At 61.1% G+C, this 56793-nt stretch carries 53 protein-coding genes (1 of these 53 only partly in view); 23 read left to right on the top strand and 30 right to left on the bottom strand.

Annotation, left to right across the window (positions count from 1 at the left end):
• Positions 1-648, top strand: the 3' portion of a protein-coding gene (locus NQ050_RS08300) for an NAD(P)H-quinone oxidoreductase (protein ID WP_257038831.1). Its footprint begins 309 nt before the window's first position; the window shows 648 of its 957 coding nt (coding positions 310-957); its start codon lies beyond the left edge, outside the window; its stop codon occupies positions 646-648.
• A 10-nt stretch (positions 649-658) separates the two neighbouring features.
• Here the strand turns inward: NQ050_RS08300 and NQ050_RS08295 are convergent, their stop codons facing one another.
• Positions 659-1762: an aminotransferase class V-fold PLP-dependent enzyme gene (locus NQ050_RS08295; RefSeq protein WP_257038830.1), complete on the bottom strand. Its 1104-nt coding sequence runs from the start codon at positions 1760-1762 to the stop codon at positions 659-661.
• Positions 1763-1943: 181 nt separating this feature from the next.
• Between NQ050_RS08295 and NQ050_RS08290 the strand changes: the two genes are divergently transcribed.
• Genes NQ050_RS08290 through NQ050_RS08280 form a run of 3 tightly spaced genes read left to right on the top strand, consistent with a single transcriptional unit; the run spans position 1944 to position 4651 of the window.
• A complete protein-coding gene (locus NQ050_RS08290; RefSeq protein ID WP_373456433.1) occupies positions 1944-2891 on the top strand; it encodes an ABC transporter permease in 948 nt (315 codons plus the stop codon).
• Between the two features lie 24 nt (positions 2892-2915).
• Complete coding sequence (locus tag NQ050_RS08285) at positions 2916-3710, top strand: ABC transporter ATP-binding protein (RefSeq protein WP_257038829.1); 795 nt, start codon at positions 2916-2918, stop codon at positions 3708-3710.
• Between the two features lie 29 nt (positions 3711-3739).
• Positions 3740-4651: a glycosyltransferase gene (locus NQ050_RS08280; RefSeq protein ID WP_257038828.1), complete on the top strand. Its 912-nt coding sequence runs from the start codon at positions 3740-3742 to the stop codon at positions 4649-4651.
• Positions 4652-4696: 45 nt separating this feature from the next.
• Here NQ050_RS08280 and NQ050_RS08275 read toward each other — a convergent pair whose 3' ends face one another.
• From NQ050_RS08275 to NQ050_RS08265, 3 genes are read right to left on the bottom strand one after another with little or no spacing between them, the layout of a single operon-like run.
• The gene (locus NQ050_RS08275; protein WP_257053363.1) at positions 4697-5116 is read right to left on the bottom strand and encodes a GtrA family protein; all 420 of its coding nucleotides are present in this window, start codon (positions 5114-5116) and stop codon (positions 4697-4699) included.
• 5 nt (positions 5117-5121) lie between these two features.
• A complete protein-coding gene (locus NQ050_RS08270) occupies positions 5122-5973 on the bottom strand; it encodes a hypothetical protein (protein WP_257038826.1) in 852 nt (283 codons plus the stop codon).
• A gap of 23 nt (positions 5974-5996) precedes the next feature.
• On the bottom strand, positions 5997-6413 hold the full coding sequence (locus NQ050_RS08265) for a hypothetical protein (RefSeq protein WP_257038825.1): 417 nt from the start codon (positions 6411-6413) through the stop codon (positions 5997-5999).
• Between the two features lie 57 nt (positions 6414-6470).
• Here NQ050_RS08265 and NQ050_RS08260 point away from each other — a divergent pair, with 57 nt between their 5' ends.
• The 8 genes from NQ050_RS08260 to NQ050_RS08225 all read left to right on the top strand — a co-directional run bounded on the left by NQ050_RS08260 (position 6471) and on the right by NQ050_RS08225 (position 19647).
• The gene (locus NQ050_RS08260; protein WP_257038824.1) at positions 6471-6701 is read left to right on the top strand and encodes a hypothetical protein; all 231 of its coding nucleotides are present in this window, start codon (positions 6471-6473) and stop codon (positions 6699-6701) included.
• 1558 nt (positions 6702-8259) lie between these two features.
• Positions 8260-9726, top strand: coding sequence for an FAD-binding oxidoreductase (locus NQ050_RS08255; protein WP_257038823.1), 1467 nt, complete (start codon positions 8260-8262; stop codon positions 9724-9726).
• Between the two features lie 22 nt (positions 9727-9748).
• Entirely contained in the window at positions 9749-10510 is a 762-nt protein-coding gene (locus tag NQ050_RS08250) for a decaprenylphospho-beta-D-erythro-pentofuranosid-2-ulose 2-reductase (protein ID WP_257038822.1), read from the top strand.
• A 74-nt stretch (positions 10511-10584) separates the two neighbouring features.
• Positions 10585-12570 carry a galactan 5-O-arabinofuranosyltransferase gene (locus NQ050_RS08245; RefSeq protein WP_257038821.1) on the top strand — a complete coding sequence of 662 codons (1986 nt, stop codon included), beginning with the start codon at positions 10585-10587 and terminating at the stop codon, positions 12568-12570.
• A 28-nt stretch (positions 12571-12598) separates the two neighbouring features.
• Complete coding sequence (locus tag NQ050_RS08240) at positions 12599-16003, top strand: arabinosyltransferase domain-containing protein (RefSeq protein WP_373456432.1); 3405 nt, start codon at positions 12599-12601, stop codon at positions 16001-16003.
• 221 nt (positions 16004-16224) lie between these two features.
• Complete coding sequence (locus NQ050_RS08235) at positions 16225-16731, top strand: hypothetical protein (protein ID WP_257038820.1); 507 nt, start codon at positions 16225-16227, stop codon at positions 16729-16731.
• A 21-nt stretch (positions 16732-16752) separates the two neighbouring features.
• Positions 16753-18699 carry a M13 family metallopeptidase gene (locus NQ050_RS08230; RefSeq protein ID WP_257038819.1) on the top strand — a complete coding sequence of 649 codons (1947 nt, stop codon included), beginning with the start codon at positions 16753-16755 and terminating at the stop codon, positions 18697-18699.
• A gap of 63 nt (positions 18700-18762) precedes the next feature.
• On the top strand, positions 18763-19647 hold the full coding sequence (locus NQ050_RS08225; protein ID WP_373456431.1) for an alpha/beta hydrolase: 885 nt from the start codon (positions 18763-18765) through the stop codon (positions 19645-19647).
• Positions 19648-19662: 15 nt separating this feature from the next.
• Here NQ050_RS08225 and NQ050_RS08220 read toward each other — a convergent pair whose 3' ends face one another.
• The 3 genes from NQ050_RS08220 to NQ050_RS08210 all read right to left on the bottom strand — a co-directional run bounded on the left by NQ050_RS08220 (position 19663) and on the right by NQ050_RS08210 (position 21582).
• Entirely contained in the window at positions 19663-20499 is an 837-nt protein-coding gene (locus NQ050_RS08220; protein ID WP_257038817.1) for a VOC family protein, read from the bottom strand.
• Complete coding sequence (locus NQ050_RS08215) at positions 20499-20792, bottom strand: RNA-binding S4 domain-containing protein (RefSeq protein WP_257038816.1); 294 nt, start codon at positions 20790-20792, stop codon at positions 20499-20501. The genes NQ050_RS08220 and NQ050_RS08215 overlap by 1 nt, the downstream gene beginning before the upstream one ends.
• Positions 20793-20859: 67 nt before the next feature.
• Entirely contained in the window at positions 20860-21582 is a 723-nt protein-coding gene (locus NQ050_RS08210) for an SDR family oxidoreductase (RefSeq protein ID WP_257038815.1), read from the bottom strand.
• Positions 21583-21664: 82 nt separating this feature from the next.
• On the opposite strand from NQ050_RS08210, the gene NQ050_RS08205 reads away from it, so the two are divergent.
• Complete coding sequence (locus NQ050_RS08205; protein WP_257038814.1) at positions 21665-22105, top strand: low molecular weight phosphatase family protein; 441 nt, start codon at positions 21665-21667, stop codon at positions 22103-22105.
• 3 nt (positions 22106-22108) lie between these two features.
• Here NQ050_RS08205 and NQ050_RS08200 read toward each other — a convergent pair whose 3' ends face one another.
• Together NQ050_RS08200 and NQ050_RS08195 are read right to left on the bottom strand one after the other, a co-directional pair.
• Complete coding sequence (locus tag NQ050_RS08200; protein ID WP_257038813.1) at positions 22109-22792, bottom strand: DNA-3-methyladenine glycosylase I; 684 nt, start codon at positions 22790-22792, stop codon at positions 22109-22111.
• A gap of 116 nt (positions 22793-22908) precedes the next feature.
• Positions 22909-23631, bottom strand: coding sequence for an alpha-ketoglutarate-dependent dioxygenase AlkB (locus NQ050_RS08195; RefSeq protein ID WP_257038812.1), 723 nt, complete (start codon positions 23629-23631; stop codon positions 22909-22911).
• Between the two features lie 25 nt (positions 23632-23656).
• Between NQ050_RS08195 and NQ050_RS08190 the strand changes: the two genes are divergently transcribed.
• Positions 23657-24355, top strand: coding sequence for a sugar O-acetyltransferase (locus NQ050_RS08190; RefSeq protein WP_257038811.1), 699 nt, complete (start codon positions 23657-23659; stop codon positions 24353-24355).
• A gap of 2 nt (positions 24356-24357) precedes the next feature.
• Complete coding sequence (locus tag NQ050_RS08185; protein ID WP_257038810.1) at positions 24358-26850, top strand: ATP-dependent helicase C-terminal domain-containing protein; 2493 nt, start codon at positions 24358-24360, stop codon at positions 26848-26850.
• 9 nt (positions 26851-26859) lie between these two features.
• Here the strand turns inward: NQ050_RS08185 and NQ050_RS08180 are convergent, their stop codons facing one another.
• A complete protein-coding gene (locus NQ050_RS08180) occupies positions 26860-27654 on the bottom strand; it encodes a TSUP family transporter (RefSeq protein ID WP_257038809.1) in 795 nt (264 codons plus the stop codon).
• A 68-nt stretch (positions 27655-27722) separates the two neighbouring features.
• Between NQ050_RS08180 and NQ050_RS08175 the strand changes: the two genes are divergently transcribed.
• The gene (locus NQ050_RS08175; protein ID WP_257038808.1) at positions 27723-28799 is read left to right on the top strand and encodes an AbrB family transcriptional regulator; all 1077 of its coding nucleotides are present in this window, start codon (positions 27723-27725) and stop codon (positions 28797-28799) included.
• A 20-nt stretch (positions 28800-28819) separates the two neighbouring features.
• Here the strand turns inward: NQ050_RS08175 and NQ050_RS08170 are convergent, their stop codons facing one another.
• The gene (locus tag NQ050_RS08170) at positions 28820-29236 is read right to left on the bottom strand and encodes a MarR family winged helix-turn-helix transcriptional regulator (RefSeq protein WP_257038807.1); all 417 of its coding nucleotides are present in this window, start codon (positions 29234-29236) and stop codon (positions 28820-28822) included.
• 128 nt (positions 29237-29364) lie between these two features.
• Here NQ050_RS08170 and NQ050_RS08165 point away from each other — a divergent pair, with 128 nt between their 5' ends.
• Positions 29365-29718 carry a DUF1304 domain-containing protein gene (locus NQ050_RS08165; RefSeq protein WP_257038806.1) on the top strand — a complete coding sequence of 118 codons (354 nt, stop codon included), beginning with the start codon at positions 29365-29367 and terminating at the stop codon, positions 29716-29718.
• Here the strand turns inward: NQ050_RS08165 and NQ050_RS08160 are convergent.
• Both NQ050_RS08160 and NQ050_RS08155 read right to left on the bottom strand, forming a co-directional pair.
• On the bottom strand, positions 29715-31382 hold the full coding sequence (locus NQ050_RS08160; RefSeq protein ID WP_257038805.1) for a DUF885 domain-containing protein: 1668 nt from the start codon (positions 31380-31382) through the stop codon (positions 29715-29717). The genes NQ050_RS08165 and NQ050_RS08160 overlap by 4 nt on opposite strands.
• 102 nt (positions 31383-31484) lie before the next feature.
• Positions 31485-32651 (bottom strand): TIGR00730 family Rossman fold protein, encoded by a 1167-nt coding sequence (locus NQ050_RS08155; protein WP_257038804.1) that lies wholly within the window; start codon positions 32649-32651, stop codon positions 31485-31487.
• Between the two features lie 199 nt (positions 32652-32850).
• Between NQ050_RS08155 and NQ050_RS08150 the strand changes: the two genes are divergently transcribed.
• Positions 32851-33906 (top strand): ROK family protein, encoded by a 1056-nt coding sequence (locus NQ050_RS08150; protein WP_257038803.1) that lies wholly within the window; start codon positions 32851-32853, stop codon positions 33904-33906.
• Here the strand turns inward: NQ050_RS08150 and NQ050_RS08145 are convergent.
• The 4 genes from NQ050_RS08145 to NQ050_RS08130 all read right to left on the bottom strand — a co-directional run bounded on the left by NQ050_RS08145 (position 33903) and on the right by NQ050_RS08130 (position 36433).
• Positions 33903-34457: a gamma carbonic anhydrase family protein gene (locus tag NQ050_RS08145; protein ID WP_257038802.1), complete on the bottom strand. Its 555-nt coding sequence runs from the start codon at positions 34455-34457 to the stop codon at positions 33903-33905. The genes NQ050_RS08150 and NQ050_RS08145 overlap by 4 nt on opposite strands.
• A 9-nt stretch (positions 34458-34466) precedes the next feature.
• Positions 34467-35063 (bottom strand): HAD family phosphatase, encoded by a 597-nt coding sequence (locus tag NQ050_RS08140; RefSeq protein ID WP_257038801.1) that lies wholly within the window; start codon positions 35061-35063, stop codon positions 34467-34469.
• 40 nt (positions 35064-35103) lie between these two features.
• Complete coding sequence (locus NQ050_RS08135) at positions 35104-35682, bottom strand: nitroreductase family protein (protein ID WP_257038800.1); 579 nt, start codon at positions 35680-35682, stop codon at positions 35104-35106.
• A gap of 85 nt (positions 35683-35767) precedes the next feature.
• Positions 35768-36433, bottom strand: a complete 666-nt coding sequence (locus NQ050_RS08130; RefSeq protein WP_257038799.1) for a DUF1801 domain-containing protein — start codon at positions 36431-36433, stop codon at positions 35768-35770.
• A gap of 63 nt (positions 36434-36496) precedes the next feature.
• Here NQ050_RS08130 and NQ050_RS08125 point away from each other — a divergent pair, with 63 nt between their 5' ends.
• Positions 36497-37363, top strand: a complete 867-nt coding sequence (locus NQ050_RS08125) for a triacylglycerol lipase (protein WP_257038798.1) — start codon at positions 36497-36499, stop codon at positions 37361-37363.
• On the opposite strand, the gene NQ050_RS08120 is transcribed toward NQ050_RS08125, so the two are convergent.
• Positions 37329-38747: a hypothetical protein gene (locus NQ050_RS08120; RefSeq protein ID WP_257038797.1), complete on the bottom strand. Its 1419-nt coding sequence runs from the start codon at positions 38745-38747 to the stop codon at positions 37329-37331. The genes NQ050_RS08125 and NQ050_RS08120 overlap by 35 nt on opposite strands.
• A gap of 219 nt (positions 38748-38966) precedes the next feature.
• On the opposite strand from NQ050_RS08120, the gene NQ050_RS08115 reads away from it, so the two are divergent.
• Positions 38967-40046 (top strand): inositol-3-phosphate synthase, encoded by a 1080-nt coding sequence (locus NQ050_RS08115; protein ID WP_257038795.1) that lies wholly within the window; start codon positions 38967-38969, stop codon positions 40044-40046.
• A gap of 142 nt (positions 40047-40188) precedes the next feature.
• Positions 40189-41955, top strand: coding sequence for an NAD(P)-binding domain-containing protein (locus NQ050_RS08110; protein ID WP_257038793.1), 1767 nt, complete (start codon positions 40189-40191; stop codon positions 41953-41955).
• A gap of 78 nt (positions 41956-42033) precedes the next feature.
• Here NQ050_RS08110 and NQ050_RS08105 read toward each other — a convergent pair whose 3' ends face one another.
• The 9 genes from NQ050_RS08105 to NQ050_RS08065 all read right to left on the bottom strand — a co-directional run bounded on the left by NQ050_RS08105 (position 42034) and on the right by NQ050_RS08065 (position 49918).
• Positions 42034-42840: an amino acid ABC transporter ATP-binding protein gene (locus tag NQ050_RS08105; RefSeq protein ID WP_257038792.1), complete on the bottom strand. Its 807-nt coding sequence runs from the start codon at positions 42838-42840 to the stop codon at positions 42034-42036.
• Positions 42840-43514, bottom strand: coding sequence for an amino acid ABC transporter permease (locus NQ050_RS08100; protein WP_257038791.1), 675 nt, complete (start codon positions 43512-43514; stop codon positions 42840-42842). Before NQ050_RS08100 ends, NQ050_RS08105 begins: the two co-directional genes overlap by 1 nt.
• Positions 43498-44157 carry an amino acid ABC transporter permease gene (locus NQ050_RS08095; protein ID WP_257038790.1) on the bottom strand — a complete coding sequence of 220 codons (660 nt, stop codon included), beginning with the start codon at positions 44155-44157 and terminating at the stop codon, positions 43498-43500. Before NQ050_RS08095 ends, NQ050_RS08100 begins: the two co-directional genes overlap by 17 nt.
• 8 nt (positions 44158-44165) lie before the next feature.
• Positions 44166-45065 (bottom strand): transporter substrate-binding domain-containing protein, encoded by a 900-nt coding sequence (locus tag NQ050_RS08090; protein ID WP_257038789.1) that lies wholly within the window; start codon positions 45063-45065, stop codon positions 44166-44168.
• A gap of 199 nt (positions 45066-45264) precedes the next feature.
• Entirely contained in the window at positions 45265-46107 is an 843-nt protein-coding gene (locus NQ050_RS08085) for a siderophore-interacting protein (protein WP_257038788.1), read from the bottom strand.
• Complete coding sequence (locus tag NQ050_RS08080; protein ID WP_257038787.1) at positions 46085-46882, bottom strand: ABC transporter ATP-binding protein; 798 nt, start codon at positions 46880-46882, stop codon at positions 46085-46087. The genes NQ050_RS08085 and NQ050_RS08080 overlap by 23 nt, the downstream gene beginning before the upstream one ends.
• Positions 46883-47896, bottom strand: a complete 1014-nt coding sequence (locus NQ050_RS08075) for an iron chelate uptake ABC transporter family permease subunit (protein WP_257038786.1) — start codon at positions 47894-47896, stop codon at positions 46883-46885.
• Entirely contained in the window at positions 47893-48921 is a 1029-nt protein-coding gene (locus NQ050_RS08070) for a FecCD family ABC transporter permease (RefSeq protein ID WP_373456430.1), read from the bottom strand. Before NQ050_RS08070 ends, NQ050_RS08075 begins: the two co-directional genes overlap by 4 nt.
• Entirely contained in the window at positions 48884-49918 is a 1035-nt protein-coding gene (locus tag NQ050_RS08065) for an iron-siderophore ABC transporter substrate-binding protein (RefSeq protein ID WP_257038785.1), read from the bottom strand. Before NQ050_RS08065 ends, NQ050_RS08070 begins: the two co-directional genes overlap by 38 nt.
• A 292-nt stretch (positions 49919-50210) precedes the next feature.
• On the opposite strand from NQ050_RS08065, the gene NQ050_RS08060 reads away from it, so the two are divergent.
• Positions 50211-51572 (top strand): dicarboxylate/amino acid:cation symporter, encoded by a 1362-nt coding sequence (locus NQ050_RS08060; protein ID WP_257038784.1) that lies wholly within the window; start codon positions 50211-50213, stop codon positions 51570-51572.
• A gap of 92 nt (positions 51573-51664) precedes the next feature.
• Entirely contained in the window at positions 51665-52504 is an 840-nt protein-coding gene (locus tag NQ050_RS08055; RefSeq protein WP_257038783.1) for a PhzF family phenazine biosynthesis protein, read from the top strand.
• Positions 52505-52546: 42 nt separating this feature from the next.
• Here the strand turns inward: NQ050_RS08055 and amn are convergent, their stop codons facing one another.
• The 3 genes from amn to NQ050_RS08040 form a co-directional block, all read right to left on the bottom strand.
• Complete coding sequence (gene amn, locus NQ050_RS08050; RefSeq protein WP_257038781.1) at positions 52547-53941, bottom strand: AMP nucleosidase; 1395 nt, start codon at positions 53939-53941, stop codon at positions 52547-52549.
• Positions 53942-54047: 106 nt separating this feature from the next.
• Positions 54048-55322: an ATP-binding protein gene (locus NQ050_RS08045; RefSeq protein WP_257038780.1), complete on the bottom strand. Its 1275-nt coding sequence runs from the start codon at positions 55320-55322 to the stop codon at positions 54048-54050.
• Positions 55323-55557: 235 nt separating this feature from the next.
• Complete coding sequence (locus NQ050_RS08040) at positions 55558-56478, bottom strand: Sir2 family NAD-dependent protein deacetylase (RefSeq protein WP_257038779.1); 921 nt, start codon at positions 56476-56478, stop codon at positions 55558-55560.
• Positions 56479-56793: the final 315 nt, after the last annotated feature.

Raw genomic sequence — 56793 nt, 5'->3', positions numbered from 1 at the left:
CCGGAGGGTTACTCCTTTCATGAGGCCGCGGCCGTCATAGAGGTGGCCACCACGGTGTGGTCCAACATCGGAATGCTCACCGGCCTCGAGCCAGGCCACACGTTGCTTATTCATGGCGGCGCCGGCGGGATCGGCACCTTTGCCATCCAATTAGCCAAGCACATCGGGGCCACGGTGGCGGTCACAGCGGGCAGCCAAGAGAAGCTGGATCGCTGCGCGCAGTTGGGTGCGGACATCCTCATCAACTACCGCGAACAGGACTTTTCTGAGGTCCTCAAAGATCGCTGCGACCGCATCCTGGACATCATGGGTGCGAAATACCTGGACCAAAACGTACGCGCGCTTGCCGACGGCGGGCACCAGGTCACCATCGGCATGCAAGGCGGTGTCAAGGGAGAACTCAACATCGGGCGACTGCTGGCCAAGCGCGGCACCATCTCCGCCACCGCGCTGCGCAGCCGCAGCAAAGAAGACAAGGCGCGGATTGTGCAGAGCACCATTGAAAACGTGTGGCCGCTGCTGGAATCCGGGGCGATCACCCACCAAATCCACGCAACCTACCCGCTCGCCGAGGCCGCCAAGGCCCACCAGGTGCTGAAAGCCGGCGAGGTCACCGGGAAGCTCGTGCTCGAAGTCGCCCCAGGCTAAGCGAGGCTGCCTAAGCTAGGCTGCCCAGAACACGGGCAAGCTGGTCAACGTCGGAAGGCGTGTTGTAAACCCCAAGCCCTACCGTGATGCCTTCAGCGCTGCGGCTCGGCAGCAGGGCGTGGCCAACGAGTCGCTGGTAGACCGTTTCCACAGGCACGCCGGGCAGGCGGAAGCTGACTACAGGGATGCGGTCTGCTTCACGGGCTGCCTCGGAACCAAACCCCAAGAACTCCACCTTTGGGCGCAGCGTCTCCATGAGGTAGGTGCTCAGGCCGCCGAGGTAGCTGGCAGCCGCGTCCACGCTTTGGGAAATGCGAGTCCGGCGGGTGCCCCGAGCAGCGCCACTGATGTCCGCGAGCCCAGCCAAGTGATCCACCGCCGCAGCCGCACCAGCGGCAAGCGCCGGGGAAACCTGCTGCCCAAAGGCCTCTGCGTTGATGCGGGTGAGCATGGCGCGGTCACGGAAAGCCAACGCCGCAAGCTCGCCGCCACCAAGGCCGCGGGCGGAGAGCAACACGACGTCCGCCCCCAAGGCCTCAAAAGTCACCGGGCGCACCCCTAGCATGGCGCTGACCTTTACCAACACCCACGCCCTGGAGCGTGATCGAGTGGCTTCCGCGATGCTCGCCACCTCATGAATGATGCCTGTTTCCGCATCAGCAGCCGGAACCACCGTGAGGCGGGTGGCTGCGTCGATAAGCTGGGCATACTCCCCCGCCCCAAGCACCCCACTGGCGCTACGTGGGGCATCGAGCACGGCATTACCGCGGCGCAGTTGCTGGCGCATTGCCACCTGAAGCTGCGCCAACAACTCCGCTTCGCTGGGCCCCAACATCACGGCGTCGGCGGTAGTTCCAGTAAGATCCGCGATTGCCAAACGCGCCGCCGCCAGGTGCTCCTGCGCGAACAGAGTGCCGGGGGCCACGCCGCGCGCATGCGTACCGACGTTCGGCTCCAGCGGCTGGGCCACCGCTTGATCGCGAAACGCCCGAGCCACCGCAGAAGAAACCGGTTCCGGGATCTGCGGCACCTCATGAGCATTGAGATAGGTCCACTGACCTGCAAGGGAAGTGTATTGGCCGCGGATGCGCGCAACGTCAAGGCTCAACTGCACCACTCCTATTCACATCCTGCTGCACAAATTGCGCGGGGAATCCTTCCGAACCCAACCCAGTATGCCCGCCCGTGCCGCAATCCGCACCAGCCCAGCTAAGGGGCAGGTTTTCCGATTTGCACCTGCGCGGGCGGACAGCAGGCCAGGGCGTGCGGCCGGGGAGGAGGCCCGCTGTGCAAGAATGGCTGTTGTGCAAGAACAACGCGAACCAACCCCGCACAGCGGCATCGGCGCCGAGAAGTCCAGCAATGGTGGTGCCGTGACGGCTACCGTTAGCCGCATCACCGCCGTGGACCTCCACGATCCCGAGCCTTCCCGTTCCAAGACGTTTGCCACCGCGTGGGCAGACCTTGCGCGCGGCTTTGGCCAGCATGAACTGTGGCTGCAACTGGGCTGGCAGGACATCAAGCAGCGCTACCGACGCTCCGTGCTTGGCCCCCTTTGGATCACCATCGCTACCGGTGTGATGGCTGTGGCCCTGGGCTTGCTGTACTCCGTGCTGTTCAAGATCCCCGTTGCGCAGTTTCTGCCGCACGTCACCGTGGGCCTGATCATGTGGAACTTCATCTCCGGGTGCATCAAGGAAGGCTCGGAGGTGTTCATTGCCAATGAGGGTTTAATCAAGCAGCTCCCCTCCGCGCTTTCCGTGCATGTGTACCGCCTCGTGTGGAAGCAGGCACTGTTCCTGCTGCACAACATGGTGATTTGGGCCATCCTGATGCTGGTGTTCCCCCGCCCGCTTGGCTGGGACGTTCTTCTGATGTTCCCGGCGTTGGCGCTGCTGGTGATCAACGGCGTGTGGGTGAGCATGTTCTTTGGCATCGTGGCTACCCGTTACCGCGACGTAGCCCCCCTCCTGGAGGCCGGCACCCAGTTGCTGTTCTACGTCACCCCAATTGTGTGGACTACCCAAACGCTCTACGAGCAGGGCGGTGCGGTATCTGAGCGCGCCAAACTGGCCCAACTCAACCCGCTGTACCACTATATGGAGGTGGTGCGCGCACCGATGATTGGCGTGGACTTGCCGGTGTACCACTGGTGGGTGGTGATTGCCTGCACCGTGGTGGGCATCCTGTTAGCGTTGCTGGCCATGCGCCAGTGGCGCTTCCGCGTGAGCTACTGGGTGTAACTGCAGGTTTTTAAGGAGCAAAACATGGTTTCCATTGATACTTACAACGCCTGCGTGGACTTCCCTATTTTTGACGCCAAATCGCGTTCCATGAAGAAGGCCTTCCTGGGTGCCGCCGGCGGGGCAATTGGGCGCAACAAAGATAACACCGTGGTGGTGGAGGCGCTGCGTGACATCAACCTCCACCTGCGCGAAGGCGACCGCGTAGGCCTAGTAGGCCACAACGGCGCCGGCAAGTCCACGCTGCTGCGATTGCTTTCTGGGATTTACGAACCCACCAGAGGCTCCGCGCACGTCCGCGGACGTGTGGCCCCCGTATTCGACCTCGGCGTGGGCATGGACCCAGAGATTTCCGGCTATGAAAACATCATCATCCGCGGCCTGTTCCTTGGGCAGACCCGCAAGCAGATGAAGCAGAAGATGGATGAGATCGCGGAGTTTTCCGAGCTCGGGGAATACCTCTCCATGCCGCTGCGCACCTACTCCACCGGTATGCGCATCCGCCTGGCCCTGGGTGTGGTCACTTCCATCGAGCCGGAAATCCTGCTGTTGGATGAGGGTATCGGCGCTGTGGATGCCGCCTTTATGGCGAAGGCCCGCAAACGCCTGCAGGAGCTTGTGCAACGCTCCGGCATCCTGGTGTTTGCCTCCCACTCCAATGACTTCCTGGCACAGCTTTGCGATTCCGCCCTCTGGGTAGACCATGGCACCATTCGTCAGGCGGGAGCGGTGGATGACATCGTGGAAGCATACGAGGGCAAGGGTGCCGCCGACCACGTCCGGCGCCTCATGGCACGCATCGAGGCCGGCGAGCAGTAGCACCCAAACGGGCGGCTAGGATATTGCTCATGAGTCTTCGCCCCACGGATCAAGTTGCCGCAGTGATCGTTACACACAAACGCGCGGAGCTACTTCGCGCTTCACTGGAGGTGGTGGCCACACAAACCACGCCCGTGAAGTGGATCATCGTGGTTGATAACGGCGCTGAGCAGCAAGTTGGTGACGTCGTGAAAGAAATCGCCGGCGAGCGCGGCGTGTACCTACCCTCCAAACACAACCTGGGCGGCGCGGGGGGCTTTGCGTTGGGCTTTCTCACGGCGCTCTCGCTCGGCGCGGATGCAGTGTGGTGTGCCGACGACGACGGCCGCCCCGAAGGGCCGGAGGTGCTTGCTACGTTGCAGGCCACAGCCGCTAAGCACGCTCTTGATGAGGTATCCCCCGTGGTCTGTAACCTGGAAGACCCCGACCGCCTCGCATTCCCACTGCGCCGCGGAGTCCAATGGCGCCGCCTGCGCTCTGAGCTGCAAGCAACCCCTGAAGACGATTTCCTCCCCGGCATCGCCTCCCTCTTCAACGGCGCGCTGCTTTCCACCCATGCACTTGAGCGCATTGGCGTGCCAGACTTGCGTTTGTTTATCCGCGGCGACGAAGTGGAGTACCACCGCCGCTTAGTGCGCTCCGGGCTGAAGTTTGGCACCTGCCTCACCACTGCCTACCTGCACCCGGACGGCTCCGAGGAATTCAAGCCAATCCTGGGCGGGCGGATGCACACCCAATACCCGGATAACGAGTCCAAGCGCTTTTTCACCTATCGCAACCGCGGCTACCTCATGAACCAGCCCGGCATGCGCCGTCTCCTACCGCAGGAATACGCCCGCTTTGGGTGGTTTTTCCTGGTACAGCAGCGCGACCCGAAGGGTTTCATCGAGTGGTTCAAGCTGCACCGCATGGGCCGCCGCGAGCACTTCGAGCGCCCCTAGCCGTGAGCTCTTAGTGCTTAGCACCGAGCCTCTCGCCCTTAGCGCTTAGCCGCGGAAGATGAACAGCCGCTGCACAAAGAAGTTGATCACGGTGGCGGTTCCCTGGGCGATCACAAACGCCACCACCACGGCTGCTTGTTGCGCCATGTTGTAGTGAGTGAACAGATCAAAGAGCAGGTTGTAACCACCTACGTTCACAAAGTAGGTGATGCTGTAGAGCACCGCCACTTGAAGAAGGCGCTTGTTGGAGTGCTCAGCCTGGAAGGTCCACCTGCGGTTGATGAGGTAGGCAGTGAGCGTGCCAAAGATGAAGCCGACTGTACGCGAACCAGCCGCCGAGAACCCGAACACCACCTGCATGAGGTAGGTCAAACCCAGGTCCACCACCGCGGAGATGCCGCCGGACACAATAAACTTGGCACCCTGAGTGCCTATGCTCTTTCCGCTACTACTCGCCACAACCAGGTACTCTACTGGCCCCGGAGCAGATCGCGGTACAACGCAATGCGCTCTACAGGGGAAAGCAGCCGCTGCCCCACTCCCCCAAGCTCCTCCAGGTGCGCCACTGACTCCGGGCAAGCGGCCAAAAGCTCAGCAAAAGTCCAACCTTTTTGCCCCGTGGCCTGCTCCATTGTGCTCACCGCAACGTGCTCACTGAACTCATTCATGCACACCAGCCCGAGGAGCAACGCCCACCAGGCAAGCCGCGCGGTGTGATCTTTCTCAACCGGCAGCCCAAACCCCTCATGGGCATCCTGCGTCCGCAAATCTAGTGCGTGCAGCAGCGGAATGAAGTCCCACATTTCGGTGCCTTCCACCAGCGCGCGCACCTCGGGGTGGGCAGCTGCGAGCACCTGATCCACCACAGCCCCCGAAAGCGCCACGTTGATTTTCCCAGTGGAAAACGCTGATCCATCCAGCCCGTTGCCGTCTCCACCAATGCACACGGCCTCGGGAGTGGCGGCGTCGCGTGGATACGTTTCCACGCACTTGACCTCTATGCGCCACAGCCCCCAGCGAAACTCCACGGCCTCATCCCCGCCGTGCAGGAACGTGTGCACGCAGGCGTCCTTGGGCAGCCGCTGCTCCCCCAGCAGAAACGTGGTGGGGTGCGCGCCTTGGAGCCCAAAGCAGGTTTCCAGCACATGCTCCAGCTCACTGAGGCTTTGCCCATCCGCCACCCCGATGAGGCGATCCACCTCTGTTTGCTGCAGGTGCGCGTGAAGTAGAGCGGTTCGCTGCTCTCGGACCGGCAACTGGTGCCTTGCTGGCCGCAGTTGGCTCACGCTTGCGAAGGAATGCACAACCTCAAGGGTAGCCATTTCTCCCGCACCACGTTGCGCCCCTACTTGGACAGCGCGTACACACCGCCCGCAGCAACAATGCCCAGCAGCGTGTTGGGCAGCTTGATACCAGCCTTACGCATGACTGCGGTGGCTTTGCGTGTGACGGCGGCGTCGATACGCAATCCCAGCGCCGTCAGCCCCGCTGCACCAGCGATCAAACCCCAGGTCAGCGCCGCGTTGCCCTCGAAATTAGGGCGGAGCTCGGCGGAGAGTATGTCATTGTCCGGGTTGTCATCTTGGGCGTTTGCATAGGCGACGACGCCGGCAGCGCCCGCAATTATCGCCGCGTTCACGGCCGCGCGGAGGGCACGGTTTGGGATGAAGTCTGGCAGCGCATAGTAGGCGCCAACAGCGACGGCCTGGGCGATACGGCCGGCCTCGGTGTCATTGATTGGGTAGACGTCTGCTTGACTCATACCTGCCAAGCGTAGCGGAGGTGCACAAGTCTATGCTTTGGGCCTTATGCTGGGGGCATGTTTGGAATGTTCAAGAAGCGCGGCGCAGAACCAGCCCCGCACATGGCGGCGGAAATCACCAACACCCCGCTCAGCAATGAAATGACGCTCATGATCGCCCAGGAGTTGCCGCTGCTGGATAGTGCCGACCGCGTGCGCGTGTACGAAATTCTTGAGAACTACACCGGGCCGCAGATCACTACCCAAGAGGAGCTGCCGCAGGAAATCCGGGACATGTTGGACCTTTAGAAGTTGGCCGCGTGAGTGTGGCAACGCAAAAGCCGGAGCCCACCGTGCATATTGGTGGGCTCCGGCGTTGTGCAATTACACGGTGATTTTGCGGTGACTACATCGAAGAGTAGAGAATTGCGGAACCGGTCCACAAAATGGAATCAAAGATGAAGATAACGGCCTGATAGAGCAGGTCAACCAGTGCAAACATAGAACACCCCTTTTGGGAATCGGGAATACAACATCTTGCGCGCCTTGTGGAACGCTCACCTCCATACAAACAAGGATGTTGCTGCCCCTCAAGGTTTTTGAGGAAAAACTTTTTGGCGGGGGTGATTGAGTGAATGGCGTGGGTATGGCTGTTTGCGTTGAGGAGGGTTTCTGGGGCCTTTTGGGCGTTGTTCGAAAGGAAAAATTCGAAAGGACGCGAAGCTGTTCGAAAGGACGTGCGATTTTGAGGAAATTTGCGCCCTTTCGAACAACTCCTTTCGAACAATGCGCCCTTTCGAACAATGCAGCGCACCAAACCAACGCCCAGCACACAAATCCAACCCGCCCCGCGCGTCGCCTAGCCTGCGGCCAACAGCCAACAGCCAACCTTAAAGAGCGCGCAAAAAAGCCCCACCGAAGCGGGGCTTTCACAGAAAGTCTCTAAGACTTACTTGCCTGCGTTCCAGATAGCCTTCACGAAGGAAGAACCGGTAGCCTCTGCACCAGCGAACAGAGCCTTAACAGCAGCGAAAACGTCAGAGAAGAGAACGTCGAGGAATGCGAACATTTGAATGTCCCTTTCACGATTAGGTTAAGGGACGCGGTCGCGCCCCGTTTGCATGGATTACTTTCGCAGCAATTCTTTTCCCCCGCAACCCCTAGCGCATGCGCGCCACCTGCCACCATCGCAGTGCAAGCCACCATCTTCACCCGCTTCTTAAGGTTTAGCAGCCATACACAAATCTACAAAAGCCCTCATAGAAGCTAATTTCACAGCTATCAATCTAAGAATTGTTTAAGCAAATTACAATCCCGTAACTGCCACTCCAACCGGTTCGAAAATTACCCTATTGTGGGGGTAAATCTTTGAGCGGTGGAACCTAAGTCGAGCCCCCCATGCCCACCGAATCGCTCAGAAAATCCACACCTATTTTTCACGCCACACGCCCCTCAGCGAGCCCCCAAGTCGGCACCAAAATCACCTGACCATGTTCTTTATGTCTTCACGGCTTTATCGCTACAAATCAGACAAACGTTTCACTTGACACAAAAATTCATGGTGCATATCACCAATCAGGAAAAAGTCAAGCCCGAAACTCCAACCACCCTCCCCCGAAGTCTCAACTGCCACTTAAGACTCACTAAGTAGCTCTTCCCTCAACAGCCTAAACACATAACTGTAATTTACTCAAACCTCACTAAGCCACATACATCACACCTACCCCATCCAGCCCTTTCGACACGCCGGAGCGCCCAGACCCACAGGAAAAATGCAGCCAAACCAACAAGTCCACAGGTGTGACGTGAGAAAAACCACCTAATCGGACAGCCGAAACACATAAAACACGGGTAGCGTGGATACACGATGACGAGCGATAAGGGCACGTCCAGCACCGCAGCTTCGAACGGTGCCTCCGGGGCCCTCCACACAGAAGCAAAGAAGCTCACCGGTTGGGGCCGCACCGCCCCCACTACCGCAGAGGTCCTTTCCACCCCTGACGTTGAGGTGATCATCAACGCCGTCCGCCAGGTGGCGGAACAGAATGATTCCAAGCCCGCGCACCTGCGCCGCGGCGTGATTGCCCGCGGCATGGGCCGCTCCTACGGCGACCCCGCCCAGAACGCCGGCGGCCTGGTAATCGATATGCAGGCTTTGAACCAGATCCACTCCATCGATCAGGCAACCGCAATCGTGGATGTAGACGGCGGCGTGACCTTGGACCAGCTCATGAAGGCAGCTCTGCCTTACGGCCTGTGGGTCCCGGTGCTACCCGGCACCCGCCAGGTGACCATCGGCGGCGCCATTGGCCCTGATATTCACGGCAAGAACCACCACTCCGCTGGTTCCTTTGGTAACCATGTGGTTTCCATGGAACTGCTCGTTGCCGATGGCCGCGTGCTCCACCTCGAGCCAGAGGGCTCCGAGGATGACCCAAGCGGTGACCTGTTCTGGGCAACCGTCGGCGGCATGGGCCTGACCGGCATCATCCTGCGCGCACGCATCAAGATGACCCGCACGGAAACCGCCTACTTCATTGCCGACGGCGACCTCACCGCCAACCTCGACGAGACGGTGGAGTTCCACTCAGACGGCTCCGAGCACAACTTCACCTATTCTTCTGCATGGTTTGACGCCATTTCGCCCGAGCCAAAACTCGGCCGCGCCGCAATTTCGCGCGGTTCCCTTGCCACGTTGGCTCAGTTGGAGGAGCTCGCACCGAAGCTGGCTAAGGACCCACTGAAGTTCAACGCCCCGCAGTTGGTTACCGTGCCAGACATCTTCCCTTCCTTCACCATGAACAAGCTCTCCATGATTGCCATTGGTGAGCTGTGGTGGCTGAAGTCCGGCACCTATAGGAATAAGGTGCAAAATCTCACGCAGTTCTACCAGCCACTGGACCTCATTGGTGAGTGGAACCGCGGCTACGGCTCCAAGGGCTTCCTGCAGTACCAGTTCGTGGTTCCGCGTGAGGCAGTGGAACCGTTCAAGGAGATCGTGCGCGATATCCAGCGCTCCGGCCACTACTCCGCACTCAACGTGTTCAAGTTGTTTGGCAAGGGCAACCGCGCGCCCCTTTCCTACCCGATGGAAGGCTGGAATGTGTGCGTGGACTTCCCAATCAAGCCGGGCTTGGGTGACTTCTTGGATGACCTGGATCGACGCGTGATGGAGTTCGGCGGCCGCCTTTACCTGGCCAAGGAATCTCGTACTTCGGCGGAGAACTTCCACAAGATGTACCCAGGTATGGAGGGTTGGCTCAAGACTCGCAATGAGATTGACCCAACCGGTGTGTTTGCCTCCGATATGTCTCGCCGCCTCGAGCTGCACTAACCCAAGAAAGGACTCCGTACTGATGTTGAATGCAGTTGGACAAGCCCAGAACATCGTGCTGTTGGGCGGCACCTCGGAGATCGGCCTGGCCATCGTCAGCGAGTTCCTCAAGAAGGGCCCCGCAAAGGTCACGCTGGCAGCGCGCGAGGATTCCCCGCGCATCGAGGCAGCCCGGGAAGAAATCACCGCCGCCGGTGCGTCAGAGGTCAAGGTTGTGCCTTTCGACGCCACCAACTTTGCCTCCCACCAAGAGGCTGTCGATGAGGCCTTTGCTGACGGCGACGTAGACGTTGCCATCGTGGCCTTCGGCTCCCTGGGGGATCAGGAGCAGTTGTGGCAGGACCAGCAGGCCGCAGTGGCCAGCGCGGAGACCAACTTCACCGCGCCTGTGTCCGTGGGTGTGCTCCTGGGCCAGAAGTTCAAGGAGCAGGGTCACGGCAGCATCGTGGCGCTTTCCTCCGTGGCAGGCCAGCGAGTGCGTCGCTCCAACTTTGTCTACGGCGCGGCAAAGGCCGGCATGGATGCGTTCTACCTGAACCTCGGCGAGGCTCTACGCGAGCACGGCGTAAACGTGCTGGTGGTACGCCCAGGCCAGGTGCGCACCAAGATGACTGAGGGTATGAGCGAGGCCCCACTGACGGTGAACCGGGAGGACGTGGCCAAAGCCACCGTCCAGGCGGTGCTGGACAAGCGAGGCGCGATCTTTGTCCACCCACTGTTTGAATATGTGAGCCTGGCGTTCAAGTTCATCCCGCAGGCGATCTTCCGCAAGCTGCCGTTCTAAAGCAGCACGCTCTTAGCCCCACACACCAGTGGGGCTAATGTGATTTTTGGGGCCTGTGTGGAAAACTGTTCCCCATGAGCACACCCGTCACCTTGCTGGATCGTAGTTACGCCCCTGACCGCATGGACAGGCGCCTTACCCTTGGGGGCGTCGTTTTTGCTGCCCTTGGCGCTGCTGTGTTCACCTTGGCTGGCTGGTTTGCATTGAAGCAGACTTCCCTTCCTGCGTTCGGGCCTTCCATGGTCACGCGCGGGCTGGCTACTGCTGTGTCCGGGTTGCTGATGGTGGCCGTGATTGTGCTGCTGGTGTGGTGGCTCCAGGATGAGAAACTGCAGCGTGAGCGGCCCCAGTGGCGGCGCTGGCTCACGGTGTTGGTGAGCTATTTTTCACCTGCCGCGCTGGTGGTGGCGCTCATCGGCATTCCGCTTTCCGCAACCAGACTGTACCTCGAGGGCGTGACAGTAGACCAGGGGTTCCGCACGCAATACCTCACCAGACTGGCGGATTCTTGGCAGCTCAGTGACATGAACTATGCCGACCTCCCCGCCTACTACCCTGCCGGCTGGTTCTGGCTCGGAGGCCGCCTGGCCAACCTGCTGGGTATGCCTGGGTGGGAGGCTTTCCAGCCGTGGAGCCTGATTACCCTCGCGGTGGCCGGCTCGGTGCTGGTGCCGGTGTGGCAACGTCTGGTGGGCTCCCTGCCAGTTGCCACCGCGATCGCACTGGTCAGCACCGCCGCTGTGCTGGTGACAAGCGGTGAAGAGCCCTACGCGGCGATCATCGCCCTAGGGATCCCGGCGGCGGCGGTGATGAGCTCCCACGCGCTGCGCGGCGGTAACTTCGCCGCGGCCGGCGTGGCCTTCTACCTTGGTGTTTCCGCCACCTTCTACACCCTCTACACGGCAATCGCTGCGCTGAGCGTTGTGGTGATCGCCTTCGCGGTTGCCCTGCTCACGCGGGACTTTATCCGCCCGATCCTGCGCCTGGCCATCATTGGCCTTTCCTCCATGGCAATCGCAGCCATCGTTTGGGCACCGTACCTGCTCACCAGGCTCTCGGGGGCGCACGCCTCCAACGCCACCGCGCAACACTACCTGCCGCTGGTGGGCACACAAATCCCAATGCCGATGTTCAGCGCTAGCTTTGTAGGCCTTTTGTGCATGGCCGGCCTGCTGTACGTGTTGGTGCGAATCCGTGTGCCGGAGGTCCTCGCTCTAGGCCTGGCCCTGGCGGTGAGCTACCTGTGGGTGATCGGATCTATGCTGGCCACACTGTTTGGCACCACACTGTTGGGTTTCCGCCTCAACGGCGTGATCACCCAACTGCTGCTCACCCTGGGTGTGCTGGCGGTGGCGGAGCTGCGCAAGTACGGCTACCACCGCCTGATCCCGCAGGGGCTGAGCACTAAGGCCTCCAAGGCCGTCACCCTGTGCATGGCGGCAGTGCTGGGCTTTGGCTTGATGCATCTGCTCCAGCAGGTGCCCAACAAGCTCGAGCACAGTATTGACCTGGCATACACGGACACCGACGGCTATGGCGAACGGGCCGACCGTTACCCGCCGGACTCCGCCCAGTACTACGCACAGGTGGCCGCGGAAATTGGCGGAGATCCGGGCAACACCGTGGTAATGACCGATGAGAAGAACTTCCTCTCCTTCAACCCCTACCGCGGTTTCCAGGCCTTTACCTCGCACTACGCCAACCCGCTAGGTGAGTTTGAACTGCGCAACCAGGCGATTGAGCAGTGGGCGCAACGCAGTTGGGAGGATCTGGATACCCCCGCCGCCTTCCTGGCTGCATTGGAGGCAACGCAGGCAGAACACGGCTGGCGGATGCCGGATGCCTTTGTGTTCCGCGCGGATCTGGAAGCGGCCCAACTGGAATCGGCCCAGGAGGACGCCACCGACGGCTGGAACTATGACATCGCAGAAGACATCTACCCCAACAACCCAAACGTGCGCTTCCATGGGGTACGTTTCAACCCCGAGGTGTTCCTTGGCCAAGGCAGCGTGTGGAACGCAACGCAAATCGGGCCGTTTGTGGTGGTGACCCGTGGATAAGCGGGCAAAGGCAGTAAAATCTAGCGGCGTGTCAACCCAACCTGCCCCAAGCATCCCTGCAGCCGCTGTGCCTGACCGCCGTGGGAACGTCGGAAGGCTCAAGCTGTGGGCAACCATCACCGGTCTTTTAGGGTTCGTGCTCTTCCTGGCAACGCCCTTCATGCCAGTGATTCAAACGCAGTCCTGGCTGAACTGGCCACAGGGACAAGACTCAAACTCTGCTGCTTCAGTGGCATCTGTAAACGCGCCTCTGGTGAGCTACTCTCCGCGCAACATTGAGGTTTCGGTGCCCATCTCCGCGGTTGATAACCTGCGCGAGGGCCAAACGATGATCGTGGGTACACTGCCACCCACCGGCCCAAATGCGCTCAATCGCGGGTTGTTTGTGCGTTCCTTCGACGGCGGCATCGACGTCCTCGTGCGCGAAAACCTCCTGCTGGAGTTCAGCGCGGAGGAACTCGCTGCGCTGCCTCGCGATGCGGTGCTCGAAGTGCGCTCCACTGAGCAGGAAACCACGGCGAGCTTGGGCTCGGAGTCAGCACAGGAGCTTGGCGACGCCCGCCCTCAGCTCACCGGCGTGTACTCCGAACTTGAGCAGTCGGTGCCAGGGCTCGCGCTGCGCGCGGAGATTGAATCGCGATTCACCTCCAGCCCTTCGGCGCTGAAATACGCCTCCATGATTCTGGGCACGTTGTCCATGCTGGCCTCGTTGATCCTGCTCGCGCGCATGGACGCGCTGGACCGCAACCCGCACCACAGCTTCCGCCCGCTGGGTTCCTGGCGTCCGCGCCCACTTGATGGCGTGGTGGCGTTCGTGCTGGGCTTCTGGCACATCTTCGGCGCCAATACCAGTGATGATGGATTCATCCTCACCATGGCCAAGGCGGCCCAAGAGTCCACCTACATGGCCAACTACTACCGCTGGTTTGGGGTGCCGGAATCCCCCTTCGGCGCGCCGTACTACAACCTTTTGGGCTGGATGACGGAAGTTTCCTCCGCCTCTACCTGGATGCGCCTGCCGGCCCTGCTTTCCGGTTTGCTGATCTGGTTCGTGCTTTCCCGCGAGGTGTTGCCGCGCCTGGGCGAGAAGATCGACGGCCGCCAGGTGGCTCACTGGAGCGCGGCGTTTTTGTTCCTTGCGTTCTGGATGGCGTACAACAACGGACTGCGCCCAGAGCCGATTATCGCGGCCGGTGCGCTGCTGGCGTGGGTGTCTTTCGAGCGCGCCATTGCCACCTCACGCCTGCTTCCCGCTGCGGTGGGAACGATCATCGCGGCGTTCACCCTGGCCTGCGGCCCAACGGGCCTGATGGCCGTGGCCGCGCTGCTCGCCAGCCTTTCCGGCATCATCCGAATCATTTACCACCGCCTGCCGCTGCTCAACACCCACAAGGCCTCCTCCGAAGAACGCTCGCCCGGCCTCGGCGCAACCCTTTACAGCGTGACGGCCATGGTGGCGCCGTTCTTGGCAGCGGGCACTTCGGTGTTCGTGGCGGTGTTTGGTGATCAGACTCTACGCACCGTGTTGGAATCCATCGCGGTGCGTGACGCCAAGGGCCCATCACTGAGCTGGTACAACGAACCGGTGCGCTATGAGGTGCTCATGCAGCAGACGGTGGATGGCTCGTTTTCTCGCCGATTCGCCGTGATCTTTGCCTTTGCGTGCATTGCGCTGGTGGTGGCGTCGATGCTGCGCAACGGCAAGGTGCCGGGCTCCAACAAGGGCCCCGCGCTGCGCTTGCTGCTGATGATGCTGGGCACACTGTTCTTCATGATGTTCACCCCAACCAAGTGGACGCACCACTTCGGTGTGTGGGCAGGCATCGCCGGAGCTCTTGCGGCGCTGGCCGCGGTGGCGCTTTCTCACATCGCGCTGCGCTCACCACGGGCCCGCACGCTGCTCATCGGCGGATCGCTTTTCCTGTTTGCCTTTGCCCTTTCCGGCACAAACGGCTGGTGGTACGTCTCCAGCTACGGCATCCCGTGGTTTGATAAGACAATCCAGATCAACGCCATCGAGGCCTCCAGCGTCATGCTGCTGATTTCCCTGGTGGTGCTGGCGTTGGGCGCACTGCAGTCTTTCAAACAGGACGTGCAGATGGCCCAAGCGGAGGAACGCGGCGAAAACCCCGAAACCGTAGTAGAACAGGCAGCAAAACGGAGCAGGAAGTCCTGGCTCACCGGTTTGGCCTCCGCGCCGATCACGGTGCTGTGCATACTTTCCGTGGCCTTCTACATGGCATCCTTTGCTAAAGCCTTTGCTGACCAGGCCCCGGCCTACTCAGTGGGTATGGGCAACCTGCGCACCTTCACGGGCAACACCTGTGGCTTGGCCAATGACATCCTGGTGGAAGTAGACACCAACGAGTCCCTGCTCACGCCGGTGAACTCAACACTCGGCGACTCCCTAGAGGCAGACACCGTCCGCGGCTTTGAAGCCAATCGGGTACCAAACGTGATTACCCAGGACTTTGTGGCCTCCACGCTGGACAGTGCCATGACAGATGCAGTCAATGATGAGGAAGCATCCGAGGAAACTACCGACGCCGACCAGACCGCAAGCTCGGACACTTCCGGCGGGGTGCGGAGTTCCGAGGGCATCAATGGTTCCAACGTGACTCTGCCCTTTGGCCTGGACTACCGCGAAGTACCGGTACTTGGCTCTTGGACCGCGGGCGAGCAGTTCACCTCCGAGGTGACTACCGACTGGTACCGCCTGCCGGAACGCCGCGCTGACCAGCCACTGATCACCCTTTCCGCCGCCGGCCGTATTGAGCACGTGGACATCAATGGCGTGACCAGCCCTGGCCAAAAGCTCGTTCTGGAGTACGGCAATCTTGGCGCCTCCGGTGAAGTGGAAGTGCTTGGTGAGGCGATGATGAGCGACGCCGGCCCACAGCCCACCTGGCGGAACCTGCGCCTGCCAATCGCCGATCTGCCAAAGGAAGCCAACGTGGTGCGCATCCAAGCGGCGGATACTTCCCTTGACCCAGACCAGTGGTTGGCCTTCACTCCACCACGCGTACCCACGATGCAGACCATCAACGAGTTCGTTGGCTCCGAGGCTCCTGTGCTGCTGGACTGGGCGGTACCCCTCCAGTTCCCGTGCCAGCGGCCCTTCAGCCACTACGCCGGCGTAGCCGAAAACCCAGAGTTCCGCATCTCCCCGGACACCGGTGGGAAAGCCACCGGCACGCCATTCCAAGATTGGGCTGGCGGCGGCGTGATGGGTCCCGCGCAGGCGATCAATGATTTCTTTGAGCTGCCAAGTTACGCCAACCACGACTGGAAGCGAGACTGGGGCTCCATCGAGGTGCTCGTCCCGCGCGCCAATTCGGTGGGCGAACGCCCCGAGGCCGCCGAACTCGAGTTGGAGGAAATCACCCGCTCCGGCCTGTGGAACCCAGGCCACATGAACATCACCACCAAATAACCAAGCATCCCTGCTCACGAGGAAACCCGATCCGCCCCTGCTGTGGCCGCGTTGTGCGGCGCGTGGGGGCGTCGGTAATTCTGGGCGCGAAACTGAGAAGTGGTGCCAAATTGGCAGCAGACGCCCGTGGGAAATTCAGGGATTTGCCAGCTTTGTGCACCAAAGTAGCAGGAGTACTTTGCCGGAACGCACTCGGCGGAATTTCAGGATTGGAGGCTGCGGTGCCCACTGCGATAGGCGCTGATACGAGGGGGCGGAAGGCTCGCTCGCTTGTGGTGGTCTGCGCGGCATCCCTCGGCTGCGCATCCTGTGCAGGCAGCTTAACGGCGGAAAGCAGCCCAGTTGCGGCGTACATCAACCAGGAATCCACGGCGGTGGAGCTCTCGCCGCAGGAAAGCGTGAATATCACCGAACCCGGCACCTATGTGGCCTACGGGCGGGCGATTGTGGTGGACACCACCGAGCCCATCACGCTGATCGTGAACAACGCTCAGATCGACTCCATCACCGGCAGCGGCGACATCACTCTCGCCCTCACCGGCCGCTCCATGGTGCAGACGCTGAACACCGCGGGCACGGTGACCATCGGTGGCCCGGGCAGCCTCCTGATCACGCAGACGCTGGACGCCAAGCAGGCGGTGGTCAATTCCGGCGAGCTCCTTACGGATGCCACCACCGAGGTACTCTGCGAGGTCCTTACCACCCAAGGTCACTACAGCGCCGCCTAGCCCTGCGTGTAGCATGGCGCCATGACTCGCATCGAAAACCTCAATCAGTTCATCAACGGCCCCTGGCTGAGCACCCATGAAATCCCCGCCGACCGCGGCGTGGACGGTGCCTTCCACAAGCTGCGTGACGACGCTCAACAGGCAGTGCGTGAGATCCTTGAGCAGGAGCGCGGCACGCGAGCAGGCAAGCTGTACGCCTCTTTTATGGATACCGAAGGCATTGAGCGCCAGGGCATCGCCGCTATAGACGCGGACCTCGCACTGCTGGACGTGGACTCGGTGGAGGCCTACGTTGCGGCGCTCGGCGCATTGGATCGCGTAGGCGTGCCTGGGCTTCTGGGCTTCTGGGTGGAAAAGGACTCCGCAGGTGAAGACGCCCTGCTGTACCTCTACCAAGGAGGGCTGGGCCTGCCTGACGAGGCCTACTACCGCGAGCCAGCCCATGAGGAGACGCTGCGCGCCTACCAGGAGCATGTTGCAACGATGCTCGCCTACCTCCCGGAGGCCCAGCTTCTGGGCCTGAGCCCCGCCAAGGCCGCAGAGGCGATCGTGGAATTGGAGAAAGCCATCGCGGCTGGTCACTGGGATGTGGTGGCCTCACGGGATGCCGTTGCCACCTACAACCCCACCGAGTTTGCCGAGCTCCCCGAATACGTGCGCAACCTCCTTCAAGCCGCGGGCGCCCCAGAGCACAAAGTGGTGGTGATGATGCCGAGCTTCTTCACCCACCTCGGCGAGCTGCTTGACCAGAAGGAGCTGCGCGACTTCCGCCTGCTGAGCACCTGGCGGGTGCTGCACTCCCGAGCCGGCCTGCTCCCTCATGAGATCAGCCTGGCCGATTTTGCGTTCTACGGCACCAAGCTCACCGGCGCCACCGAGCAGAAAGACCGCTGGAAGCGAGGCGTTGAGCTGGCAGAGCGCCTGGTTGGTGAGGAAATTGGCCAAGAGTACGTGGAGCGCCACTTCCCCGCCTCCTCCAAGGCGGAGATGGAGGAGCTGGTGGGTTACCTCACCCGCGCCTACGAGGAGCGAATCAGCAACCTGGAGTGGATGACCCCCGCCACCCGCGAACGCGCCCTGGAGAAGCTTTCCAAATTCCGGGCAAAGATCGGCTACCCCGATACCTGGCGCGACTACGGCGAGCTCACCTTTGACACCTCCGGCGAGAACCTGGTGGAGAACGTGCGCCGTGGCGCCACCGCGGCCCACGACCGCGAGCTTGCCAAGGTGGGCAAGCCTGTGGACCGCAACGAGTGGGTGTGCACCCCACAAACCGTGAACGCCTTCTACCACCCCGTGGTCAATGACATCACCTTCCCCGCTGCCATCCTGCGCAGCCCCTTCTACAGCCCGGACAACGACGCCGCACAGAACTTTGGCGCAATCGGCGCCGTGATTGGCCACGAGATCAGCCACGGCTTTGATGACCAAGGCTCGCAGTACGACGGCGAAGGCAACCTCAAATCCTGGTGGACCGACGAGGACCGCGCCGCCTTCAGCCAGCTCACCGACAAGTTGGTGGCGCAGTTCGAGGGCCTCGTGCCCCAAGTCCTGCGCGAGCAGGAAAACGCACCGGGCGTGAATGGCAAGTTCACCCTTGGGGAAAACATCGGCGACCTCGGCGGGTTGGGCATCGCCGTGGTGGCCTACCGCAACTACCTTGCGGATCAGGGCTTGAGCTTGGACGCCTCCCCCATGGGCTCCTTCCCCGCCGAAGGCTCTGACCCCGCGGTGGCGCAGCAGGAGTGGAGTGGCCTGCAGCGGCTGTTCTTTGCCTGGGCCTTGGTGTGGCGCACGGCCATCCGCCCAGAACTCGCCGCGCAATACCTGGCCATGGATCCACACTCACCTGCGGAATTCCGCTGCAATGTGATTGCCGCGAACATCGCTGAGTTCTACCAAGCCTTTGAGGTGCCGGAGGACAGCGAGATGTTTATTGAGCCGAAGGAGCGCATTACCATTTGGTAGCGTCGTTCGCGCTGCGCATCGACCGCGCACCGTGTTTGCCGCGAGCCTTCTAGGATGGTGTGCATGGATGAACAAACCATGCGCGAACAATTCCAAGTAGGCGGCCAGGACCGCGAGCTCAGCGAGCCTGAACAGCTTGAGCAACTGGCCTCCTACTTCCACGCCACCTACGAGGCGCCGGCAAAGAACCCGCCGTGGTCTGCAGAACCCAGCGACCCGCTGCCCGCAGACACCTTTGACGCCCGCATGCCGGACCGGCTCACGCACGCCGCAATGCTCATGCTGGGCTCCGGGCTGGACCACTCCATGCCCGGCGTGGCCTTCATTGAGGGTGTGACCACCTCCAATGCAGATGGGATCAACGCGCAGGTGTTCCACCCGCGCACCCCAAACGGCACCTACGCCATTTCCTTGCACCCAGGTGGTTGGTGGAAAGGCGGCGGCGTGGCCATGGAAAACGCCTGGCGCCCTGAGGTTGCTGCGGTGGCCAACCTCTCCGGCACCACCATGGTGGACCTGGACTACCCGCTGCTGCCCGGCGCAACCGTTGCTGAGGTGATGCGGGCGGTGGAGCAGGCAGCGCAGTGGGCACGTGCCCAGGGCGCGAGCAAAGTGTTTGCGTGGGGCTACTCCTCCGGTGGCGCGCTCGCGGTGCTGTGCAGCGAACTGTTTGACGCCCAGGCGCTCACCTTCCCCCACCTGGATCTGTCCATGCTGCCCGCCGAGCTCCGCGAAGGCGTGGACTTTCCCGGCGCGGACACCTTCCCGCCAACGCTGATGCAGCTTGCCAGCAATGACGCCATCGCGGGCACCTACGAATGGGCGCAGGCAGGGGCGGACGTTGAAGTGCGCGATTACTGCTCAGAGCACCGCGTGAGCACCCCGGCGGTGGCGCGGCAGCGGGTGGAGGATGTGGCGGAGTTTTTCCGCGCACAGGCCTCCGCTTAGGAAGGGGCGTTGGGTTTAGGAGGGGGCGGTGAAGTCGGTGAGGTCGATGCCCTCCAAGGGGTCGGACTCCCGGCCTTCCTCCACTGGGGGCTCTACCTCGCAGAACACCACGGTGGCGCCGGTAGAGTCGGCAAGCAGCACCATGCGCCCAAATGGGGAATCCCACGGCTCGCGGATCAGCTCACCACCCAACTCCACTGCTTTTTGTGCTGCCTCATCAACGTTGGCCACACCGATGTAGGTTTGCCAGAAGCTCGGCACCTGCGGCGGGAACTGGCCCGCGGCGTTGAAGATGCCGGCAAATGGGGCGCCCTCTGCCAACGCGGTGGTGTATTCAAAGTCTGTGTCTGAATCCATGGTGGAGGTCATCCAACCGAACACCTGCGGGTAGAACTCGCGGGCCTCACGGTAGCCGTTTGCGGTGGTGCAGGTCAGCTCGTGCCATACCGGTGTACCGGGTTCCCCTGCCGCGATGAAAGCCTCCTCCCCCGCGGGTTCGATCAGCCCGAAGATCGCCCCGGCGGCGTCGACAAGCAACGCCATCCTGCCCAGCCGTGCCTCCATCGGCTGCGCCAGCACGCGCCCGCCTGCCTGTTCGGCCTCGGTGATGGTGGCTTCCATGGACTCGGTGAGGAAATAGGTGGCCCAAGTGTCTGGGTAGGGTTGCTCCTCGGGGCGCGCCACGAAACCTGCCACGGGCAGGCCCTGGATGCGGGCGATGTGGTAGCCGGAGCCGAGTTCCTCGATCTCCCAGCCGGCCACCTGGGCGTAGAAGTGCGTTGATTTACGCAGGTCAGAGCTTGCCAGGTCTACCCAGTAAGGCATGCCGGGCAGTGCTTGGAACGCGGGCATTACATGTTCCTCCAAACTTCTGGATCAAAGTCATCGTTTGCGGTGGCCTCGTCAAAGAAGTCATCCTCCTCATGAGCACCCACCACCACGCGGGCGCACACACCGCCAACGCAGACCACCTCGCCGCCGCGCAGGGTCTTGCCGCGGCGGGTGTCCACCTCTCCATTGACCGTAACCTCGCCCTGGGCAATGGCCTCTTTCGCGGCGCCGCCGGTTTCCACGAGGTTAGCCAGCTTGATGAACTGGCCGAGCTTAATTTCTTGGTCCCTTATGTGGACATCTTGGGGTTGCATGCGTGCCAGTCTATCCGCTTGCACCGCAGGCACTCACGCTCCCTCAAATCGAGTTGAGCACGGCGCGCTAAATCACTTGGTCGCGCGGGGTGATCACAATGCGATCAATGTTCATGTGCTCTGGCAGGCTGGCTACCCAGCGCACGCTCTCTGCGATGTCCTGTGCAGTGAGGTTGAGCTTGCCCTCATAGACGGCGTTCGCGGCGGCTTCATCCCCGCGGAACCTGATGAGGGAGAAGTCCGTTTGTACGCGCCCTGGGTTGATTTCCGTGATGCGCACAGGGCGGTCTTGGAACTCGATGCGCATCACCTTGTTGATCGCAGTCACGCCGAACTTTGCAGCGTTGTAGCCCGCGCCTCCAGCGTAGGCGTTGAAGCCAGCCACGGAGCTCATGTTGATGATCTGCCCCTGATCGCGCACCAGCATGTCCAACAGCGCTTTGGTAACGCGTAGAGTGCCCAGCACGTTGGTGTCATACATCCACTGCCAGTCCTCCACGTTTGACTGTTCAATTGGGTCCAGCCCGTGGGCGCCGCCGGCGTTGTTCACCAGGAGGTGGCAGTGCCCGAGTTCGCGTTCGATGGTCTGGGCGAATGCGGCCACTGAGGTGTCGTCGGTAACGTCCAGCTCCACGGCAAGGCCGCCGATTTCCTTTGCGATCACCTCAAGGCGATCCATCCGCCTTGCCGCAACCACAACCTTCCAGCCGTCCTGTGCCAGTGCCCGGGCGCTTGCCTCACCGATCCCCGAAGAACCTCCTGTGACCACCGCAATTTTCTGCTCACTCATGTGCTTAAGCCTCCACTGGTTTCTTGCCGCCGGATGTAAGTGTGTACCTGCAAGATCCTAGGGCGCGGCTTAGGATGAGTCCATGAATCACACACCTTCGGTGCTGTTTGTGTGCGTGAAGAACGCAGGCAAAAGCCAAATGGCCGCAGCACTCGCCCGGATGGAAGTAGCCAAGCTGGAAGCAGCGGGTGGCCCACACACGGAGATTTACTCCGCCGGAACCACCCCAGGTAAAGCGCTCAACGAGGACTCCCGAAACGCCGTGGAGAAGCTCGGCGCCACGTTTGCAGGCGAGCACCCCAAGGCCATTGATCCTGGGCTACTCCTGAACGCCGACCGAGTGATCCTCATTGGCCCTGAGGCACAGCTTGAGCCGGTGGAAGGCATGCGTGCCACTATCGAACGGTGGCTTCCCGACGAGCCCTCCCTCCGCGGCATCGAAGGCTCCGAGCGCATGGAGCTGCTCTCCGCCGACCTGCACGAGCGGGTCAAGGCGCTGCTTCGCGAACTGCACCACAGCTAGCGCTTAAGACTCAGACACCAGCCCGGCGGCGCCAAGCGGGCGATCATCAACCATACCCACCGCCTGCATGAGGGCATAGCAGGTGGTGGGTCCCACAAAGCGAAAGCCCAACTTCTTGAGCTGCTTGGCCATGGCGTGGGATTCCTCCGAGGTGCTCGAGGTTTGTTCCACATGCGCCGGGCGGCTGTGCTGCTCCGGGGCAAAGCTCCACAGCAGCTCACTCAAACCGCCGTGCTCCCCACCGTGTTCCCCACCCCGTTCCCCACCGTGTTCTCGCAGCGCCACCGTGGCGCGGGCATTGCTGAGCACGGCCTCGATCTTGCGGCGGTTGCGCAGGATTTTTGGGTTTTCCATCAGGCTTTGCACCTCTTGCTCACCCCACTGCGCCAGGGTGTCTGGGGAGAATCCCGCAAAGGCTTCCCGCAGCGCTTCACGGCGGGTCAGCACGATTTTCCAGCTCAGCCCGGCTTGAAAACCCTCCAAGCAGAGGCGTTCAAACAGGCCGTGTTCGTCTCGGATTTCCGCGCCCCACTCGTGGTCATAGTACTGCCTGAGCAGCTCATCTTCCGCCGCCCATTTGGGCCGCGCGCGGCCATCGGGGCCAATGATTAACCCAGTGGTGTCAGCCGCAGCCTGCACCGGCGCCTGTGCGGTTTCCTGGTGTTGTGCAATCTGTTGTGAGTTCATACCTTCTTTAGACTCCAATTCTCCCTGCCTGGTTCCCTAGCCTCCCCGAGCTGCGGTGATGGGATCGGGGCTTGGGGGCGTCGGCAGCCGCTCCTCTTGTTCTCCGCTCCTTATGCTCAGCGCTGCTCCTGCATTTCCGGGCGCAGTTCCACCTGCCGCACTGTGATGTTGATGCGGCCTTCGCGCAGGTCAAGGCCCTCGGGGCTGGTGTCGGGGAGGATTTCCATGACGCCGTGGAAGATGTCGCGGGCGGGGCCGCCGAAGATGAGGACGTCGCCGCTGCACAGCACGATGTCTTGCCAAGGTTTGCCGCGGTGTTCGGTGTTGCCCACGCGAAACCTGGTGGCGTTGCCCAGGGAAATGCTCACCACCGGTGCTTTTGAGGCCTCAAAGAGGTCTTGGTGCATGCCCATGCCGGCGGTGTCGCTGTAGTAATTGATGAGTGCGGTTTGCGGCACAAACGCGCCTTCGCCCGCCCACGGATGCAGGTCTGGGCACAGCTCCGCGGCTTCGCGTACCGACGTCACCGCCAGACCACGCAGCACCTCCGGCAGCGGCGGAACCGCTTGGCCTTCAAGTTCGCGGACGTACCCTCGGGTGCGCGGGTCCCAGTGCATGCCCACGCTCATCATGAACGCGCTCATCGTGCCGCCCGCCCACCGCGGCTGATGCATCCTCAGCGGTGTACCCGCCAAGCGCCGCGCCTGTTCACGGGCACCAGTGAGCAACTCCGCCTGTTCGCGGAGCCCAATCCTGTGTGCAAGCAGCACAATTCCCGGCGCGATCCGCTGGCTTTCGCGCTCGGGGAGGATCTCGGATGCGGGGAACAGGGCGGCCATAGGTCCGCCAGTATAATCGGGCGGCATGAGCCAAGCAGAGCACACTTCGAGGATTACCGACGAGCCCAGCGCCCACACCGAACCGCGCAGCACGGCCACGGAACATGCAACCATGGCCGACCAGCGCGCTGGCAAGTGGCACATCCCGATGACTGAGGAGATTTCTCAGCAGATCAGCACCAATTTGGACAAGGTGCATGCCTACAATCAGCTTGCGCCGAGTGAGCGGGAGGCTCGAACTGCCCTGCTCAAGGAGATTTTGAACCCCGCATCTGGCGAGTGCGTGGTGCAGCAGCCATTCATGGTGGAATACGGGATCAACACCACGATTGGGCAGGGTTCGTTCCTGAACTTTGGTGCCACTATTTTGGATACGGCTGAGGTGCGCATTGGTGAACGAGTGTTGATCGGGCCAAACTGCCAGCTCATCACGGTGGGCCACCCCGTGGATTCGGTGGAGATGCGCGCTGCATGGTGGGAGATTGCCAAGCCGATCACCATTGAGCAGGACGTGTGGCTCGGCGCTGGGGTAACGGTGTTGCCCGGCGTGACTATCGGTGAAGGCGCCGTGGTGGGCTCAGGCGCGGTGGTAAGCAGGGACATCCCGCCGCGCACCCTTGCCCTGGGTGTGCCTGCGAAGGTAGTGCGTGCGCTCGATGAACAGCGCGCACAGGAGGAACTGGCACAGCTTGGCGATGTTCCGCTGCACCCGCAGCAGGGCTAACCGTGCGCTTTGATATTGAGCGCATAGGACACGGCCTGCCCGTTTTGGCGCAGGCCGATGCGTGGGCTGCCGCCTTGCAGGAACGAGGCTGCCTGGTGATTGAGGCCCCGCCGGGCACGGGCAAAACCACCTTGGCACCGGCGGTAGTTGCCAACCAGGTGCGGGGCACCACTGTGGTGGTTGCGCCTAGGCGGGTTGCGGTGCGCGCCGCCGCCAGGCGGCTGCGGCAGCTCAGCGGTGCCCCTGAGGCTGTGGGTGTGAGTATCCGCGGCGAGCACACCCCAGGCAGTGAGGTGGAGTTTGTCACCCCAGGGGTGCTGCTGCGTAGGTTGCTCACGGACCCCGAGCTCGCCGGCGTGGATGCGGTAATTGTTGATGAGGTGCACGAACGCCAAGTGGACACCGACCTCCTGCTGGGCATGCTCATCGAACTGCGCGAACTGCGCCCCGAGCTGCTATTGGTTGCCATGAGTGCAACGGTGGACACTGTCCGCTTCGCGGAACTGCTTGGTGGCGGTGGCGAATCCCCAGACCAAATTCCGGCGCCGGTGGTGCGCACCGAGGCCGCCTTGCACCCACTGAACATTCATTATGAGCCGCTGGCTGGCCGCTTCCCGCTCACCCGGGATTACGCGGCAGGCCTTGCCCGTATTGCCAAGCGTGAACTCGCGGCACTACCGGAAGGCCAGGCGGTGTTGGTGTTTGTGCCTGGTGTGCGCGATGTGGAGGTATTGAGCCAACTCATTGGCGCAGACGCCCGTCCGCTGCACGGCAGGTTGGCAAGCTCCATACAAGACGAGGCGTTTCAGGGTGGTTCCCGGATTGTGGTGGCCACGGCGATTGCGGAGAGCTCGCTTACCGTCCCTGGAGTGCGCGTGGTGGTGGATGCAGGTTTAGCACGCACCCCCAAACGGGATGTTGCCCGCGGTGTGCAAGGTTTGGTCACGGTATCTGCCAGCAAAGCCGCCGCAGATCAGCGCGCCGGACGCGCGGGACGTGAAGGCCCAGGCAAAGTGGTGCGTTGTTACCGCGAGGAGGAATACCAGCACTTTCAGGCGGACATCACCCCGGAGATCGCCTCCGCGGACCTCACGTTTGCGGCGTTGGCTCTGAGTTGCTGGGGCACGCCCTGGGCCAAAGGCTTCCCGCTGCTTTCACCGCCAAACACCGCGGCGTTGCACCAGGCATACACCACCTTGCTCACCCTCGGGGCCTGCACTGATTCGGGTGAGGCTACCGCTTTTGGCCGCGAGCTCGTGACGTTGCCGGTGGATCCTCGCCTGGGGGCGGCGTTACTCCGCTGCGGAGCGCAGGCCGCATGGATGGTTGCCGCACTCAGTGAGGAGGTGCCAGGAACCCTCACTAATACACGCTCTGGAACTTCCGGCGCTGGATCTCCCGGCGCGCCAGGCACTCAGGGCCAGGCTGCCCACGCCAACCGCGCAGACCTTAACAAACAAGCTCGCAGGCTCGCAGCATTGGTAGATGACCTCGGCCCGGTGTCCGCGGGCGTAGTGGTAGGCAGCGCCTACCCAGATTTTATTGCGCGCAATGTTTCCAAAGATGCCAAGCAGCACATCTACCTCAGTGCTTCGGGCACGAGGATTGAGGTGCCTTTTTCCCACGGTGAACCATGGTATGCAGTCGGCGCAGCGCGGAACAGTGGCAACGCCACCGGCGGCGGAGGGGGCTCGGCGCACACCATCCGCGCGATCAATGGCGCGCCCATCAGTGAGTCCGAGGCGCTGGAACTCATAGGGGTGCATGAAACCCATGAGGCGTGGGTGGAGGAAGGCAAGATGCGCGCGGTGCGCGTGAAGAGGGCTGGGCACATTGAGCTCTCCCGAACCCCAACGTCAGTTTCTGCCACAGACATGGGGCTTTCTGAGGACGAGCTCACTCGGGCACTCATGGAACACCAACGCAACAACCCCAGCACTCCCCTGCTCACCCCGGAGCCCGAGGCCCGCCACCTTTTGGAACGCCTGGCGTTTCTGAATAAGCATGTGGGTGAACCCTGGCCGAATACCAGCCCTAGGAAACTGGCACAACAATTGGACTGGCTGGAGCCGGAGTTTCGCCAGCTTGCGCGGGGCGAGAAGGCTGCAGGGATCGCCTTGTTGCCAGCGGTGCAGCGCCTGCTGCCGTGGCCGGAGGCCGCGCGCCTGGACAACCTCGCCCCGCCAAGCATCACCGTGCCCAGTGGGCGCGCTGTGCGCGTCGATTATTCCGGGGAGCAACCCACCCTCGCAGTGAAGCTGCAGGAGTGCTTTGGGCTTGCTGCCTCGCCGGAAATTGTTGGTGTGCCGGTGCTGTTTCATCTGCTCTCCCCCGCTGGGCGCCCGCTTGCGGTGACCGCGGACCTCGCCAGTTTTTGGGCCAACGGTTACCAGGCGGTGCGGGCGGAAATGCGCGGGCGCTACCCTAAGCACCCGTGGCCGGAGGACCCCACCACCGCGCAGGCCACGGCGCGCACAAACACCCGCCGCGCTTAGGCAAATCTCTTAGGCAAATTGCTGAATGCTGAGGTAGATACTCATCACCACCACCAGTGTGAGCAGGGCAAAGCGCAGGAACTTGGTGCCGCCGGCGAGCACCGTGCGCGCCCCCAACTGCGCCCCGGCAACGTTGGCCAGCGCCAACACGATTCCAAGCAGCCACAGCACATGCCCACCGGCGATGAACATCGCGAGCGCACCAAGGTTCGTGGAGGTGTTCACCACCTTCGTCAGCGCCGAGGCCCGCAGCAGATCCTCGCTGAGCAGCGCGGTGAACGCCATGATCAAAAACATGCCGGTACCTGGGCCAAAGATGCCGTCGTAGAACGCGATGAGCGCCACTGCCAGCAGTGCCAACAGCTTCCTGCGCGGCGCCCCCGGCCGAGCTTGCTGCCCGAATTGCGGCCGCAGAGCCACAAACGTACCAGCGGTGAGCAGCAGCACAATCACCGCCGGGCGCATCACATCTTTACTTAACGACGCCGCCAGCACCGCACCCACTCCAGAACACAGCGCGGCAACAGGCACGAAGCGCACGGCGAGGCTCATATCCACCCCAATCTTGCGGATGAGCGCCCACGCCGCAGACGCCGTCCCGGAGACCGCGGCGAGTTTGTTGGTGGCGAGCACGCTCGCCGGACTCAGCCCGGGAGCCACGGCCATGAGCACAGGGATCAGGATGAGTCCGCCTCCGCCGATTACGGCATCCACCCAGCCAGCAAGCATCGCCGCCCCAACCAGCAGGGCCCAGCCTGTACCCGCGATGTCTACGCCGAACAACTCACTGAACAACTCAGCCATGCGTGCTAGCGTACCGTAGGCATATCGGCATCTCGCCCCGTCAGCATCGCGTCCAAGGAGAAGCCCTCGTGCCCACGATTCCCGCTCCCGCTGTACCTGACACCCCGCAGTGGCGGAGGTGGGCTGTGGTGCTGCCGGCGTCGGTACTCCTGGGCTGGGGCTTGAGCCTGCTTGGGGTGCCTGCGGCGTGGATTGTGGGGGCGATTTTGGCTTCGGGTGCGGTGGCGCTTTCCAGTGGCCGCGAGCTGGAGGTGAACCGTCATGTGTTCAACCTGGGCCGCGGGCTGATTGGTGTCATTGCCGCGCTGCCGCTACTGAACTCAGACGTGAGAACGCTGAGCCACTTTCTGCTGCCGGGGCTGGCAGTGAGCGTGTGGACACTGGCGATTTGCCTGGCGGGCGGTCTGGCGCTGGCGCGGACCAGGCGGGAGATTTCCACGGAGACGGGCGTACTTTCGCTACTTGCCGGCGGGGCCTCAATGATGCCTGCGCTGGCAAAAGATTTGGGTGCGGATTATTCCTACGTTGCGCTGAGTCAATACCTGCGCCTACTCGCGGTGAGTGTGAGTTTGCCGCTGCTCACACACCTTTTTGCCCCGCCCGGCATGGGTGAGCACCCGAGCCTCGCACCGACGGAGATTCACTGGTGGGCGGTGGTACTTCTGGTGGCGATCGTACTCGTCGCGCCACGGGTTGCTACCTTCTTGCGGATTCCCGTTGCGCAGGTGTTTGGGCCGATGCTCACCACGGTAGGCGTAGGCCTGCTGCTGCCCGACCCACAGGTGCTCATTCCGCCCACGGGCATGCAGGTGTTCGCTTTTTTGTGCATCGGCTGGATGTGCGGCGGCGCCCTGAGTGTGCCCGCGCTTCGGCGTTTTGCGGCGCAACTTCCTGCGACCATCACCTTCATCGTGGTGCTGATCGGCGGCTGCGCACTCAGTGCCTGGCCTCTTACGGCTTGGCTTGGGATTTCCTACTTCGAGGCCTATCTTGCCACCACCCCAGGCGCATTGGAAACCGTGCTGGCGCTTGCTTCTGAGGGCAACGCGGGGCCCTCAGTGGTGGCCATCCAACTGGTGCGCTTGGTGTGCATCCTGCTCACCGCGGGACTGCTGCCCAAGTTCCTACAGCGGATACGGGGCTAGCTGGTGAGCTAGGAGGTGGGCTAGCTGGTGAGCTTTGCCATGATGCGCTCGAGTGATTCCAGATCTTCGGCGGCGAGTCCCAGCTCATGCTTGAGGGTTTCCTGCATCACCAGGGCCTTGGGGCGCAGCTCAGCACCCTTGTCTGTGAGGAAAACGTGGACCTTGCGGAAGTCGCTATCCACGTGCTCTTTGCGCACAAAGCCGCGCTCCTCCATGCGCTTGAGCAGTGGCGAGAGGGTGCCGGAGTCCAGGTCTAAGGGGTCTGCGAGCTCGCCGACGCTGAGACCGTCGCGCTGCCAGAGGCACACCAGCACGAGGTACTGGGGGTAGGTGATGCCCCACTGCTCAAAATACGGCCGGTAGATGCGCTGCATCAGCCGCGAGCCCGTATAAAGCTTGAAGCAGAGGTGGTGTTGAAGTTGCAAACGCTCAGACATGCGCGTAATTATATTGCACACAATGTAAATGACTCAAGCGGTGGCACAGGCTTGCTTCCAGCATGAGCGTGCCGCACTGCTGTTCGCTCACTGCTTTCCATCACCGCCCGACCGAAGGGACATCCATCATGCTCACAGCCGCCTACCTGGCAGCAGCCGCGGCAGCTGCGCTTCACGTATTCATCTTCTACCTGGAATCTTTTGCCTGGACCACCCGCGCCCGCAAGGTGTTCGGCACAACTGAACAAGAAGCCGCAAACACCAAGGAAATGGCATTCAACCAGGGTTTTTACAACTTGTTTTTGGCGATCATCGCCGCTGTGGGCATCGCGTTACACAACCATGCGTTGATCTACGCGGGCACCGGCTCCATGCTCGCGGCAGCGCTGGTGCTTGCGCTCACCTCCCCCGACAAGCGCGGCGCGGCAGCCAAGCAGGGAGTATTCCCCCTACTCAGCGTGCTGCTGCTTGCCTTGAGCTAGCCCTCAAGCACCTGCTCGCGCAGGATTGACATAGGAATGGAACCCAACGCCAGCGCCTTTGAATGGAACTGCTTGGTGCTCATGCCGCGCTCGGCGGCTTCTGCACGCAGATTCTGCCACAGGCGCTGCCCCAGCGCGTAGGAAGGCGCCTGGCCAGGCCACCCGAGGTAGCGGGTGAGCTCGAAGGAAAGATTGGCGTCATCCATCGCAGAGTTTTCCCGCAGGAAGTGGCGCGCGTAGCCAGCATCCCACACACCGGTTCCCTCGGGAACCGTCTTGCCCAGGTGAACACCGATGTCCAACACCACGCGGGCCGCGCGCAGCCGCTGCGCGTCCAGCATGCCCATACGAGTGCCAAGGTCCTCGTGGTAGCCCAGCTCATCCATGAGCTGTTCGGCATACAACGCCCAACCCTCGCCGTGCCCGGAGTTCCAACACACCGAGCGGCGCCACAGATTCAGATTGCCGCGCTCACAGGTGGCCTGGCCGCACTGCAGATGGTGCCCCGGCACGGACTCGTGGTACACGGTGGTGAGTTCTTGCCAGGTGTGGAAAGTCTCCTGGCCTGCAGGAACAGACCACCACATGCGCCCTGGGCGGCTGAAATCATCAGATGGTGGCGTGTAAAAGATCCCACCGCTGCCGGCTGGGTCAATCTTGGCTTCGATGGTTTGTACCGGGGTGGGGATGTCAAAGTGCGTGCCATTGAGGTCTGCGATCGCCTCATCGGCCTTGGTCTGCATCCACTCGCGCAGCGCGTCCACACCCTTGATGGTGTAGCGCTCCTCATTATTGAGCTTGCGCATGGCGTCACGCACGTTGGTGCCCTCGCCGTACAGTTTCGAAGCGATCACCTGCTGCTGCGCAACGATCTCCTGGAGTTGCTCGAGGCCCCAGGCGTAGGCGTCGTCAAGATCAACGATGTCACCCACAAATAGGTGGCTAAAACGCTGGTAGCGTTCGCGGCCCACGGCGTCTGCGTCGGGAGCGTGCGGCGCGAGCTGGTCCGTCAGCCACTCTGACATCGCACCGAACGCGGCCTTTGCCTCCTGGACAGGTGCGGACTCCGGGTCCACACCCAGGTTTTCTAGGAGTGAGTCAGACTGAGCAAGCTCCTCACATTGACGCGAGACCGCGTCTACCTGGCGAATGGGGGCTACGCGGCCGTGCGACGCGGCCAAGGCCAAAGACTCTCGATATCCCGCGAGTGCGGCTCCCACCTGAGAAAGGCGTGATGCGATGGCATCGCGTTGCTCAGCGGTGTCCTGCGGCATCAGCAGGAACGTATCGCGGATTTCCTGAACCGGGGAGGCCAGGTTGTTGAGCTGGCCCGTGAACTCATCGTGGTGGTGCAGTGCGAGGTCCAGGCAGAGGCGGTCACGGAGCACCTCTGCGGTGACGATGTCTACGTCGTCGAAGTCCTCTTCGTCATCGTTGTCATCGGTGCCATCGTCAAAGGCGTCTACGTCGGCAAGCAGCTCACGGTGGCGGTCCATCAATTCCTCCCAGTATGCGGGGGAAAAGTCTTGGAGTTCGCCTTCAAAGCCCTCGATGCCCCACGCAGTTGCGTTGGTGGGCGAGATCCGCGCGAGGTCATACACGTAGTCCTCACAGGATGCGTCGAGCAAAGAGGGGGTACGAGATTCAGGATTGACTGAAGTCATAGCCCGCTAGTCTAGCCACTTGCACGCACCACCACCACCTTTGCCCCTCTCCTGGGATTCTCCGCTGAGATTCGGCGGCGCGGCGAGTAGCCTCAAGCGGCACTACCTGGTATTTTCTTTAAGCCCCGCACCTTGGGATGCTGCAACTGAATGCCATTTCAACCCTGGGTAGGTCCACCGATCAAAGGAGGTAAACAGCGAGTCGATATCCTCACTCACGATGATCGAGTCCAAATACCGCTGATCAATGAAGCCCTCCTCACTCATATGTTCCAGGGTGCGCACCAAGGGAGTCCAGTATTTATCCGTGTTCAGCAGTGCCACCGGGCCGGTGTAAGGACCAAGCTGCTGGCGCACCAGCACCTCAAACAGCTCCTCTAAGGTGCCCATTCCGCCGGGCAGTGCGATGAACGCATCCGCGAGCTCCTCCATTTTGGCCTTGCGCTGTGCCATGCCTTCGGTCACAATCAGCTCGCTCAGCCCCGGCTGCGCCAACTCCAAGTCCACGAGGGAACGCGGGATGACGCCCACCACTTCCCCACCCGCCGCAAGGCAGGCTGAGGCAAGCTCCCCCATCAAACCGACGCTGCCACCGCCGTAGACAAGCCGGATTCCGCGCGCGGCGAGCTGCTCACCGAGGGCCCTGGCTGCGTCGGAAAACGCGCGGCGATCACCAAAGGTGGAGCCGCAGTACACCGCGACCGAGCTGATGGTTGGGCTGAGGCCGCGCACCATCACCGTGCCCTGGCTGGCGCCCACTTCCACCGGCGGGCGCGGTTGGGTCACGAACCCGTGGCGAGCGTAAAGCCTGCGGGCAGGGTTGGCGTCTTCCACCAGCAATGAAATGCCGCTCCAACCGTGGCGCGAGCCATAGCCGGCGAGCTCCTCGATGAGCCAGCCGCCAATACCCTTGCCCTGCCACTGCGCATCCACGTTCATCACCAGTTCTGGGGCTTGCGGCGCCACAAAGCCGAGAGCCTGGGCAAACACCACCCACGCAACGCCCACTGGCTGGCCCTGGGGTGTTTCTAGGACCAAGCCAACGTCGCCGCGGGCCGGATCAAAACCCATGTAGGCGTTGTATGGCGGCGTTTCCAACCCTTCCGGGCTGAGCACCTGGGCAAAGCGGTTCGTGTTGGTGAGCATGGCATGTGCGCGCAGCGGCAGGTCATCGGCGCGCATGAGGCGGTATTGGAGGCCCTCCACCGGAAATGGGGTGCGGGCTGGGAAATGCGTGTGGCTAGGAGCCGCGGTGTGCTGCTTGTTCATGATGTGTGTGATCCTATACAGCTTTGGTGATTGCTCAGAGTTGGTTGGGGTCTTGGGGTTTTGGTGTTGTGTTCTGGGAACAATTGGGGTGTGCGGATGAAATAATTCTGTACCGTTCTGTCTATAGAAATATATAATATATGACGCGGTTATTTTTTTTATTAGACAATGCGGTCTATCTGTGTGTATGGTGTTGCGCATGGAAAGCTCGGCACGCTTACGCACCGCCCCGTCATTTACCAGACCCTCCTCACCCGCGGCAGCATGTTTGCACCTCATCCGACATTTCCAACCCGTCATGCGCTCCACCCTCATCGAGGGCACCGGCCGCTCCCAACCCACCGTGACCAGGGCCGTCTCCGCGCTCATCGGTGCTGACCTGGTCCGCGAACGCCCAGACCTCTCCACCCCCACCGGCCCCGGGCGCCCCACGATCCCACTTGAGTTGGCCACCTCCCCATGGATCCAAATCGGCGTGGCCGTAGGCACCAAGGCCACCTACATCGGCGCGGTAAATTCGCGCGGCGCAGTGCTGCGCGAGCAGATGATCGACGTCACCCCGTCTGCCATTTCCGTGGATGAATTCATTGAAATCGTGGCCACCCACACCAACAACTTGGCTAAGTTCAGCGAGCTGCCCATTGCCAACTTTGGCATGACCACCTCCGGCGTAGTCACGGATACCGGTATGGTCACCGCACCCAACCTCGGCTGGGAAAACACTGACGTGGTGAGCAGGCTGCGCCGCCGCATCTACGTTCCCATCACCGTGACCAGCGTGATCACCGCGATTGCCGGTGCGGAACAGCAGGCCCAATCCCCGGCGCGCCCCGCCCGAGTGCTGGTGTTCTACGCCGACGACTCCATCGGTGCCGCCGTGGCCTCCCCCGAGGGCGTGCAATTGCTCCCGGTGCGCCACCTGCGCAGCCTGGAGGATTCCGCCACCAACCTGGCCGCCAAGGTAAATCCCGCCGAGATCGTGCTTGCTGGCAGCGCTTTTGAGGTCCCCACCACTGCCCGTGCGGTGGGTCGAGCGCTGCGCCAGGTGGCCGCCGATGCCGAAATCCGCGTGATCCCCACCCACTTAGACAATGCGCGTGCCGCCGCGAGGGCCGTGGCGTTGGATCGCCTCATCGATGATCCCCTCGGCCTGGCAAAGCGCCTGGCCAGCGCGGCTTCTGCTCCCGCAGCGAGCGCGGTTTCTGGGCTAGGAACGGGAGCAAAACGCCGCCCCCAGCCTGGGTTCGGGCGCTAACTGAAACGCACGGACTCCAAACTGACCTGCTCCGCGGTATCCTTGTGCGCCTGTGCAGTCTGCACATAGCGCCCGGCGTGCGGGATGAACGCGGCCGATTGTTCGTCGGAAAGCTCCCGGCGCACCTTCGCCGGCACGCCTGCGGCCAGAGACTTCGCGGGGATTTCCTGCCCTTCCAGCACCACGGCACCAGCGGCGATGAGACTGCCAGCGCCCACCGTGGAGCGAGACAGCAGCGCAGACTGCATGCCCACCAGCGTGCCATCGCCCACTGTGGACCCATGCACTAGGGCCTGGTGTCCCACGGTGACGTCGTTGCCTAGGGTGCAGGGGGCGTCGGCATCCACATGCAGCACCGCGTTGTCCTGGATGTTTGTGCGCTCGCCCACGGTGATGGTGTTGATGTCGCCGCGCAGGACGCAGCCATAAAACACTGAGGAGTGTGCGCCGATTGTGACGTCGCCGATGATCGTTGCACCGGGAGCGATGAATGCCGTTTCGTGGATTCGCGGGGTCTTGCCGTTAATAGCGATGATCGTTGGTGTGTTCATGAGGGGCTCCTAGAAGGGTTCGAGTTGGCTGATGGAGGTGAACAACCTCGCATCAAACCCCAAGCGCTCGGCGGCGGCGACGTTGATCGGGCTGTCGTCAAAAAACACAATGTTTTCAGGGGGCTCACCCAAGGCTTGTGCGGCGTACTCAAAGGCGCGCGGATCGGGCTTGACCAAACCGATTTCCGCAGACATGCACACCGTATGGAATCGCTCCAACACTGGCAGCTTGGCACGCGCAGGCGCCATGAAGTCCTTTGGGATGTTGCTCAGCAGACCAACTTTGGTCCCCTCATCAATAAGCTCCCCCACGCGGGCCGCCATTTCCTGATCGGGCGTCATGGCAATGGAGATATCTATTTGGTGCAGGTCAGCCCAGTCCAACTCACCAGTACCCATTTCCCCCAAGCCCAGGGCCGCCTGCATTTGGTGCCAGAATGAGTGGGGGCTCATCAGGCCCGCATCAAAATCCGGGCGCAGGCGGGTGTAGGCCTCAAGGAAGCTGCGTGAGTCCGTGGCCCCGGCAGCCCCCTGCAGACGCGCTAAGTCCTTGTCTGAGGGCACTTTCATAATCACGCCATAGAGGTCAAAGAGTATCGCTGCCATGATGCGAGTCTAGTCCCCCCTGGCGCTGGGGTGCGAATGTTTAGTAGCGGTCGTTTACGCGACGATTTGCCTCACGGCCCGGGTGCGATGGGTGCTCACCTGGGTAGCCGGCAGCAACAACCAACGCCACTGCATGGCGCTCACCACCTGGCAGGCCCACTGCCTTGAGCACCAATTCCTCATCCCAGCCAGTGGTCGGGGAGGTGGCCAAACCCTCACCCTGGGCTGCGAGCAGCAGGAAGCCAGCCACCAAGGTGGCATCCTTAATAGCCGACTCACGCAATTTCGCCGCATCGAGGCCAGCGAAGAAGTTCTCCACCCACTCGCCGCGCTCATCGCCAAGAATGTCCTTGAGGTCAGTGGGTACGTCGGTACGCGCGACGGCCACGAACACTACGGGTGCGTCACGCAGTTGGGCCTGGCCTGAGGCCTCAAACAGGGCATCCTTGACCTCCTGATCACGAACCACCACCAGGTCGGCGCGCTGCGCGTTGAACGCGGTGGGCGCTTCCAGGGCCTGGGCTACCACGCGGTCCAGGACCTCGTTGGTGACCTCTTGGTCGGAGTACTGCCTGGTTGCGCGGCGGGTTGCGATTGCTTCAGCAACAGTCAAAGACATTGCGATTCCCTTCTTCTTGGTTTAAGCACATGCGGATAAAGTTGATGTAACAACAAATACTCTTTTGGTGGGAGTCTTGCAACTGCTATTTGAGTTCGCGGCTGGCCTCCCTGCGAACAAGCTCCTCCAGCACCTCCAGGGAAATGTCCTCCAACTTGTTCACATACACGCAGCTCACCCCAGTGGAATGCTTGCCCATTTTCTCCAACAGGTCGGGAAAATCCTTCAGCCCGTAGAGCGAAATCTTGGCCTTGGCCAGCCGGAACCCCACCAGGAACCAGTCGCCGTGGCGCCCCGACGTGGACTCATAGTGCGTCGCCCCAAAACCCACCATCCCGGTGCCCCACATCACAGCCGGTTCCCCGGTGGCGCGCTCAAACAATTCCAGCAGCATCTTCCCCTCATGGACTCTGCGCTCCCAAGGCAGTGCAGCCACATGATCCGCCGGGGATTCCTCAGTGGGGCGGGTTTTGATGTCTTTTGCCACCTCGCCCGTATGCCCGCGGGTGACTTTGTGCCCCAACGGCTCCGGCTTGGGGACCTCACCGGCGAGCCCCATTCCGCGCTCCCCCAGTGCAGCGTGCAAACGTTCCAGACCACGCTTTCCGACGCCATGCAGTGCCAACAATTGTTCGTACTGCACACCGTCGAGCTGCTCCAGACAGGTGTAGCCCGCGGCGACGAGCGCGCCGCGGGCTGGCGCGCCTACGCCCTTAATCGAATCCAGCGCAGTGCGGCTTTCAATGCTCATGTCGGAGAGTGTATAGACCTTTCTATAAACTGGGTGCCCTGAAGCGAGAGGGAGGAAGGTGCAATGGAGGAAAACCGCTCGCAAGGCGACCCACTTCCAGCCGAGGCCTTGGAATACACAGTGATCAACAAGCTGGCCGAACTACCGCTTTCAGCACGCATTCCTTCCAGGAGAATTTTTGAGGACGACTGGCGCGTGCGCCCCACGAAAGCACACCCCCACCCTGTGATCCTGATTCACGGCACAGGGGTGACCAAAGGCGACTGGATGGAATTGGGCGCAGACCTACGCACCGCGGGCTACGCCGTGTTTGCCCCTGACTTTGGGCTGCGTGCAACGGCCCCCGTGGTGGAGTCTGCCAACCAAATCAGCGCCTACATCCACGCCGTGCTCACCGTCACCGGCGCAGAGAAGGTGGTGTTGGTTGGCCATTCCCAGGGTGGGGTGTTGGCGCGTTATTGGATGCAACTGCTCGGCGGAGGAGACAAAACCCATCAATTGATCTGCCTTTCCACGCCAAACCATGGCACTACCAGCGGCGGCGTGGCGGCGTCTTTACTGCGTACCCAACGCGCACAGGCGTTGATGGGGAACATGATCCAGGGATTTTTCGGGCCTGCGGGACCGGACATGTTGGAGGAATCCTCCGTGATTGCTCAGCTCAACGAGCACGGAGAGACGCTGCCCGGGGTGTATTACACCTGCATTGCCACCCATGCCGACTCCCTCATTTCCCCGGTGGAATCCTGCTTTTTGGAGGGCGAGGGCGTGCGCAACATGTTCATCCAGGACATCGACCGCCGCGCCCTGGTTCTCCACGAAGACATGCCCCGCGACAAACGCGTGCGCGCTCTCGTACTGGAGGAAATTGACCGAGTGAATCCTGGGCTGCCTCCTATTGATAGCTCACAAACCACGGACGAGGAGTGACTTCGCTGTAGGTTTGCGCCGGGCTGAAGGTAGGCGTGTCCTCATCAATAAAGTTCTTCCACGCGAGGAAGAACCCCGGCTGAAGGTCTTGACGCAAGGTGTCCCAGGTGCCCAGCTTGTCGCCGGGATTGCCGTGGCCGTCCGCGTGCAGCACCCACGCCAGTTCAGGGCGTGAGGTGTCAATGGCTTCGCGGCGCTCCAGCATGCCCAGTTGGAATTGGTGTACCACCAGCACTTTCTGAGGCAGGTTGTGCTCTTTTGTGAAGTCCGCGAGCCACGTTGCTACCTCATTGACCTCTGCGGCATCCACGCTACCGATGCGCTGCATGGGTTTTTCGTGCGGCTGGATCCTCCACTCAGGGTCCAAGGCCAAGCCGACGTGCGGCAGCGCCAGCAGCTCCTCATAACGCTTCGCTTGGTCAAGGAACCTTGCCTGGCCAGGCTGCAAATCCAAGATGGCGTAACCCCCGGCGCGACCGATAGCGTCCACATACGGGCGCAGGTCCTCCACGGCAGTTTCATTGGAGTAGTCCCCGTCAGGCCCGGCGCCTGCGGTAGCAACGGTGGCAATGATTTCAAAAGCCGGCAAGATATGTTCCTCGGGGGCCGCGTCCTTGTACTGTTCCACCAGTTCTTGGACTCTTTGCACCGCCTCTTGCGGACCCTGCTCGCCTAGTACGCCCAGCGCTGGTCCGGAAGGGTGGCCATAAAGGGCCACCATCCGCCGTCCCGGGAATACCACGCCTCCGCCACCAGGCACCTCGCCTGCTCCGGCTAGCGCCAAGGCTTGCGCAAAGGTGCCCTGTGCTTGGTCGGTGAGCACCAGTGCAGGTGCCTCAGGATTGGCCATCACCCGCTGGCTTTCCCTTGGGTCATTCACCACCTCCACATCGAGGCCCAGTGCCCGGACGCTAGCGAGCTGCTCCAGCGGGGTCTCCGGCGTAGCGAGCACCGCGAAGTCCTGTTCCTGCCGGAAGGAAGGGGTGACGGTGAGCGGGTCCGGATCGGGATCCGGCTGGTTGGTGGTCTGGCCCGTGTTTTCGGAGTATGTTTCCAGGCTTACCCCAAGTTCAGCTGCAAGCGCCTGTGCATCTTCCGGGGTTGGATCCACGAGCAAAGGCATCCCCTCAGCAATTGCCTGGGCCGCGGCAGCTACCGCCCGGTCTTGCTGCGCAACCAGCACTGCGGAGGGTTTATGTTCCTTCGGCAACATGCTGGAAGCCAACGTGATCAGAGCAGGGGTTTCTTGAGGGCTAAAGAATTGGGTGTGCTCGAGCGCGGCCTGTGGCTCATCGCTTCCCGAGGGGGTGCAGGCGGCGAGGGCAGCGGTAAAAGCAGCAACCAGCGTGCAGGCGATGCCACGCGGCAGTGCAGTGCTGAACATATGTGGGTCCTTTTTGTGGAGGGGCTTGCGTGCACGGACACTACCGAGACCCCCGGACACGCCTACTCTTCCCTACCCCCAATAAGGGCTACTCGTACTGCTTTGCCTGCAGTTCTTTTGCCACATCAGAGAATCTGAAGCGATCCACTGTCTTGTGCTGCTGTGAGGTCATGGCTGATGTTCGCGCCTACGCTGTGGAACGTTCCATCAACCAGAAAGATGAGGCAAATGGCTGGGAAAATTCGCGTAGCAATCGCAGGCGTGGGCAACTGCGCCAGCTCACTGGTGCAAGGCGTGCACTATTACAAGGACGCAAGCCCGGAAACCTTAGTGCCGGGACTCATGCATGTGCAGTTCGGTGACTACCATGTGGGCGACATCGAGTTTGTTGCTGCCTTTGACGTAGACGCCGCCAAAGTGGGCTTGGATCTTTCTGAGGCCATTAACGCCTCTGAAAACAACACCATCAAGATCTGCGACGTCCCCACCACCGGGGTGAGCGTACAGCGAGGCCCCACGCTGGATGGGCTGGGCAAGTACTACCTGCAGACCATTGAGGAGTCTTCCGCCGAGCCGGTGGACGTCGTGAAAGCACTCAAAGATGCGCAGGTAGATGTACTCATTTCCTACCTTCCTGTGGGATCTGAGGAAGCAGACAAGTTCTATGCTCAGTGCGCGATCGATGCCGGTGTGGCATTCGTCAACGCCCTGCCAGTGTTCATCGCTTCCGACCCCGAGTGGGCCGCCAAGTTTGAAGCTGCGGGCGTGCCCATTGTTGGCGACGACATCAAGAGCCAAGTAGGCGCCACCATCACCCACCGCGTGCTCGCCAAGTTGTTTGAGGACCGCGGGGTCACCGTGGACCGCACGATGCAGCTCAATGTGGGCGGCAACATGGATTTCAAGAACATGCTTGAGCGCGAGCGTCTTGAATCAAAGAAGATCTCCAAGACGCAGGCCGTGACCTCCAACTTGGACCAGGAAATTGAGGACCGCAACGTTCACATTGGCCCCTCCGACTACGTCGGCTGGCTCGACGACCGCAAATGGGCCTACGTCCGCCTCGAAGGGCGCGCATTCGGCGATGTCCCGCTCAACCTGGAGTACAAGCTCGAGGTGTGGGACTCCCCCAACTCCGCAGGCATCATTATCGACGCGCTCAGGGCGGCAAAGATCGCACTCGATCGCGGGCTCGGCGGCCCAGTGCTTCCGGCCTCGGCCTATCTGATGAAATCACCGCCGCAGCAAATGCGGGATGAGGCGGCACGGGCGGCACTGGAGGAATTTATCCAGGGGTAATTCTGGGCATTTGGGCGATGTTTCACGTGAAACATCGCCTTTTTACTTGGGGTGGAAAAATACTTTTATAAAACAAACCATTGCGGAACAATTTCATGTAACCTGCATCACAATTGCTACCTACGTTTCCATAAGGAGCCACATGTCTGAGCAATGGTTACAGGACTTCAGCGCACTCACCCAAACCTCGGATCCAACAGCCGAACAGATCGAAGCAGTGTTTGAGGCCGGCGGTTTTTGGCGGGATTTCCTCACCCAAACGTGGAATCTGCACACTGCGGAGGGAACACAGGAAATCGCGGAGCTGCTCGCTCACATGGATGCACCCATCCAACACTCGGTGATCACGGATACCGCGGAGGAGCCAGGTGGCGTCACCCGCGTCCATTTTGACTTCACCACCCCGGTCTTCAACGCCAAGGCGATCGCACGCCTGCGCAATGGCAAGTGCTGGACCCTACTCACCTCTGCACGCGACCTTGTGGACTTCCCGGAGCCAAGCGGCAGGAATCGTCCACGCGGCGCAATCCACGGCCAAGCAGGCGACGGCGAAAATTGGGCAGACCGCCGTGCGAAGCGGCGCGCCGCACTCGGCATTACCGAGCAGCCATATGTGCTGATCATCGGCGGTGGCCAGGGTGGCATCGCACTCGCCGCGCGCCTCAAGCGCCAAGGCGTGCCAACTCTGGTGATCGACAAGGCCGAGCGTCCCGGCGACCAATGGCGCGGCCGCTACCACTCCCTGTGCCTCCACGACCCCGTCTGGTACGACCACCTCCCCTACCTGCCATTCCCCGACCACTGGCCCGTGTTCACCCCGAAGGACCAAATGGGCGACTGGCTCGAGCACTACGTAGGCATCATGGACCTGGACTACTGGACCCAGACCGAGTGCCTCAACGCGCGCTTCACCGACGGCACCTGGGAAGTACGCGTGAATCGCGCGGGCGAAGAGCTCACGCTCCGCCCCACCCAACTCGTCTTTGCAACCGGCATGAGCGGCGTTCCCAACAAACCCACGCTCCCCGGCCAAGACACCTTCGCAGGCGAGATCCGCCATTCCAGCGAGCACCCAGGAGGCAGTGCCGACGCAGGCAAGCACGTGGTCATCCTCGGTGCGAACAACTCGGCACACGACATTGCGGCGGACCTGTATGCAAATGGTGCAAAGCCCGTGATGGTGCAGCGTTCCTCCACCCATATTGTCCAATCAGACACCCTCATGGAAGAGGTCTTTGGGCCGCTGTACTCCGAGGACGCCGTGGAGGCGGGCCTCGACACCGACTCCGCCGATCTCCTGTTTGCCTCCATCCCCTACAAAGTGCTCCCTGAGGTGCAGAAGGAGGTTTTTGATCGCATCAGGGTCCGCGACAAAGACTTCTACGACAAGCTGGAAGAAGCGGGCTTCCTCCTGGACTTCGGTGACGACGATTCCGGTCTCTTCATGAAGTATCTGCGCCGTGGCTCTGGCTACTACATCAACGTTGGCGCCTCGGAACTGGTAGCAGATGGCTCCATCCCCGTGTACTCCAACGTGAGCATCCAGGAGGTCAAGGAGCGTTCGGTGATTCTCACGGATGGAACCGAGATTCCCGCAGAAACGATCATTTTGGCCACCGGCTATGGCTCCATGAGCGGCTGGGTTGCGCAACTCATCAACCCTGAAACTGCCGCGACCTTGGGCCTGGTCTGGGGCTTGGGCTCAGACACCACCAAAGACCCCGGCCCGTGGGAGGGCGAGCTACGCAACATGTGGAAGCCAACGCAGGTGGAGCAATTGTGGCTGCATGGCGGAAACCTACACCAATCCCGCCACTACTCACGCTACCTCGCGCTCCAGCTCAAAGCTCGCTATGAGGGCTTGGACACACCAGTACACAAGCTCGCTGAAGTGCACCACCAGGGCTAACAAAAGGGCGATGTTTCACGTGAAACATCGCCCTTTATTAGCCCGCCCGAACCCCTGCCGCCTTGGGCGTCGGTACGCTCATTCAAACACGAAGGTGTCCAAGAAGGATTGAGCTCGGGCGGAGCTGGGGTTTGTGAAGAATTGCTGCGGCGGAGCAACCTCCACAATGCGGCCCGCGTCCATGAACACCACGCGATCAGCTACCGCACGTGCAAAAGGCATTTCGTGGGTCACCACAAGCATGGTCATGCCCTCCTTGGCCAGGTTCATCACCACATCCAAGACCTCGCGCACAATCTCGGGGTCCAAGCTCGCGGTGATCTCATCGAAGAGCAACGCCTTTGGCTGCATCATCAACGCCCGCACAATGGCTACCCGCTGTTTCTGTCCACCAGAGAGCTCACGGGGCTTCGCTTGTGCCTTGTGCCCCAAACCCACCCGTTCGAGCAGTGCCAAGGCGCGTTGTTCCGCTTCCTTCATGTTCGCCCCTTGAACAACCTTGGGGCCAAGCAGAAGATTTTTCAGGACGCTGAGGTGAGGAAAAAGCTCGTAGTTTTGGAATACCATGCCCACCTGCGTGCGCACGTCCTTCCACTTGGTCTTCACTGCCTTCGGGTCACCGGCGGAAATCACCGTGCCGTCAAGCAAAATCTGGCCGCCCTGGATGCTTTCCAAACCGTTCACCGTTTTCAGCAGCGTGGACTTGCCGCAACCGGAAGGTCCGACAATCGCGATCACCTCCCCTGGTGCCACGTCAAGGTCAATACCGTGAAGGGCCTGGAACCCACCTGGGTAGATCTTTTCCACACCGCGAAGGGAAATGAGCGGCGTGCCTTGTGCGTGGACGTCGGTAGGGATATGTGCCACATCAGTGAGGTCACTCATTATGCTTGCCACCTTTGTTCGAGTTTGCGGGACGCCAGGGAAATTGGGAAACACACCAGGAAATACAGCAAGAACACCACACCATAAATCCACAACGCGGCACCTGGATAGTCAAAACGGTTTGCATCAATAATCTGCTGTGCTACCTTCAGGACCTCCACCACACCAATCAGCACCACCAAAGAAGTGGTCATGATCATGCGGTTTGTGAGATTGATGGTCAGCGGAATCAGGCCGCGCACAGCCTGGGGCAACACAACATAGCGATACAGATTTACGCCCTCAATGCCCAGGGCCGCGGCGCTTTGGTATTGATGCTGCGGAGTGGCCTTTATTGCGCCACGAACTAGGTCTCCCATTTCCGCGGTGCCCCAGATGGTGAACACAATGACCGCAGCCACCTTGGAATCCAAATTGATGCCGAAACCCCGAGTCAGATCAAAGTACACCAAGAAGAGCAGCACCAACTGCGGCATGATACGGACAAACTGCAGATAAGCCTGCGTGAGTACAGTAATCACGCGGTTGCTGGAGGTCATTATTACCCCCAGGATCGTGCCGAAGACGATGGAGAGCACCATCGAGGAAAGCGCGATCTGCACAGAGACCCAAAGCCCCTCCAACAGGCGAATGAAGTTTCGCCCTTGGAACAAAATCTCAAGATCCGAAAACACTGCTTCGCACCTTCCTCTCCAGCCAACCCGCACCCAGAGAAACTGGCAACAGGATAATCAGATAGAAGGTGACCAGGAGGAACAGGGCTTCCCTCGTCTCATAGCTCTGGCCGATCTGTTCCTTTGCCGCATACACCAAGTCCGGTAGAGCAACCACGCTCACCACCGAGGTTTCCTTGATCAAAAAGATCACGTTCGCTGTGATGGCGGGAAGCGCGATGGTAAATGCCTGCGGCAAAATCACGTGACGCAACGCTTCCCCACGAGACATTCCCAAAGAAACGGCAGACTGCATCTGAATTGGCTCCACTGCTTCCAAACCCGTGCGAATCGCCTCCGCCATGTAGCTGCCGCCAAGAAACGCAAGGCCCACCACCGCGCAGGTTTCCGAACTCATGGTCAAACCAATTTTGGGCAGACCGAAATAAAGGAAGAACAACTGCACCAACAGCGGCGTATTGCGGGAGAGCTCAATGTAGGCAGCAACGATCTGGCGTAGCACTGGAATACGGAACAGTTTGATTGTGGCGCACACGAGGCCCACAAGAAACGCAACCAGAATGCCTTTGGCGGCAACTCTCACAGTGAGAACTGCCGCCTCAGCGTAGACCGGAAGGTTGTCTACAACAACCGATGTGTCCATAGGGGGATTTAGCGCTCTTCAGCGGAGAACACGAGCTCCTCCGGTGCAATGTCGTCGCCGTAGACAGGGCGCAGGGTCTTCTCAAAGTCGTCGAAGAAGAACTTCTCTGCATCCAAGGTAACCAGCTGCTCATTGAGCCAATCCAACAGGGTGGTGTTGCCCTTTGCCACAGCGGCGGCAATGGTATCTGGATTACCAAGAGAGGTGATGGTTGCGCTGAAGCCTTCGGTCTGTGCCGCCCACGCAAGGGCTTCGGTGTTGTCGGTGACCCATGCGGCGCCACGGCCGTCGATCAGCGCGTTGGTAACCTCGGTGTACTGCTCGTATTTCTGCAGCTCCAGCTCTGGGTGCTCCTGCTCCAGGTATGCCTCGGCGGTGGTGCCCTTCACCACGAGCACGGTGTTGCCCTCGAGGTCGGCCTCAGCGTTGATTGGTGCATTGTCCGGAGAAACTACACCCAGAGAAACCTTGAGGTAAGGATTTGCAAAATCAACCTTTTGGGCGCGCTCTTCAGTGACGGTGAAGTTTGCCAGAATGAGGTCTACTTTGCCGGTATCTACAAATTCCACGCGGGCCGCGGCCTCAACGGGAACAAACTCAACTTCAACGCCAAGATCCTGGGCGATTCGGTGAGCGTATTCGATGTCGTAGCCAGCATATTCTCCGTTCGCATCCACTGAACCAAACGGTGCCTTATCAGAGAACACACCGATCTTGATCACGCCGGACTCCTTGATCTCATCAAGGGTGCGGAAGGTCGCTGCGGAGTCAGTGGCCTCACCGGAAGCCGCGGTGGATTCAGAAGAGCTGCTGGAGCACGCCGAAAGCAGAAGCAAACTGAGAACGGAAAGCAATGCGATGATAAAGACTGAGATCCGCGAGTCGCGGCGGGACAATGCGCTAAGCATATTTCTAATCCTTTGTTCTGGGACAGCGGAGGTGTTCATGGGACATGTGAACACCACTTTTACAGCCAAGCCGTACTAGCCTGTTCGCTCAGCATATACAGCTCTGTCTACTTTTTAATACTTTTCTTGAATGAAATGCATCACGTCGAACCCACACGTAAGAAAGGGCGATGTTTCACGTGAAACATCGCCCTTTTCTCTAGCTCGCCTTCCCCTGCCGCCAGTAGCCCATAAAGGACACCTGCGACCTCGGTACTTCCCGCTCACGCACTAAAACCCTGCGGATGCCAGTGACCATCTTGGACTCCCCGGCGATCCAGTAATACATCTGCGCGTTCGGGTCGCGGTCTTCCAGTTCAGCCCCCTCGGTGGAAAAAGTCGGCGTTTCCCACACAAGCGTTTCCGGCTCATCCCCAACCTCCACGCTCTCCCCCAGCATTTCCTGGGTGAGCAACTCGCCATGTGTGGCGCCTTCGCGCGCCAGCCACCGCACCTCAAAGTTCGGGTGGCGCACGTCGGAAAGCACATCTTGCGCTGTAGGAACCTCAATAAATGCACGGCCACTAAACTCTTCACCCAATCCGCTCAGGATGGAGGCGATGGCGGGGAGGGCGGTTTCGTCGCCGGCAAGCACCACATTGCGCGCCGCACCGGGAAGAAAATCCACGCCCCAGTCACCAGGGATAGTGGGGCCCACAAACAAAAGTTCATCACCGACGGCAACCTCTTGCGCCCACTGCGCCGCGGGCCCACCCGGGTGCAACACAAAATCCACCGCAATCTGCTGTTCCCCGTTGCGCCAGCTCACCTCGCGGATGGTGTAAGTGCGCATCACACCTTGTCCTAGCTCCTGCCACCCGGCGTACCAGTCCGCACCCAGATCCGTGCGGGGGTCCAGGCCAAAGATGAACTTAATCCGCTGGTCAAACACCGGGTCAGCGGGCGTGCACTGCTGCAAAGCTTCACCGCCGAACACAACGCGGACAAGGTGTGGACTCAGAGATTCAACTTCTCGGACTTCAGCGAGCATTGGGAGATACATGATGCCTTCCATAAGGGTGAACAACCGGCGAAGCGGTCACAGGATCTATTTCAACACGGCAACGAATACCAAACACTTCCCCCATGATGGCCTCCGTGACCACCGCTTCGGGCGAGCCTTGGGCAACGATCGCACCGTTTTTCATAGCGATGATGTGGCTGCTGTAGCGGGCAGCCAGGTTCATATCATGCAGCACCATGGCAATCGTGGTGCCCTCCAGCTCAACGAGTAGATCCAGCACCTCGAGCTGGTTTGCCACATCCAAATAGGTGGTGGGCTCATCCAACAGCAACGTGCCCGCACGCTGCGCCAATGCCATGGCCACCCACACGCGTTGGCGCTGCCCACCTGAAAGTTCATCAACCACACGCTCAGCAAGCCCGCTGAGCTGCGTCACCTCCAGTGCGTGCGCCACGGCCTCGTAATCCTCTTGCGCCCAGCGCCCGAACATCCCCTGGTGCGGATAACGCCCGCGGCCCACAAGATCGGCAACGGTAATCCCTGCAGGTGCAATTGGAGTCTGCGGCAATAGGCCCACCTGGGTTGCAAAACGCTTCCTTGGAATACGCTTCAAGGGCACGCCACCAAACGTGACCTCGCCCTCCGTTGGCTCCAGCAGTCCGGATAGCGCCCGCAGCAACGTGGATTTCCCGCAGCCATTGGGCCCGATAATGGAGGTGATCTCCCCTTCGGGGATCGCCACGCTGAGGTCGCGAGCTATCACGCGTTGCTCATAGGCAAGCGTGACCTTGTGCGCCGCCAAACCTTGATTCATTTATGCCGCCCCTTTCTGAGCACGGACAAGCAAGTACAGCAAAAATGGTGCGCCAAGCATGCCTGTGACCACACCCACCGGGTAGCGCGTACCCAAAAGATGCTGGCCAGCAAAGTCAGCGAGCAGCATAATCAGCGCGCCCACCAACGCAGCGGTGAGCATCGGCCACCGCCTTCCCAGACGCATGGCAATGGGTCCAGACATGAAAGCCACAAAACTCACCGGGCCGCACGCGGCAGTTGCAGCAGCAATCAACGTCACGGAGGCCGCGATCAACACCACCCGTGCTCGGCCCGTGTGCACGCCAAGGCCCGCCGCTAGATCCTGCCCGAGCTGCAGCATGGCCAACTCACGGCGCGCGAGCAGCAACACCGGCACACCCACCGCCCAGGTGGCCACCAGTGGTAGCACGCGATCCCATGAGGCACCGTTGATCGAGCCGGTAAGCCAGCGTGAAGCCGCAGCCAAATCCCACGCCGCGGCCTGGGAAAGCACGTAGGTCACCACGCTCATGAGCATGGAAGAAATACCAATGCCGATGAGGATCAGCCGCGTACCAGAGAAGGTGCCGCGTATGGCGAGCAGGTAAATCGCCGCCGCGGTGATGAGAGCCCCCGCGAGCGCCGCAAGAGAAGTGGCGGTCTGGCCCGCACCAAACGTCACCAAAGCCACCACGCCAAACGCGCTGGCGCCTGAGGAAATACCCACGATGTCCGGCGAGGCCAATTGATTCCGCAGCAGCGTCTGAAACGTCAGCCCCGCAATACCAAAGCAACTGCCGCCTACAACAGCAAGGATTGCGCGAGGTAGCCGCAGCTCCCCCACCGCATAGCTGGCTGATTTCACCTGCTCACCAGCAAGCACCCGCAGCACTTCCATGAGGGAGTAGGTGCGCTCGCCAACCATCAACGAAGCCGCTAAGCACACCAATAGCAGGAGCAGAAGCGTACCGACGATGCTGACGTTCCTTCGCACAGCCGCCGCCTGCAATGATCGAAGATTCCGAAGAGTCACAGCTCACGCACCCTTTGACGCCGCACAATCCAAATAAATACCGGAGCACCGATCAGCGGGAGCAGCACACCTACAGCCACTTCCTCGGGTCTTGCCACGAGGCGTCCTACCACGTCGGCAGCTGCGAGCAACGCCGCCCCGTAGAGTGCACATGCGGGCAGCAGCCAGCGATGATCAATCCCCATCAGCAGACGTAGCACGTGGGGAACGATCAGCCCCACAAACGCCACGGGCCCAGCCACACTGGTAGCAGCACCGGCCAGGATCACAGCAGAGGCCGCGATGAGGGCGCGCTGCGCGCTCACGCTCGCGCCGAGCCCTGCCGCCAGGTCGTCGCCAAGCGCGAGGAGGTTCATGCCCATCACCGTCGCCGCCGCAAGGACCATGCCCACGGCGACAGCAGGTGCAGCCCAACGCAGTTGTTCCCATGAGGTGCCGCCTACACTGCCAATCTGCCAGAAGCGGAACACATCCATCACCTCTACTCTGGGCAGCAATACGGCGCTGACCATGGAACTCAAGGCCGCGGCGGTTGCTGCACCTGCGAGCGCGAGCTTTAACGGTGTGGCGCCGCCGATGGAACCAACCGCGTAGACAAACAGGGCGGCTGTGGTTGAGCCGCAGATCGCAACGAGCATTGTGGTGAGCGTGCCGGAAAGGTCAAAGAAGGCTATCCCCACCACCACGAATAGGCTCGCGCCGGCGAGCACGCCGAAAATTCCGGGCTCTGCCAGCGGGTTGCGCGTCACGGCCTGCATTCCGAGCCCAGATACGGCGAGTGCCGCGCCCACCAGCAGCGCGGCAAGTGTGCGCGGGATGCGCGTGAGCACTGCGGCTTGGTCCGTGGTCTCGCCGTGTCCGCTGAGCGCCTGCCACACTGCTTCCGGCGGCACTGAGCGCGCACCGAACATCAGCGAGGCCAGCGCCGCTGCCAGCATGAGCAGCAACCCGACGAGCAGGACCGCCTGCTTCGCCCCCAGCCCGGGACTAGTTGAGCGCTTCTGCAAGCTGGTCAAAGTAGTCATTGATGCCCCACGGGATGGAAAGTGGGGTTGGGTTGGTGCTTGCTGCGAGCGGGCCATTGCCCAGGAACGCCACGTTGCCCTCTGCGATGGCTGGGATCTTGCTCCACAGTGGGTCTTCCTGCAGCTTCTTCAGCAGGGCTTCGTTTTCGGCGGGGTCATCGGAGCCGTAGGTCACGATCAAATCCACGTCATCGAACAGCTCTGGCTGCTCCGCGGAGACCTCTTCCCAGAAGGATTCAGAGGTTTCGCTGTACTGCGCCACGGTCTTGGGCACGCCGAAGCCCGCCTGCTGGAGAAAGCCCGCGCGTGGATCGGCGGTGGTGTAGAAGCCGATCTTGGAAAGGTCGCTCTCCCCGCCGAATGCCGTGAACAGCACGTTGGTGCCTTCAAACTCCGGGTGCGCGGCAAAAGCGCTGGCAACCTGGGCATTGAGGTCCTCAACCAGGGCCTTGCCTTCCGCTTCCTTGCCCATTGCCTGAGAGATGATCTCAATGTTTTCCGCCAGCGGCGTGGACCAGGCTTGCTCTGGGTAGGCGATGGTCGGGGCGATCTTGCTCAACTGATCGTAGTCCTCCTGCGTGATGCCGGAGTAGGAAGCAAAAATCACGTCTGGCTCGGTGGCGGCAACGGCCTCAAAGTCGATGGAGTCGGTCTCATCAAACAGCGCTACCTCGCCCGCGCCGAGCTCTTCGAGCTTTTCGGAAACCCAGGGCAGCAAGCCGTCGGAATCGTCATCGCCCCAGGTCACCTTGGCCATGCCCACCGGCACTACGCCAAGCGCCAGCGGCACCTCGTGGTTCGCCCAAGCCACAGTCGCAATGCGCTCCGGCTGTTCGGTAATGGTGGTCTCGCCGTACACATGCTCGATGGTCACGGGCTGGAAAGAGGCATCGCTTGCCGACGTTCCCGCGGCGGCAGGTTCTTGGGGAGCATCGGTGGTGCAGGCTGCCAAGCTCAAGGCGAGGGCGGCCGCCAGTGCGCCGGTACGAAGTTTCATTGGGGTCCTTTCAAGTTCTGCAAACGTTGGAAACGCTATCACCCCAGGGCTTAGGGAACCCTAATTTTTTGGCGATGTTGTCAGCTCACGCGCATGGGAATAAGCCCTGCGGCATCCTTGTTGCACCACTCATGAACATTTCTAGACAAACTGGTCTATGTTATCCGCACCACCAGAGTTGAATAATTCCTTGACCTTGGTGTTTAATTGGCCGAACAACAATAAGGCAAACAAGGGCAAAATAGACTGATCGGTCTTGCAATTGTTTGCATCCTCATGAACAAGGAGCAACATGTCCACCAACACCTCCACCACGAGGCGCCTGCCTGGCTGGGCCACCGGCTTCGGCGCGCAAGTGACGCTGGGCCTCATCGTGGGTCTCATCCTGGGCTTGATCGCCCGGAGCCTCGACACCGCCGAGGAGACAAGCTGGCTCACGAACATCCTGAGCTGGGTTGGTTCCACCTATGTCCAATTGCTGAAAGTGATGATCCCGCCGCTGATCCTCGCCGCGGTGATTACTTCCGTTGCCAACCTGCGCAAGGTCACTGGCGCAGCAAAGCTTGCTGTGAGCACCCTGGTGTGGTTCGCAATCACGGCGTTCTTCTCCGTGATCGCCGGCATCGTGGTGGCGCTCGTGATGCGCCCAGGTGAGAACACCAGCATCGACCCATCCACCGCAGCGGAGCCCTCCACCACTGGTTCTTGGCTGGGCTTCATCAACTCGATCGTGCCCCAAAACATTTTGGGTCTCGGAGCTTCCACCAGCCAGAGCGGCAGCATCTCCTTGAGCTTCAACGTGCTGCAACTGCTGGTGATCGCCTTTGCTCTCGGCATCGCGGCGGTCAAGGCCGGCAAGTCCGCCGAGCCGTTCATCACTTTCGCCGAATCTGTTTTGAAGGTGGTGCAGGTGATCCTGTGGTGGATCATCCGCCTGGCCCCAATCGGCACTGCAGCGCTCATCGGCCGCGCCGTTTCCACCTATGGTTGGGAGGCTTTGGGCAGCTTGGGCAAGTTTGTGCTCGCTATTTACGTTGGCCTCGCGATTGTGGTTGGCCTCATCTACCCCGCCGTGCTCGCCGCACACAAGATCCCAGTGCTTGGTTTCTACAAGCGCGTTTGGCCAGTGACCTCCCTGGGCTTCGTGACCCGCTCCTCCATGGGCGTCATGCCGGTGAACCAGCGCGTCACGGAATCCATGGGTGTTCCACGTGAATACGCTTCCTTTGCCATCCCGCTCGGTGCAACCACCAAGATGGATGGCTGCGCAGCGGTGTACCCCGCGATCGCCGCGATCTTCGTTGCACAGTTCTACGGAATCGACCTCAGTTTCACCCACTACCTGCTGATCATCTTCGTTTCCGTGATCGGCTCCGCAGCAACAGCCGGTACTACTGGCGCAACCGTGATGCTCACGCTCACGCTTTCCACCCTTGGTTTGCCACTCGCGGGTGTAGGCCTGCTACTTGCCATCGAGCCAATCATCGACATGGGCCGCACCGCCGTGAACGTCACCGGCCAGTCGCTCAGTGCCCTGATCGTGGCAAAGCGCGCAGGTATTTGGGACGCCTCAGTGTGGGAGGCCAACGAACGCCCCTTGGATGAATCCGCCGAGGTAGCCACAGTAAGCGAGCGCACCTCCGTTCGCGTATAACAGCAACAGGAAGAAGGCACCCACTCGCGGTGCCTTTTTTCGTACCGACGTCCACCGCTCCCACCGCCGGTCACAGGGCTACCATTGCCACTATGCGCCTCAGGTTTTCCCAAGTTGATGTGTTTCACACTGGCCCCTGTACCGGTAATCCGCTAGCCGTTGTGCACAACGCCGATGGATTGAGCGATGAACAGATGCAGTCTTTTGCCAACTGGACCAACCTCAGCGAAACAACATTCCTCTTGAACCCCACGCACCCAGACGCGGACTATCGGGTGCGGATCTTTACACCGCATGAAGAACTGCCCTTCGCAGGACACCCCACCCTTGGGTCCGCATACGCACACCAGCAAGAGACGGGTATCAACGCCGAGCGTCTTGTTCAAGAATGTGAAATCGGGCTGGTAGAAGTCCGCGTTGATTCCGCCAATGAAGAACCTGTATTTGCGTTCAAAGCCCCCGAACTCATTGAAGAGCGGGATCCTACGGCGGACGAGCTTCGGCAAGCACTGCGTGGACTAGGGCTTCATCGTTCGCAGGTGCACGATGCCCACTGGCTCGTCAACGGTCCAAAGTTCTTAGGCATCCTTCTTGACGGCGTGGATACCCTGCGCACGGTGAAGCCGGATTACGGCCTGTTGGCCGAGGTGGCGGGCACGGGAATTGGCCTATTCTCCTTTGCTCAAGATGAGGCGTTCGATGCCGAAGTCCGTGCGCTTATCCCCGGCCTCGGGGAAGACCCGGTGACGGGCTCATTGAACGCTGGTTTTGCGAAGTGGTTGGGCGGCACAGGCCGGCTTCCTGACACCATGACTGTGCGCCAGGGGACCATGGTGGGACGCCGGGGTGAAGTGCGGGTGAGCAGTGAAGATGGTGAGTATTGGATCGGGGGTCGTTGCCAGAAGCTGATCGAAGGCAGTGTTGCCTTCTAGCCACGCAGAAAAATCAATGTTTCACGTGAAACATAGGCGTTTCTAGCGGAAGGGTACCTCGCCGATGGTGCGGCGCAACTTCCTGGTGCGCAGCTTTTCCGGGTCGAGGGCCAGTTCCTCCACCGCTCGTACCGCACACATCACATGCGCTTCCTTTGAATTGGCATAAAAGGTTTGCGCCGCTGCCGGGAGCTTAGGGACCGCGTGCAGCGGCAGGTCAGACACGCTCAGCAAGGTACCGTATGGAATGCGATAGCGATATCCGTTGGCAGCGAGGGTTGCCGATTCCATGTCACACGCAGCGGCGGTGGAACCGCGCAGTAACTCCCAGAGTTTCTTCGGGGTGTGCCATTCCCAGTTCCGGTCATCGGTGGAGAGCACCGTGCCGGTGCGCATGAGCTGCAGGTCCTCGCCGTAGATGGTGCGCACGGACTTCTCCAGCGCCTTTTGCACTTCGGGCACGGCAGGAATCGGCAGCTCCAGGGGGATGTGCCCATCCAGGAGGTGGTCTTCCCGCTGGTAGGCGTTGCCCAGGATGAGATCGCCGATTCGCATGCGTCCGTCCAAGCCCGCGCAGTGGCCAATCATCACCCACGCCTCCGGGCGAAGCACCGCCAGGCAGTCAGTGATAGTTTTCGCGTTCGAAGGGCCAACACCAATGTTGATCATGGTGATCCCCATGTTGTCCTCTGCCAACAGATCCAAACGCGGCATCTGGTGGCCGGTTGTGAGGTCAATCGCGTCTGCTGCCGATGCGGCGTTGCGGTCAATGCGGTGGCCGTCGGAAAGCATGAGTCCCTGATACCTGGAGCCTTCGCGGGACAGCTCGGCGAGAGCGAAGCGGAGGAACTCGCGAGTGTGCATAGCGTAGTTGGTGAACAGGATGTAGCGCTGGACTGAGTCGGGAGCGATGCCGGTGTAATGGCTGATGCGAGCGCAGGCGATGTCGAAGCGCTGTGGAGTGAAGTGGAAGAGGGGTTTTTCGGGGCCGTGGAAGGCTTCCCAGTCGCCGTCGATGATGGCGTCGTCCACGTCGTCGAGCGTGGGCCTGGGCACGAACTCGCCCGTATCACCTGCCCGGCGCGCCTCGGTGAGGCCCTCAATGCCATCAATGTATTCCGGCGGGATGCGCACATCCGAGCGCACAACCTCAATTTCACAGTCATAGTTGCTGCTCAGGCGCTCAAGTTGGGAGAAGAGGTACTGGCGCATCAGCTTGGGGCGGGAAAGCACCGCCGAGTAGACGCCGGCCTCATCCACATAGCCGTAGGCCTGGGTGCGGTCGATGGGGTGCCAGCTTTTCACCGTAACGATCAACTTTGGGTAGACCACCTCGGCGTAGCGCGCGTAGTCGCCGTTCTCAAAGACCTCGCGGGCGATCTGGGTGGATTCCTCGTAGATCTCCACCAATCGTTCTACTGCGGTTCCAACGTCCATGATTCCTCCCTCACCCCGCGCGTTCACTTTCTCCTCGAGCTTAATGGTGCTGCGTGGATCCCGCCCGGTGGCGGCTCCGCGGCCTCGTACCAGGGGTACGGCGACGCTAATGCAACGCCGCGAGCGGAACCACCCAAATGCCATCGGCTCGACGATACAACTGCTTCCCGGCGTGCACTACTACCCCAGCCGCGAACTTTGGCCCAATTGTTTCCTTCAGCCAGAGCAGGTGCTTCACGTCGTCATCTTTGACCACAGGAGAGACCTTCACCTCGATGCCGACAATCCGCTGGTTTTCATCTTCCACAACGACGTCTACTTCCCTGTCTCCCTTTTGCGTGCGCAGGTGCCAACACTTGGCATTGAGCGCTTCAGCAGCCACTCGTACGCTCAGCACCACTAAGGATTCAAATAGTTGCGCAAACAATTGCGCTTGCTTTGGATCCCCACTCAGCAGGCTGCGCGGATTTTCGCCAAGGAGGCGGGCGGCCAACGCTGGATCGCAGAGATGGTGTTTCGGGGATTTTATGGTCCTTGGAAACTTTGCCTGCACAGGTGACCAAGCCGGAAGTGGTTCCAAAATCATGAGCTGCTCGAGCAGGTTGCGGTACGCCTCTGCAGCTCCGCGCGAAGGCTTCTCCGACTCACCAGGGGTGGCAGAATCCAGAATCTCCGTGTAGCTGGTTGTTTGAGAGGTCGCCATTGCGTATGCCCGCAACCAGCGGGTTAGCGCGCCTGGGTTGCGCACATTGAGACCCAGCTGTGGAAATTCATGGGTCGCAAGCAACTGAATATAAGAATCCAGCCTCCGGGTGCGGAGCATTTCCGGCAGGTCCATGATCCCTGGCAGTCCTGATCTGCAGACCTCGGTTGCATAATCCTCGATAGAGGCATCGATTTCTTGGGCTTGCACTGAATCCGTGTTGCCAGAAAAGAAATCAATCAAGCCGACCAACCGTTGGGCGATGGATCGTTCTTGGACGGCAAACGGCCGCATCCGAATTGTATCGATGCGCGCCGCACCTGAATGGATTTGGCTTCCCAACGGTGGAAACGCACTACCTGTGAGAAGGTACGAGCCAGGCTTTGCCCCATCATCTACAGCGCGCCGCACCAAATCCCATGAGGGGGTATATCGCTGCAATTCATCCAGCAGCAGCGTCCCTTCGCTCTCACTGATGAGTTCCGGCCTTGCCTCCAGTAGTTCTTTGACGCCAGGGTTATCAAGGCGAAAATCGGCAGCAGCCCGCTGTAAAGCCGTTGCCGTCTTGCCAACACCTTTTGGCCCTTCAATGGCAATTGCAGGGAGGTGCTCAATGTAGTTATCAAGCAAGTCATCTATCACTCGACGCACGTAGATTCCAGACACACTTTGCAGCATACTTAAAAATGGCTATCTAGATGCGCTAATGGGCAAATAACACCCTTTTTAATGTACAAATCCCACCCTTTTTAATGTACAAATCCCACCCTCAGCTCACCCATAGGAACCGCTAACCCAACCAAAGGTACTCCCCCGGTACGGCACGGATACCAGGCCTCGCTCGGTCTACTGCGGCAGGCTTCAGGGCGTCGGAGCGTCGGCCTTCGGGCAGGCGCAAGGGCGCGTCGAAGCGCTACAGTTGCGCGTCGATGGCTTCGAGCGCTGGGCGAAGCTGGGTGCGCCACACGGTGCCCACGCGATCGTCGGCACGCCCTGGCCCTCCGTTGATCACCGCAACCTCTTTGCCCTGCTTTATCGCATCCAATACGATGCGCATGCCGCTCATCACCGCCAACGAACTGCCCGCCACCAACACGGATTGCGATTGTTCTAGCAATTCCGCTACCTGGGCTTTGCGTGCGGCTGGCACTGGCTCGCCAAAGTAGACCACGTCGGGTTTGAGCAGGGGTGAGCCGCAGCTGAGGCAACCGAGAAGGTTGAATCGGAAGACGTCGGATTCGTTCAAGGTCACGTCGCCGTCCGGGTTCACCATGTCCGCTTCAACGCGAATCGACTCGAGGTAGCCAGGATTAACCGCTTCCAGGCGTGCATCAAACGCGTGCCGATCCTCCCTCCGCCCGCAATTCAAGCACACCACGGTAGCCAGATCGCCGTGGAGCGCTACCACGTTGCGGGACCCGGCGGCTTGATGCAACCCATCGACATTCTGTGTAACAACCCCGCTGACCAGGCCATTTACCTCCCACTTGGCAAACAGCTCATGCACACGGTTCGGGGCAGCGGCATCCATGTGACGCCAACCGACGAAGCTGCGTGCCCAATAGCGGTGCAACGCCGCCGGATCGTGGCGAAACTCCTGGTAGGTCATCGGCCGATGCCGCGAAAGCGAACCGCGCGGACCACGGTAATCCGGGATGCCTGAGTCAGTGGATACCCCCGCCCCAGAAAGCACCAGCACATTGCCTCGCGCTACTTGCTCGGTGATGCGGGCCTTGGCGACGTCGGCAGGCGTTGGGTCCACCTTTTCCTCCACCACACGCGCAATCGAGCGCAGCGCAGAGGCATGCGCCATAGCAACGGCCGGATCTTCCATGCTGGCCATTGTTTACCCGGGGTGAGCAAAGCGCAAGTGGGCGCATGCCGAAGCTGTGTGTCCGTGCTCAGGGGTTTGGCCCGGTTCGCAGGGGCGTTTTGGGCGTTGGTCGATGGCTTAAAGTCGATAGGACGGCGCGTTGGTCGATAGGGGACCGGGATTTGGGGAAAAACGCGTCCTATCGACTTTGAATCGGCCTGAGTTTTTCGGAGACTACAGGTAAAAGCCTTACTGGGCTTTTCGGGTGGTGTTGAATTCCTCGTAGTCCTGCTCGTATTCGATCGGGGGAACGTCACCGATCGACGAGTGCAGACG

The organism is Corynebacterium sp. 122RC1, assembly GCF_024580955.1.
Taxonomy (GTDB): domain Bacteria; phylum Actinomycetota; class Actinomycetes; order Mycobacteriales; family Mycobacteriaceae; genus Corynebacterium; species Corynebacterium kozikiae.
Note: the sequence above shows the minus strand (reverse complement) of the source record. Positions and strands in the feature narration are given on the sequence as shown.

Bases quoted from the DNA above. Each gene is read 5' to 3' on its own strand.
- NQ050_RS08290 (WP_373456433.1), top strand. From the start codon at position 1,944: ATGGCTGTTGTGCAAGAACAACGCGAACCAACCCCGCACAGCGGCATC.
- NQ050_RS08285 (WP_257038829.1), top strand. From the start codon at position 2,916: ATGGTTTCCATTGATACTTACAACGCCTGCGTGGACTTCCCTATTTTT.
- NQ050_RS08280 (WP_257038828.1), top strand. From the start codon at position 3,740: ATGAGTCTTCGCCCCACGGATCAAGTTGCCGCAGTGATCGTTACACAC.
- NQ050_RS08270 (WP_257038826.1), bottom strand. From the start codon at position 5,973: ATGGCTACCCTTGAGGTTGTGCATTCCTTCGCAAGCGTGAGCCAACTG.
- NQ050_RS08265 (WP_257038825.1), bottom strand. From the start codon at position 6,413: ATGAGTCAAGCAGACGTCTACCCAATCAATGACACCGAGGCCGGCCGT.
- NQ050_RS08260 (WP_257038824.1), top strand. From the start codon at position 6,471: ATGTTTGGAATGTTCAAGAAGCGCGGCGCAGAACCAGCCCCGCACATG.
- NQ050_RS08255 (WP_257038823.1), top strand. From the start codon at position 8,260: ATGACGAGCGATAAGGGCACGTCCAGCACCGCAGCTTCGAACGGTGCC.
- NQ050_RS08250 (WP_257038822.1), top strand. From the start codon at position 9,749: ATGTTGAATGCAGTTGGACAAGCCCAGAACATCGTGCTGTTGGGCGGC.
- NQ050_RS08245 (WP_257038821.1), top strand. From the start codon at position 10,585: ATGAGCACACCCGTCACCTTGCTGGATCGTAGTTACGCCCCTGACCGC.
- NQ050_RS08230 (WP_257038819.1), top strand. From the start codon at position 16,753: ATGACTCGCATCGAAAACCTCAATCAGTTCATCAACGGCCCCTGGCTG.
- NQ050_RS08225 (WP_373456431.1), top strand. From the start codon at position 18,763: ATGGATGAACAAACCATGCGCGAACAATTCCAAGTAGGCGGCCAGGAC.
- NQ050_RS08220 (WP_257038817.1), bottom strand. From the start codon at position 20,499: ATGCCCGCGTTCCAAGCACTGCCCGGCATGCCTTACTGGGTAGACCTG.
- NQ050_RS08215 (WP_257038816.1), bottom strand. From the start codon at position 20,792: ATGCAACCCCAAGATGTCCACATAAGGGACCAAGAAATTAAGCTCGGC.
- NQ050_RS08210 (WP_257038815.1), bottom strand. From the start codon at position 21,582: ATGAGTGAGCAGAAAATTGCGGTGGTCACAGGAGGTTCTTCGGGGATC.
- NQ050_RS08205 (WP_257038814.1), top strand. From the start codon at position 21,665: ATGAATCACACACCTTCGGTGCTGTTTGTGTGCGTGAAGAACGCAGGC.
- NQ050_RS08200 (WP_257038813.1), bottom strand. From the start codon at position 22,792: ATGAACTCACAACAGATTGCACAACACCAGGAAACCGCACAGGCGCCG.
- NQ050_RS08195 (WP_257038812.1), bottom strand. From the start codon at position 23,631: ATGGCCGCCCTGTTCCCCGCATCCGAGATCCTCCCCGAGCGCGAAAGC.
- NQ050_RS08190 (WP_257038811.1), top strand. From the start codon at position 23,657: ATGAGCCAAGCAGAGCACACTTCGAGGATTACCGACGAGCCCAGCGCC.
- NQ050_RS08180 (WP_257038809.1), bottom strand. From the start codon at position 27,654: ATGGCTGAGTTGTTCAGTGAGTTGTTCGGCGTAGACATCGCGGGTACA.
- NQ050_RS08170 (WP_257038807.1), bottom strand. From the start codon at position 29,236: ATGTCTGAGCGTTTGCAACTTCAACACCACCTCTGCTTCAAGCTTTAT.
- NQ050_RS08165 (WP_257038806.1), top strand. From the start codon at position 29,365: ATGCTCACAGCCGCCTACCTGGCAGCAGCCGCGGCAGCTGCGCTTCAC.
- NQ050_RS08160 (WP_257038805.1), bottom strand. From the start codon at position 31,382: ATGACTTCAGTCAATCCTGAATCTCGTACCCCCTCTTTGCTCGACGCA.
- NQ050_RS08155 (WP_257038804.1), bottom strand. From the start codon at position 32,651: ATGAACAAGCAGCACACCGCGGCTCCTAGCCACACGCATTTCCCAGCC.
- NQ050_RS08150 (WP_257038803.1), top strand. From the start codon at position 32,851: ATGGAAAGCTCGGCACGCTTACGCACCGCCCCGTCATTTACCAGACCC.
- NQ050_RS08145 (WP_257038802.1), bottom strand. From the start codon at position 34,457: ATGAACACACCAACGATCATCGCTATTAACGGCAAGACCCCGCGAATC.
- NQ050_RS08140 (WP_257038801.1), bottom strand. From the start codon at position 35,063: ATGGCAGCGATACTCTTTGACCTCTATGGCGTGATTATGAAAGTGCCC.
- NQ050_RS08135 (WP_257038800.1), bottom strand. From the start codon at position 35,682: ATGTCTTTGACTGTTGCTGAAGCAATCGCAACCCGCCGCGCAACCAGG.
- NQ050_RS08130 (WP_257038799.1), bottom strand. From the start codon at position 36,433: ATGAGCATTGAAAGCCGCACTGCGCTGGATTCGATTAAGGGCGTAGGC.
- NQ050_RS08125 (WP_257038798.1), top strand. From the start codon at position 36,497: ATGGAGGAAAACCGCTCGCAAGGCGACCCACTTCCAGCCGAGGCCTTG.
- NQ050_RS08120 (WP_257038797.1), bottom strand. From the start codon at position 38,747: ATGTTCAGCACTGCACTGCCGCGTGGCATCGCCTGCACGCTGGTTGCT.
- NQ050_RS08115 (WP_257038795.1), top strand. From the start codon at position 38,967: ATGAGGCAAATGGCTGGGAAAATTCGCGTAGCAATCGCAGGCGTGGGC.
- NQ050_RS08110 (WP_257038793.1), top strand. From the start codon at position 40,189: ATGTCTGAGCAATGGTTACAGGACTTCAGCGCACTCACCCAAACCTCG.
- NQ050_RS08105 (WP_257038792.1), bottom strand. From the start codon at position 42,840: ATGAGTGACCTCACTGATGTGGCACATATCCCTACCGACGTCCACGCA.
- NQ050_RS08095 (WP_257038790.1), bottom strand. From the start codon at position 44,157: ATGGACACATCGGTTGTTGTAGACAACCTTCCGGTCTACGCTGAGGCG.
- NQ050_RS08090 (WP_257038789.1), bottom strand. From the start codon at position 45,065: ATGCTTAGCGCATTGTCCCGCCGCGACTCGCGGATCTCAGTCTTTATC.
- NQ050_RS08085 (WP_257038788.1), bottom strand. From the start codon at position 46,107: ATGTATCTCCCAATGCTCGCTGAAGTCCGAGAAGTTGAATCTCTGAGT.
- NQ050_RS08080 (WP_257038787.1), bottom strand. From the start codon at position 46,882: ATGAATCAAGGTTTGGCGGCGCACAAGGTCACGCTTGCCTATGAGCAA.
- NQ050_RS08070 (WP_373456430.1), bottom strand. From the start codon at position 48,921: ATGACTACTTTGACCAGCTTGCAGAAGCGCTCAACTAGTCCCGGGCTG.
- NQ050_RS08065 (WP_257038785.1), bottom strand. From the start codon at position 49,918: ATGAAACTTCGTACCGGCGCACTGGCGGCCGCCCTCGCCTTGAGCTTG.
- NQ050_RS08060 (WP_257038784.1), top strand. From the start codon at position 50,211: ATGTCCACCAACACCTCCACCACGAGGCGCCTGCCTGGCTGGGCCACC.
- NQ050_RS08055 (WP_257038783.1), top strand. From the start codon at position 51,665: ATGCGCCTCAGGTTTTCCCAAGTTGATGTGTTTCACACTGGCCCCTGT.
- amn (WP_257038781.1), bottom strand. From the start codon at position 53,941: ATGGACGTTGGAACCGCAGTAGAACGATTGGTGGAGATCTACGAGGAA.
- NQ050_RS08045 (WP_257038780.1), bottom strand. From the start codon at position 55,322: ATGCTGCAAAGTGTGTCTGGAATCTACGTGCGTCGAGTGATAGATGAC.
- NQ050_RS08040 (WP_257038779.1), bottom strand. From the start codon at position 56,478: ATGGAAGATCCGGCCGTTGCTATGGCGCATGCCTCTGCGCTGCGCTCG.